47 protein-coding genes and 1 pseudogene (2 of these 48 cut by a window edge) are annotated in these 57,671 nt (G+C 70.4%); 34 read left to right on the forward strand and 14 right to left on the reverse strand.

Going from position 1 to position 57,671, the window contains the following annotated elements; all coding sequences use genetic code 11:
- The 3 genes from sthA to MXD95_RS03365 form a co-directional block, all read right to left on the reverse strand.
- Positions 1-61: the 5' portion of a Si-specific NAD(P)(+) transhydrogenase gene (gene sthA / locus MXD95_RS03355; RefSeq protein WP_250639135.1), read on the reverse strand. 1,349 nt of this gene lie to the left of the window's left edge; 61 of the gene's 1,410 nt are visible here — the first part of the coding sequence; its start codon is at positions 59-61; the stop codon falls past the left edge of the window.
- A 607-nt stretch (positions 62-668) separates the two neighbouring features.
- The gene (locus tag MXD95_RS03360; protein ID WP_250639027.1) at positions 669-2,060 is read right to left on the reverse strand and encodes a class II fumarate hydratase; all 1,392 of its coding nucleotides are present in this window, start codon (positions 2,058-2,060) and stop codon (positions 669-671) included.
- Between the two features lie 776 nt (positions 2,061-2,836).
- Positions 2,837-3,802: a 4-hydroxy-3-methylbut-2-enyl diphosphate reductase gene (locus MXD95_RS03365; RefSeq protein WP_250639028.1), complete on the reverse strand. Its 966-nt coding sequence runs from the start codon at positions 3,800-3,802 to the stop codon at positions 2,837-2,839.
- 167 nt (positions 3,803-3,969) lie between these two features.
- On the opposite strand from MXD95_RS03365, the gene xseA reads away from it, so the two are divergent.
- A complete protein-coding gene (gene xseA / locus MXD95_RS03370) occupies positions 3,970-5,184 on the forward strand; it encodes an exodeoxyribonuclease VII large subunit (RefSeq protein ID WP_250639029.1) in 1,215 nt (404 codons plus the stop codon).
- An 85-nt stretch (positions 5,185-5,269) separates the two neighbouring features.
- On the opposite strand, the gene MXD95_RS03375 is transcribed toward xseA, so the two are convergent.
- Together MXD95_RS03375 and MXD95_RS03380 are read right to left on the reverse strand one after the other, a co-directional pair.
- Complete coding sequence (locus MXD95_RS03375) at positions 5,270-5,653, reverse strand: exodeoxyribonuclease VII small subunit (RefSeq protein WP_308301431.1); 384 nt, start codon at positions 5,651-5,653, stop codon at positions 5,270-5,272.
- A 1,046-nt stretch (positions 5,654-6,699) separates the two neighbouring features.
- Positions 6,700-7,284, reverse strand: a complete 585-nt coding sequence (locus MXD95_RS03380) for a DUF4245 domain-containing protein (protein WP_308301432.1) — start codon at positions 7,282-7,284, stop codon at positions 6,700-6,702.
- Positions 7,285-7,753: 469 nt separating this feature from the next.
- Here MXD95_RS03380 and glpX point away from each other — a divergent pair, with 469 nt between their 5' ends.
- Positions 7,754-8,740, forward strand: a complete 987-nt coding sequence (gene glpX / locus MXD95_RS03385) for a class II fructose-bisphosphatase (RefSeq protein WP_250639138.1) — start codon at positions 7,754-7,756, stop codon at positions 8,738-8,740.
- A gap of 24 nt (positions 8,741-8,764) precedes the next feature.
- Positions 8,765-9,487, forward strand: coding sequence for a sterol desaturase family protein (locus MXD95_RS03390; RefSeq protein WP_250639030.1), 723 nt, complete (start codon positions 8,765-8,767; stop codon positions 9,485-9,487).
- Positions 9,488-9,496: 9 nt separating this feature from the next.
- On the opposite strand, the gene MXD95_RS03395 is transcribed toward MXD95_RS03390, so the two are convergent.
- The 3 genes from MXD95_RS03395 to MXD95_RS03405 form a co-directional block, all read right to left on the reverse strand.
- A complete protein-coding gene (locus MXD95_RS03395) occupies positions 9,497-10,408 on the reverse strand; it encodes a polysaccharide deacetylase family protein (RefSeq protein WP_250639031.1) in 912 nt (303 codons plus the stop codon).
- 488 nt (positions 10,409-10,896) lie between these two features.
- On the reverse strand, positions 10,897-11,523 hold the full coding sequence (locus MXD95_RS03400) for a DUF6542 domain-containing protein (RefSeq protein ID WP_250639032.1): 627 nt from the start codon (positions 11,521-11,523) through the stop codon (positions 10,897-10,899).
- A 117-nt stretch (positions 11,524-11,640) separates the two neighbouring features.
- Complete coding sequence (locus tag MXD95_RS03405) at positions 11,641-13,080, reverse strand: DNA recombination protein RmuC (RefSeq protein ID WP_250639033.1); 1,440 nt, start codon at positions 13,078-13,080, stop codon at positions 11,641-11,643.
- A gap of 59 nt (positions 13,081-13,139) precedes the next feature.
- Here MXD95_RS03405 and ychF point away from each other — a divergent pair, with 59 nt between their 5' ends.
- From ychF to MXD95_RS03420, 3 genes are all read left to right on the forward strand, one after another.
- Positions 13,140-14,216, forward strand: a complete 1,077-nt coding sequence (ychF, locus tag MXD95_RS03410; RefSeq protein ID WP_250639034.1) for a redox-regulated ATPase YchF — start codon at positions 13,140-13,142, stop codon at positions 14,214-14,216.
- Positions 14,217-14,340: 124 nt separating this feature from the next.
- Positions 14,341-14,529: a hypothetical protein gene (locus MXD95_RS03415; RefSeq protein ID WP_250639035.1), complete on the forward strand. Its 189-nt coding sequence runs from the start codon at positions 14,341-14,343 to the stop codon at positions 14,527-14,529.
- Between the two features lie 157 nt (positions 14,530-14,686).
- Complete coding sequence (locus tag MXD95_RS03420; RefSeq protein ID WP_308301433.1) at positions 14,687-15,178, forward strand: DUF952 domain-containing protein; 492 nt, start codon at positions 14,687-14,689, stop codon at positions 15,176-15,178.
- 34 nt (positions 15,179-15,212) lie between these two features.
- Here the strand turns inward: MXD95_RS03420 and MXD95_RS03425 are convergent, their stop codons facing one another.
- Positions 15,213-15,521 (reverse strand): 4a-hydroxytetrahydrobiopterin dehydratase, encoded by a 309-nt coding sequence (locus tag MXD95_RS03425; protein WP_250639036.1) that lies wholly within the window; start codon positions 15,519-15,521, stop codon positions 15,213-15,215.
- A 471-nt stretch (positions 15,522-15,992) separates the two neighbouring features.
- Between MXD95_RS03425 and MXD95_RS03430 the strand changes: the two genes are divergently transcribed.
- The 6 genes from MXD95_RS03430 (at position 15,993) to MXD95_RS03455 (ending at position 22,037) form a co-directional block, all read left to right on the forward strand.
- Complete coding sequence (locus MXD95_RS03430) at positions 15,993-16,499, forward strand: (deoxy)nucleoside triphosphate pyrophosphohydrolase (protein WP_250639037.1); 507 nt, start codon at positions 15,993-15,995, stop codon at positions 16,497-16,499.
- A 326-nt stretch (positions 16,500-16,825) separates the two neighbouring features.
- Positions 16,826-18,664, forward strand: a complete 1,839-nt coding sequence (typA, locus tag MXD95_RS03435) for a translational GTPase TypA (RefSeq protein ID WP_250639140.1) — start codon at positions 16,826-16,828, stop codon at positions 18,662-18,664.
- A gap of 97 nt (positions 18,665-18,761) precedes the next feature.
- Complete coding sequence (gene mshB, locus MXD95_RS03440; protein WP_250639141.1) at positions 18,762-19,643, forward strand: N-acetyl-1-D-myo-inositol-2-amino-2-deoxy-alpha-D-glucopyranoside deacetylase; 882 nt, start codon at positions 18,762-18,764, stop codon at positions 19,641-19,643.
- Positions 19,644-19,772: 129 nt separating this feature from the next.
- On the forward strand, positions 19,773-20,747 hold the full coding sequence (locus MXD95_RS03445; RefSeq protein ID WP_250639038.1) for a S1C family serine protease: 975 nt from the start codon (positions 19,773-19,775) through the stop codon (positions 20,745-20,747).
- Positions 20,748-20,899: 152 nt separating this feature from the next.
- Positions 20,900-21,325, forward strand: a complete 426-nt coding sequence (locus MXD95_RS03450; protein ID WP_250639039.1) for a DUF6113 family protein — start codon at positions 20,900-20,902, stop codon at positions 21,323-21,325.
- 100 nt (positions 21,326-21,425) lie between these two features.
- Positions 21,426-22,037, forward strand: a complete 612-nt coding sequence (locus MXD95_RS03455; RefSeq protein WP_308301437.1) for a flavin reductase family protein — start codon at positions 21,426-21,428, stop codon at positions 22,035-22,037.
- A 27-nt stretch (positions 22,038-22,064) separates the two neighbouring features.
- Here MXD95_RS03455 and MXD95_RS03460 read toward each other — a convergent pair whose 3' ends face one another.
- Together MXD95_RS03460 and MXD95_RS29520 are read right to left on the reverse strand one after the other, a co-directional pair.
- Entirely contained in the window at positions 22,065-23,054 is a 990-nt protein-coding gene (locus MXD95_RS03460; RefSeq protein ID WP_250639040.1) for a transglutaminase family protein, read from the reverse strand.
- A complete protein-coding gene (locus MXD95_RS29520) occupies positions 23,051-23,512 on the reverse strand; it encodes a putative acetyltransferase (protein ID WP_462166781.1) in 462 nt (153 codons plus the stop codon). The genes MXD95_RS03460 and MXD95_RS29520 overlap by 4 nt, the downstream gene beginning before the upstream one ends.
- Positions 23,513-23,597: 85 nt before the next feature.
- Here MXD95_RS29520 and fdxA point away from each other — a divergent pair, with 85 nt between their 5' ends.
- From fdxA to MXD95_RS03490, 6 genes are all read left to right on the forward strand, one after another.
- A complete protein-coding gene (gene fdxA, locus MXD95_RS03465; protein ID WP_250639041.1) occupies positions 23,598-23,921 on the forward strand; it encodes a ferredoxin in 324 nt (107 codons plus the stop codon).
- A 59-nt stretch (positions 23,922-23,980) separates the two neighbouring features.
- Positions 23,981-25,804 (forward strand): succinyldiaminopimelate transaminase, encoded by a 1,824-nt coding sequence (gene dapC / locus MXD95_RS03470; RefSeq protein ID WP_250639042.1) that lies wholly within the window; start codon positions 23,981-23,983, stop codon positions 25,802-25,804.
- A gap of 131 nt (positions 25,805-25,935) precedes the next feature.
- On the forward strand, positions 25,936-26,826 hold the full coding sequence (locus tag MXD95_RS03475) for a 2,3,4,5-tetrahydropyridine-2,6-dicarboxylate N-succinyltransferase (protein ID WP_374121948.1): 891 nt from the start codon (positions 25,936-25,938) through the stop codon (positions 26,824-26,826).
- Positions 26,827-26,876: 50 nt separating this feature from the next.
- Positions 26,877-27,950 (forward strand): succinyl-diaminopimelate desuccinylase, encoded by a 1,074-nt coding sequence (gene dapE / locus MXD95_RS03480; protein WP_250639043.1) that lies wholly within the window; start codon positions 26,877-26,879, stop codon positions 27,948-27,950.
- 926 nt (positions 27,951-28,876) lie between these two features.
- Positions 28,877-30,412, forward strand: coding sequence for a sugar transferase (locus MXD95_RS03485; protein ID WP_250639144.1), 1,536 nt, complete (start codon positions 28,877-28,879; stop codon positions 30,410-30,412).
- A gap of 185 nt (positions 30,413-30,597) precedes the next feature.
- Positions 30,598-31,011 carry a YdcF family protein gene (locus MXD95_RS03490; protein ID WP_250639044.1) on the forward strand — a complete coding sequence of 138 codons (414 nt, stop codon included), beginning with the start codon at positions 30,598-30,600 and terminating at the stop codon, positions 31,009-31,011.
- A 33-nt stretch (positions 31,012-31,044) separates the two neighbouring features.
- Here the strand turns inward: MXD95_RS03490 and MXD95_RS03495 are convergent, their stop codons facing one another.
- Both MXD95_RS03495 and MXD95_RS28390 read right to left on the reverse strand, forming a co-directional pair.
- Positions 31,045-32,871, reverse strand: a complete 1,827-nt coding sequence (locus tag MXD95_RS03495) for a cellulase family glycosylhydrolase (protein ID WP_250639045.1) — start codon at positions 32,869-32,871, stop codon at positions 31,045-31,047.
- 682 nt (positions 32,872-33,553) lie between these two features.
- Positions 33,554-33,679, reverse strand: a complete 126-nt coding sequence (locus MXD95_RS28390) for a hypothetical protein (protein ID WP_285223503.1) — start codon at positions 33,677-33,679, stop codon at positions 33,554-33,556.
- A gap of 1,150 nt (positions 33,680-34,829) precedes the next feature.
- On the opposite strand from MXD95_RS28390, the gene MXD95_RS03500 reads away from it, so the two are divergent.
- The 12 genes from MXD95_RS03500 (at position 34,830) to MXD95_RS03555 (ending at position 52,350) form a co-directional block, all read left to right on the forward strand.
- Positions 34,830-36,287: a 4-hydroxyphenylacetate 3-hydroxylase family protein gene (locus MXD95_RS03500; RefSeq protein ID WP_250639046.1), complete on the forward strand. Its 1,458-nt coding sequence runs from the start codon at positions 34,830-34,832 to the stop codon at positions 36,285-36,287.
- A gap of 55 nt (positions 36,288-36,342) precedes the next feature.
- The gene (locus MXD95_RS03505) at positions 36,343-37,761 is read left to right on the forward strand and encodes a serine/threonine-protein kinase (RefSeq protein WP_250639047.1); all 1,419 of its coding nucleotides are present in this window, start codon (positions 36,343-36,345) and stop codon (positions 37,759-37,761) included.
- Positions 37,762-38,544: 783 nt separating this feature from the next.
- Complete coding sequence (locus tag MXD95_RS03510; RefSeq protein ID WP_250639048.1) at positions 38,545-39,786, forward strand: prephenate dehydrogenase/arogenate dehydrogenase family protein; 1,242 nt, start codon at positions 38,545-38,547, stop codon at positions 39,784-39,786.
- A gap of 211 nt (positions 39,787-39,997) precedes the next feature.
- On the forward strand, positions 39,998-40,918 hold the full coding sequence (locus MXD95_RS03515; protein ID WP_250639049.1) for a glycosyltransferase family 2 protein: 921 nt from the start codon (positions 39,998-40,000) through the stop codon (positions 40,916-40,918).
- Entirely contained in the window at positions 40,915-42,183 is a 1,269-nt protein-coding gene (locus tag MXD95_RS03520) for an acyltransferase family protein (protein ID WP_250639050.1), read from the forward strand. The genes MXD95_RS03515 and MXD95_RS03520 overlap by 4 nt, the downstream gene beginning before the upstream one ends.
- A 351-nt stretch (positions 42,184-42,534) precedes the next feature.
- Entirely contained in the window at positions 42,535-43,020 is a 486-nt protein-coding gene (locus MXD95_RS03525) for a hypothetical protein (RefSeq protein ID WP_250639051.1), read from the forward strand.
- A gap of 103 nt (positions 43,021-43,123) precedes the next feature.
- Positions 43,124-44,503 carry a glycosyltransferase family 4 protein gene (locus MXD95_RS03530; RefSeq protein ID WP_250639052.1) on the forward strand — a complete coding sequence of 460 codons (1,380 nt, stop codon included), beginning with the start codon at positions 43,124-43,126 and terminating at the stop codon, positions 44,501-44,503.
- 88 nt (positions 44,504-44,591) lie between these two features.
- Positions 44,592-45,320, forward strand: coding sequence for a polysaccharide deacetylase family protein (locus tag MXD95_RS03535; protein ID WP_250639053.1), 729 nt, complete (start codon positions 44,592-44,594; stop codon positions 45,318-45,320).
- Complete coding sequence (locus MXD95_RS03540) at positions 45,317-46,552, forward strand: glycosyltransferase family 4 protein (protein WP_250639054.1); 1,236 nt, start codon at positions 45,317-45,319, stop codon at positions 46,550-46,552. The genes MXD95_RS03535 and MXD95_RS03540 overlap by 4 nt, the downstream gene beginning before the upstream one ends.
- 383 nt (positions 46,553-46,935) lie before the next feature.
- On the forward strand, positions 46,936-49,641 hold the full coding sequence (locus tag MXD95_RS28805) for a DUF2206 domain-containing protein (protein WP_250639055.1): 2,706 nt from the start codon (positions 46,936-46,938) through the stop codon (positions 49,639-49,641).
- Positions 49,638-51,092: a lipopolysaccharide biosynthesis protein gene (locus MXD95_RS03550; protein ID WP_250639056.1), complete on the forward strand. Its 1,455-nt coding sequence runs from the start codon at positions 49,638-49,640 to the stop codon at positions 51,090-51,092. The genes MXD95_RS28805 and MXD95_RS03550 overlap by 4 nt, the downstream gene beginning before the upstream one ends.
- A 28-nt stretch (positions 51,093-51,120) precedes the next feature.
- On the forward strand, positions 51,121-52,350 hold the full coding sequence (locus MXD95_RS03555; RefSeq protein WP_250639057.1) for a glycosyltransferase family 4 protein: 1,230 nt from the start codon (positions 51,121-51,123) through the stop codon (positions 52,348-52,350).
- Here the strand turns inward: MXD95_RS03555 and MXD95_RS03560 are convergent.
- A complete protein-coding gene (locus MXD95_RS03560) occupies positions 52,325-52,516 on the reverse strand; it encodes a hypothetical protein (protein WP_250639058.1) in 192 nt (63 codons plus the stop codon). The genes MXD95_RS03555 and MXD95_RS03560 overlap by 26 nt on opposite strands.
- Between MXD95_RS03560 and MXD95_RS03565 the strand changes: the two genes are divergently transcribed.
- The 4 genes and pseudogenes from MXD95_RS03565 to MXD95_RS03580 form a co-directional block, all read left to right on the forward strand.
- On the forward strand, positions 52,503-53,471 hold the full coding sequence (locus MXD95_RS03565) for a glycosyltransferase family 2 protein (RefSeq protein WP_250639059.1): 969 nt from the start codon (positions 52,503-52,505) through the stop codon (positions 53,469-53,471). The two genes, MXD95_RS03560 and MXD95_RS03565, sit on opposite strands and share 14 nt — an antisense overlap.
- Positions 53,472-54,101: 630 nt before the next feature.
- Positions 54,102-55,076, forward strand: a complete 975-nt coding sequence (locus MXD95_RS03570) for a thiamine pyrophosphate-dependent enzyme (RefSeq protein ID WP_250639060.1) — start codon at positions 54,102-54,104, stop codon at positions 55,074-55,076.
- A gap of 38 nt (positions 55,077-55,114) precedes the next feature.
- Positions 55,115-56,074: pseudogene (locus MXD95_RS03575) on the forward strand (alpha-ketoacid dehydrogenase subunit beta); the annotation flags it as partial.
- 217 nt (positions 56,075-56,291) lie between these two features.
- Positions 56,292-57,671, forward strand: the 5' portion of a protein-coding gene (locus tag MXD95_RS03580; RefSeq protein WP_250639061.1) for a dihydrolipoamide acetyltransferase family protein. 162 nt of this gene lie beyond the right edge of the window; 1,380 of the gene's 1,542 nt are visible here — the first part of the coding sequence; it begins with the start codon at positions 56,292-56,294; the stop codon falls past the right edge of the window.

The raw sequence follows: 57,671 nt of genomic DNA on the forward strand, positions 1-57,671 counted from the left end.
CGATCGCAGCCTTCTGCCCGCCGGGTCCGGACCCGATGACGAGGACGTCATAGTCGAACACCGTCACCTCCCCGCATTCTTTCCGGCTCCCGGTGGACCAGAGGCTATCTGCCTCCGCGCCTCTCGAAGCGATGTTGCACCAGCTTGTTACGTTTATTTCTTCCCCACGCTTTTTCCTGGGCGTTACAGCCATGCGATATCACGCTAAGTCGCCATGGCGACTCTTTGTGTAATACCCGGGATGTGCCGCCCTTGTCCCGGCTCGGGTCTCCCCTGTGCCTCTTCCTTGAGCTCTTCCACTGATCGCGAAACTTGGTCGCATATCTCGCGTACGCCCCCGTAGGGCAGTTCTGGGGCGTCGCGCCCGTCCGGTGGTCGACTCCGCTCTTCTGAGCGGACGATGGCGGTCGAAAAATTTGTCGCGCCGGACCCGTAACGAACGCCAGCCGGCCTCGTTAGACAGGATGCGGGGGTCGTGGAGGCTGTCTGGGGGGTCTTCCACGACTCCCGCCGCCGTCGGAACCGGCCATCACTGTCGGGACGGACGCCTGGCCCTGCCGGCTCGGCGTACGGGAGGGATGGTCGGCGAGGGGTGCGACGGCCGGGAGCCGGCTCCGGAGCGGACTCACTCCGGAGCCGGCCCAGCCGGCCCAGCCAGCCAGCCGGGACTACGGGTGGGTCATCGACAGGACGTCGAGGGCGGCGTCGAGCTGAGCCTCGGTGAGCTTGCCGGCCTCGATGTAGCCGCGCTCGAGGACTACCTCGCGGATCGTCTTCTCCTCGGCGAGCGAAAGCTTGGCGACCTTCGCGGCCTCCTCGTACCCGATGTACTTGTTCAGCGGCGTCACGATGGAGGGCGAGGACTCGGCGAACCGCCGGCACTTCTCGACGTTTGCCTTGATCCCGTCCACGCACTTGTCCGCGAGCAGAACGCTGATCGTGGACAGGATGTGGATCGACTCGAGCAGGTTGCGGGCGATCACCGGCAGCATCACGTTGAGTTCGAAGTTGCCCGCCGATCCGCCGAACGCGACCGCCGCGTCGTTCCCGACGACCTGAGCCACGACCTGACAGACCGCCTCCGGGATGACCGGGTTCACCTTGCCCGGCATGATCGACGAGCCTGGCTGCAGGTCCGGCAGGCTGATCTCGCCGAGCCCGGCCCGCGGTCCCGACGATGCCCAGCGCAGGTCATTAGCGATCTTGTACAGGGAGATCGCGATGACCCGCAGGACACCGGATGCCTCGACGAGCCCGTCCCGGGAGGCCTGCGCCTCGAAGTGGTTACGGGCCTCCGTCAGCGGCAGGTCGGTGCTGGCGGCCAGCTCCGAGATGACGGCGGCGGAGAAACCGGGCGGCGTGTTGATCCCGGTGCCGACCGCGGTACCACCGAGTGGCAGCTCGCCCACCCGCGGCAGCGCCACGTTCAGGCGCTCGACCCCGAGCCGCACCGCCGCCGCGTACCCGCCGAACTCCTGACCGAGCGTGACCGGGGTGGCGTCCATCAGATGGGTGCGGCCCGACTTCACCACATCCGCGAACTCGGTCTCCTTGCGACCGAGCGACTCGGCGAGGTGGTCCAGCGCCGGGATCAGCTCCTGCACGATCCCCTGCGTCGCCGCCACGTGGATGGACGACGGGAACACGTCGTTCGACGACTGCGAGGCGTTGACATGGTCGTTCGGATGCACCGGACGGCCGAGCCGCTCGGACGCCAGCGACGCCAGCACCTCGTTGGTGTTCATGTTCGACGAGGTGCCGCTGCCGGTCTGGAACACGTCCAGCGGGAAGTGCTCGTCCCAGTCACCCCGCGCGACCTCGGCCGCCGCGTCCTTGATCGCCTCGGCGATGTCGCCGTCCAACACGCCGAGCTTGGCGTTCACCGTCGCGGCCGCGGCCTTGATCCGCGCGAGCGCCTGGATGTGCGCGCGGGAGATCCGCTGGCCCGAAACGGGGAAGTTCTCCACCGCCCGCTGCGTCTGCGCCCGCCACCGGGCCGACGCCGGCACCCGGACGTCGCCCATGCTGTCGTGCTCGATGCGGTATTCCTGCTCGCTCATGTGCCCGTTCTCCCGATGTTCCGTCACCATCGACCCGGCCTGCGATCGGCGGCACGCGCTGTGCGTGCGCACAGGACATGTGTCGACGACACGTGCCCACCGATCCCAGGGCCGACCCTAGGACATCTGGCGCGTACGGTCCCCCCACGACCGTGCGCATGGGCCCTCTCACACCACCGCCGCATTGCCCCGCCGCAGCCCCACCATCGTGAGCCGCGCCGACTGCTGCTTGACGCGCCATCGCCAGTGGCGAGAGAGGGCGCTTACCTCGAACCTTTGGAAGCCTCGTCGAGAAGCTTTGTCCGAGCGGTGGTATTGCCGGGCGAAAGACGGCGGGCGGGTACCGCACGAAAGTCCGCTTTTCCAAGAGAATTTTCCGCTACTCGCGGACCGAGTAAAGATCCCTTCTCGCATCCGGAGTCCCGATCTTCAGCCCGATCGCTGGTGGACGAGGAGACCGGCCATGGGGCCGCACTCAGCGCTACCTGGCCGCTGGCCCCGCCGCGCGGATCACACGGTCAGAACGACCCTCAGGGATCGACGGGCGCTGGAATCTCGTTGCAGGCGGTGACGGCGGCCGGTCGGTGGCGGGGTTGCTGGAACGACAACGCCGCAGCGCCCAGTGTCCGTTCAGCCACCCCTGACAACTGGGCTGGCTGAAAAGACGAACAGTAGGCACTGCGGCGTGGAGGGTCGGGTGGGGATGGAACGGTCGAGCCGAGGCGGCAGGGTGCCTGCCCGCCCGCACCAATGCGCGGCGACGCTGTGCCGTTGCCCTAGGAGGCGGCGGTTTCGCGTTCGCGGGTGCGCATGTCGCGGCGGAGCTCGGGGGGGAGTGCGAACAGGAGGTGCTCGTCGGCGGAGGTGACCTCCTCGACGTCGGTGAAGCCGCGCTCGGCGAGCCAGGCCATGACGCCGGTGACGAGCTCCTCGGGGACGGACGCGCCGGAGGTGACCCCGACGGTCTCGACGCCGTCGAGCCAGGCCTCGTCGACCTCGGTGAAGTCGTCGACCAGGTAGGAGGCGGGGGCGCCGGCGTCGAGTGCGACCTCGACGAGGCGGACGGAGTTCGAGGAGTTGGCCGAGCCGACCACGATGAGCAGCTCGACCTTGTCCGCGATGTCCTTGACGGCGACCTGGCGGTTCTGCGTGGCGTAGCAGATGTCCGAGTTCGGTGGGCCCTGCAGGTGCGGGAAGCGTTCCCGCAGCGCGTCCACCGTGGTCATCGTCTCGTCGACGGACAGGGTGGTCTGCGAGAGGAAGGCGACATGCTCGGGGTCGCGGACCACGACGCGGGCGGCGTCGTCCGGTCCATCGACCAGATGGATGCGGTCAGGCGCCTGCCCGGTGGTACCGACGACCTCCTCGTGGCCCTCGTGGCCGATGAGGAGAATGTCGTAGTCCTCCCGGGCGAAACGACGCGCCTCGGAGTGGACCTTGGTGACCAGGGGACACGTCGCGTCGATGGTGCGCAGCTGGCGCGCGGCGGCCTCCTCGTGCACCGTCGGCGCCACACCGTGCGCGGAGAAGACGACGGTGGCACCCTCGGGAACCTCGTCCGTCTCATCGACGAAGATCGCGCCCTTGGCCTCCAACGTCTTGACGACGTGCAGGTTGTGCACAATCTGCTTGCGCACGTAGACAGGTGAGCCGTAGAGCTCCAGCGCCTTCTCCACGGTCACGACAGCTCGATCGACACCGGCGCAGTAGCCGCGCGGCTTGGCAAGAAGGACCCGGCCCATGCTGGGGAGTCTACGCGGTGGACAGCGCCCGCCAAGAGGCTTGGGGGATGCGTTACCTGATGGCGAGGCCGTCCTGACCGGTCCGCGCAACGGCCGTTCGGACGGTCTCGGGTGGAGTTGACGACCGTCTCGGCGATCTGTCGGAGGTCACCGTTACGGTGCCCCATATGGCCCTGACCTCGACTCCCGAGCAGCCCTTGCCGGTGCGCACCGTCTCGCGCGCGGTGGGGGACTGGATCCACCGGCTAGGCCGGGTCTGGGTCGAGGGCCAGGTGACGCAGCTCGTGCGGCGGCCGGGAATGGGCACTGTCTTCCTCACCCTGCGGGACCCTGTTGCGGACATCTCTTTGCGGGTGACCTGTCCGCGGGCGGTCTGTGATGCGGTCGGCCCGGCGTTGGTGGACGGCGCCCGGGTCGTGGTGTGGGGCAAGCCGTCGTTCCATGCCGGCCGCGGCACGCTCTCCCTTGCGGTGACGGAGATCCGTCCTCTCGGCGCGGGGGCGTTGCTGGCCCGGCTCGAGCAGCTCAGGGCGACGCTGGCTGCCGAGGGGCTGTTCGCGGCGGCCCGCAAGCGGCGCCTGCCGTTTCTCCCGGTGGCGGTCGGGCTGATCACTGGGCGGGCCAGCGCCGCCGAGCGCGACGTCGTGGAGAACGCGCGCAGGCGTTGGCCGGCGGTGCGCATCGAGCTGCGGGAGGTGGCCGTCCAGGGACCGCTCGCGGTCGGGCAGGTGATCGACGCGTTGCGCGACCTCGACGCGCGGCCCGACGTCGAGGTCATCGTGATCGCTCGCGGTGGTGGGTCGCTCGAGGACCTGCTGCCCTTCTCCGACGAGGCACTGCTGCGCGCCGTGGCGATCGCGCGAACCCCGGTGGTGTCGGCTATCGGACACGAGCAGGACGCCCCACTGCTCGACTTCGTGGCGGACGTGCGAGCCTCCACGCCGACCGATGCCGCCAAACGCGTCGTCCCCGACGTCGGCGAGCAGGCGGCGGCGGTCGCCCAGCTGCGCGCGCGGGCGCGGCGGGCCCTCGGCCACCGGCTTGACCGGGAGGAACGCCGCCTCGCCGACACCCGCCGCCGGCCGGTGCTGGCCGCGCCCTGGGGGGCGCTGGACGGGCGCCAGCAGGAGATCGCCGCATTGCGTGCGCGCGGCCGCCGCTGCGTCCACCATGCGCTCGAGGTGGCCGAGCATGACGTGCGGGCGACGCGGGCGCGGATGCGGGCGCTGTCGCCGGCCGCGACACTCGAGCGCGGCTACGCCGTGGTCCAGCGGACGTCCGACGGTGTGGTGGTGCGCGATCCCGGCGAGGTCACAACGGGTGATGGCCTGGCGGTCCGGGTGTCTGGCGGGCAGCTACGCGCCGTGGTCACCGACGGCTGACCCGTGGAGGGCGGCCGGCTGCGAACTGGGTGTACCGGGCGCGCAAGGCCGGACGGGTAGCCGAGAGTGACGGGTAGCCGAGAGTTCAGCGTGCGGCGTTCGCCGCGGGCACCCCGATGCCAGCGGTCCCCCCGGGAGCACCGGGCCCGGCGGGATCGGCGGCGGCCAAGCGCGAACGGGCGCCGTCGAGGAAGCCCTGGCAGGCACGAGCGAGTTGCTCGCCGCGTTCCCACAGCGCCAGCGACTGCTCCAGGGTCACGCCACCGGCCTCGAGCTTGTGGACGACCTCCTCCAGCTCCGCGCGCGCCTGCTCGTAGCTGGCCGGTGTCGGCGGGGCGTCCGACGGCGCGGCGTTCGCCAAGGGGTCATGTGATGGCGACGCCACGTCGCCGGGATGGGATGAAGCCATGGGGTAGGTGTTGGCCGTGTCGCCGAGCGTCGCGGGTTGAGGGTCTGGGCCTTCTGGCATCGCCACCTCCGAGCCGTCGTACGATCAATTTTTCGTCAATCCGGACCTGTGGTCCGATCGTGCTGCTTTGTAGCATGCGGCGCGATCGGGGCACATTCCCGCGAGGCCGCACACCAGTATTGCCGGCGCGATCCCGTCACTCCCGAGCTGTCTCCGGTCGCCGAAATCCCACTCCGGCCGGGCCCAACGTGGTACCAATCAGATGACAATAGTGGTGGAAGTGGGATCGCCGGCGAAAGATCCCTAGTACAAAGATCCAGTACAAAGATCCAGAATGCAGAGATCCATCGTACGAGGTCACCGTAGGACGATTCGGATTGGCGGTGGTCCGTGCAGGCGCGGGCCCCGTCTGGCTGACCGCTCCCTGGGGGCGGTTCGGAGGTACCCGCATGCCCGGCGCACGCCCGACGCCTCCGGCCGTCGGTGGTTCCTCCCGTCGACGGACCCTGCCCGCTTCGCGCGCCGGTGGGGCGCTCGCGTCCCGGCCAGGCGCCAACCCGCTGCGGCCGTTGGTAAGGCGCGCAGCTGGCCTGGTCCTCGGCATCGCCGTGCTCATTCCCGTGGCCACCGCGGTGGGCGGCTCGCACGGTGCGCACCCTGACGGCCCGCCGTCCGTTGCCGCGGGCGTCGCCGGTCGCTGACCGCGACGCGAGAGCGCCTCGACCGCGTGGTGCCGTCCGCCCGCTGCGCTGCGCCCGGCTCGCCGGTCCGGACCCGCGACGAGGTGCCGCGCCGAGACGGGTCCTCGTGGCGCGAATGTCGACAATGTGTGCTTTCCGGTGTAGGCATGTGTCTGACGGCCGGCTGGATGGAGCGAACGCGGCGGCCCATCGGGCGATAAGCGCAAACGCTTGGCAGAAATGCGTCGGCGCGGGCGAAGAACGGCCCGTCGAGCACCTGAAGTCCGGCACTTCGGAGGCGGTCCTCCGTACTCTGCCATTCCGGGGCCCGGGTCCCTCCCTCGGTCGAGCCGTTCGCGGGAGGGCGGGCCGGGAACCGAGCGGCCGAGGGCCGGCTGTGGGTTGGCAGCGGGCCTGGCCGAGAGGTCAGCTCGCCGTGGTGACAGGGCGCAGGGTGTGGGCGAGAGTGATCAGGTCGGGCTGTGTGGCGCCGCCGCCCTTGCCGGCGCCGTCGTCGACGACAACCGTGACGCCGTCCTCGGTACGGGAGATCGCCAGATGCCCCTGGTCGTCGGGGCGGGACTGCCAGGGCACTCCGTCGACGTTCACGCTGCCGCGGGCCGGTCGGTCACCGAGCAGCCTCTGCACCCCGTCCGGTGCGTTGGTCTGCCGCAGCCTCGCGTAGGTGCGGTGGCCCGGTCGATCGATCACGTAGCCGATCGTGGCCTCGGCGGTCGTGCTGTCGGAGGAGCCGCCGGCGGGCAGCAGTACGCGAAGCGAGTTCGCCTTCCACAGATCCATCGGCAGGCCGACGGGCGCAAGCGGGGTGTAAGGCGCCTGTCGGGCGAACGCCGCCATGGGCTGGGTCGTCTCGACGACCTTGATTGCCTGCTCGTCGCCGCCGCGGGGCATCACAAAGATCACGAAGAGTGCGACGCCGGCCATGACCACGCCGAGTGAGAGAACCATGTCGCGGATCGTTTCCTGGCCGCGCCGCTGTCGTTGTGCCACGACCCCATCTTCCAGGTACGGGCAGCCATGCGGGGCATTGGGGACCGGCCAGGAGCGGCCGGGAGCGGCCGATCAGACCGCCGCCAGGTGGGCATCGCCACCGATGTGGGTGGGATCTCGCCTGACCTGGCAGCCGGAACGTAGTCGGGCGGGCGTCACGCCCCCTCCGCGTGACGCCCGCCCGATACGAAGCGTTTGACGCCGAGTGGGTGCCGAAGGTTGCACGGAAAATTTCGGGCATGTGGCTGTCGTCCGCACGACAGCCGGGATCGGGCGATACGGCCAGATCCGTCGAGTCCCTCGCGGTACGCTGACGTGATGTGCAGCCGGTCCCACGCGCTGCTATCACGGGCGTCCACGGGGTAGCCGAACTAGGCTCAGCGCCGTGCCTTCCGACGCTCACGCCACCTCCGCCTGGTCCGGTGCCTCCGCCAGATCCGATGCCACGGCCGTGCCCGACACACTGGCTGTGCAGGGGCAGGCCCCGGATCGCAACCTCGCGCTCGAGCTCGTCCGGGTAACCGAGGCCGCAGCACTGGCGGCCGCCCGCTGGGTCGGCCGCGGCGACAAGAACGGCGCCGACGGCGCGGCGGTCGACGCGATGCGCCGCCTGGTCGGCACGGTCTCTATGCGCGGGGTCGTCGTCATCGGTGAAGGGGAGAAGGACGAGGCCCCGATGCTGTTCAACGGCGAGCAGGTCGGATCGGGCGAGGGTCCCGAGTGTGACGTCGCCGTCGACCCGGTGGATGGCACGACGCTGACATCCAAGGGGATGAACAACGCCGTGTCGGTCATGGCGGTCAGCGAGCGCGGGTCGATGTATGACGCGACCGCCTGCTTCTACATGGAGAAGCTGGTCACCGGTCCGGAGGCTGCCGACGTGGTGGATATCACCGCCTCCGTCGAGGACAACGTGCGGGCCGTCGCCAAGGCGAAGGCGATCCACCCACGTGATGTCACCGTGGTGGTGCTTGACCGGCCGCGGCACAACGAGCTGGTCGATGAGATCCGCGCCGCGGGTGCCCGGGTGAAACTGATCTCTGACGGTGACGTCGCCGGTGCCGTGATGGCCGCCAGCGCCGGCACCGGTGTCGACCTGCTGTTGGGCATCGGTGGTACCCCGGAAGGGATCATCACCGCCTGCGCGGTGACCTGCCTCGGTGGTGTGATCCAGGGGCGGTTGTGGCCGCGCGACGAGACGGAGCGCGCGAAGGTCCTCGCGGCCGGCCAGGACCCGTCCCAGGTGTTGTCCACCGGGGACCTTGTGGCCAGCGACAACGTCTTCTTCGTCGCGACCGGAATCACGGATGGCGAGCTCCTCGCCGGGGTACGGTACCGCCCGGGTGGCGCCAGCACGTCCTCGCTGGTGATGCGGTCGCGGTCAGGCACCATCCGGCGGGTGGACAGCCAGCACCAGCTCACCAAGCTGCAGGCGTACTCCACCGTCCCGTTCTAGAACGCAGGGTGGGGAGGCGAACGCGTGGCGCGAGTCTCCCCCCGACTGCTCCGACCAGCGGCGCTGCTCGACCGGTTGGACCGGCCCGGTCCGCACGGCAGCGCGGCCGAGGTTCGCACACTGCGGGCCGCGGCACTGCGATTTCTGCACCATCCTCGGCCGCCGGTCCTGCTTGGCTGTGTGGGCGTGCTCGCCGCGGTGCGTGCCGTACGCGGGCCGTGGCGGCCTGGGCGGGACGGCCGGGTGGTTCTGGCGGCTGCGAGTGCCCAGCCGTTCGTCGAGTGGGGTGTTCACCGCCTGCTGCTGCATGCGAGTCCCGGGACCTGGCTGGGAGCGATCGGCTATCAGGCCGCCGGCTACGGTCACGAGCAGCATCACGGGGACCCGACCAGTCTCGACACGATGTTCCTGCGTCCCCGTGAGGTGATCATAGGGACGGCGCTCGCCGTCGGACCGGCTGTGTTCGGGCCGGTCGGGGTGGCGACTGGTGCGCTGTGCGCCGGGGCCGGCGTGCTTGCCTACGACTGGACGCATTTCCTGCTGCACACCCGGGTCCCGCCGCGTTCGGCCTACTACCGATGCCTGCACCGCGGGCATCGGCTGCACCACTACCGCAACGAGCGATACTGGCTGGGCGTGACCAGCCCGCTGGGCGATCTGATCATGCGCACCCGGCCCCGCCGGGACGCGGTGGGCGTATCCCCCACCATTTCCCACCCGCAGCGGGGCGGCTCTGCTCCGGGCTGACGGATTGTGTCAGCCCGGAGCAGAGTCACCGACGGTCTGCAGTGCGGCCGGTTCCGCGGAACCGGCCGGTGCGCTGGCGGCGGCTGGAGCCGTGCTGCCTGGCGGCAGCTCCACGGGAACCGGGATGCCATCCGCGGCCCGGCCCAGCCGTGGGCGGAACGGTCCGACCGTGCGGCCCATGCGGCCCATGCGGCCCATGCGGAACAGACGGTCAGCCGCGTGCACCGGAGGCGGTTCGCTGTGCCCGAAACCGCCGAGCCAGGCCACCAGCCTGCTGTCAGGAGTCGCCGCGTCGACGGCCAGGCGGGCGAGGGCAAACCGGTCATCGTCCGGGTGGGACAGCACGTCGCGGACCGCGCAGGCCGAGCTGTACCCCGCGGAGATCACCAGCTGCCGAACGGAAAGGTCATAACCTCCACCTGGGTAGGCGAATGTGCGCGGTTCGTCGCCGATGGCCCCGGCCAGCCGCCGACGGGAAAGGGTGAGTTCCGCGATGACGTCGCTGCGGGCCAGTTCGTTGAGCGGTCGTCCGGTGTGTCCGGAACCACCGATCTCGATTCCCAATCCACGGATGCGGTGAAGATCAGTACGGTGGAAATAGCCCGGATCGCCTACCCGGGAACTGGTGAGGAAGACGGTCGCGGTGAGCCCGAACTCGACCAGCAGTCGTAGGGCGCTCATTGTTGTTCCGCCCCCGTCGTCAATGGTGAGGACGAGCGGGCCGCGTGACGCTGCCGCGTCTGGCCGGGCGTTGCCGGTGTCTGTCTCCGTGTCCGGGCTGATCGCCGCGCGGCCACCGGCCATGCCTGGACCAGCCGCGTTGGCCGCGCTCAGGGAGTTTACGTAGCCCGACACGCTCATGGCCTGGCGGCCGGAGGCCGCGATCAGCTGGCAGTGCCGGGCAAAGGTGCCGAGCGGCATCGGCCGGCGCCGAGCGCCTCGCGTGGTGTGCGGGTCAAACGATCGGTAACGCAGAATCGGGACCAGCTGCCTACGTTCGGGTGGGTGCTGGCTGGAGCTCGTCACGGCCTGATCACAGCGCCGCACCATGGCCCGATCGATGTCGCCCTGGCGGATGTCCTCGGTGCGAACGACAAGCAGGCCTCCCTGCGGTCGCCGCGGCCGTGGACGCGGCACGGGTAAATAGCACGGAAGTGCGTCCCGAGGGGCGAATTTGTGACGCGTATGGAATGTAGCACGGGCGGCTGCAAAGGCAAGTGAAGCGCCCGCCGTAGGTATCCGAACGGGTGGGTCACTCCGTGGGACATGGTTAGCCTGATTTACCGGGCATTGTTATTTCTGGGCCGAGCTACCCGCTTTGTGTGGGGGGTCGGATGTTTCATGGTCGTGCCGGTGTTGGCCGGATGGCTGGTGACCCGGGCAGCGGCAGGCAGGCAGGCCGACGGACGCTAGCGGGCCGGGCGGCGTCGGCGGTCACCGGGCGGCGTGGCGAGCGCGCGCATCCGTTCCCGCCGGGCGACCTGTGCCCGGCGGCCGCGGAACAGTGCGATCAGAGTGACCAGGACGAATGCGGCCAGCAGGATCGGCGCGTGCAGGATCATCTCCGAGGCGATGTCGATCGCCTTGTCCCGTAGCCCGGTGCTGCCGTCGCCGGTGGACGGATGCAGATAGCCCACGCCGATGGTGATGAGCGCGTACACCAGTGGCGGCATGATCACGACACCGAGCAGGTCGTCGGTGTGCACGCGGACGGCAACCAGGACGCAGGCGCCGATGAACAACATCCCGAAGCAGTACTTCAACGAGCCGAACGCCGCCGTGTCGATCGCCGCCCCGACGCCGCCGAGGACAAGGACGACCAGCGCGGTGCCGAGAGCGGTCAGCCCGCGGCGGCTGCCCGTGAACAGGGTCGGGGGAGGTCCACCCGAGCGCGTACGCGAACCGCGGACATACGGATCGTCGAACCTGTCGGCACGCGCGGATCTACCCGGCGGCCCGGCTGACTGCCGATGTGGCGGCACACTCACGAACGCAAGGTACCGCCCACGGATTTCCAATGCGTCAGGACGATGCATCATGCCGCCGTATCGGCGCCCTCGCTGGAGCTTTCTGTGGTCGGACCACTGCCTTGCGTTGCAGTTTCCCGAGCTTTCCAGTCGTTTGCCGCTGATGTCCCCCCTGTCGCCCGCCGACTAGGTCTGGTGGGCGACGGGGCCCGACGCGTCGGGCCCTGTCGGTTGGTAGGACTCCCCGCGGACGTCCGAATCCCGGTCGCGGACGTCCGCCAGCAGCTCGGCGGCGGACAGTGGGCGCACACCGGTCTCGATCGGGCCGGGACCGGTCAGGGTGCCCTCGACGACATCCATGGCAGCCAGGCGTCGCGCGGGTGTCAGGACGCGGTTCTCCAGCGAGCCCACCGTGGCATTGAACTCGCCGACGGCACGGCCGAGAGCGCGGCCGAGCCGGTCGAGATGCTCGCCGAGGGTGCCGAGCCGGGTGTAGAGGTCCCGTCCGAGTTCGAAGATCTCTCTGGTGCGCGCCGTGAGCGCCTCCTGCGTCCACGCATGCGCGATGGTCCGCAGCATCGCGATCAGCGTGGTCGGTGTGGCGATGATGACCTTGCGGGCGGCGGCGTGCTCGAGCAGGCCGGGGTCGTGGTCGAGGGCGGGAGCGAGGAACGCCTCCGCGGGCACGAACAACACGACGAACTCCGGCGAGGACGGCAGCCGCCGCCAGTACGACTTGGCGGCGAGCCCGTCCACGTGCGCGCGCAGGTGCCGGGCATGCGCCGCCATCCGCCCGGCGCGGTACTGCTCGTCGGAGCTCTCGGCGGCGTCGAGGAAGGCGGCGAGCGGCACCTTCGCGTCGACGGCGACGTTGCGACCGCCGGCGAGATGCACGACCATGTCCGGCCGCAGCGGGCCGTCGTCACCCTGGAGGGTCATCTGCTCGGTGAAGTCGCAGCGGTTGAGCATGCCCGCGACCTCGGCGACCCGACGCAGCTGCATCTCGCCCCACGCTCCCCGGGCCTGCGGCCGGCGCAGCACCGTGACCAGCGCCGAGGTCTGCGTGCGCAGGTTCTCCGAGGCCTCACGGGCGAACCGGACCTGCTCGACGAGCGAGGCGTACGCCTCGGTGCGGGCGGTCTCCAGCTCGCGTAGCCGCCCCTCCATCCGGCCAAGGGCCTCGGCCAGCGGACTGACCATGCTTTCCACCGCGGCCCGGCGGGCATCGAGATCGCCCCGGGCGCGGGCGCCGGCCTCGTCGAACCGGGCGGTGGCGAGCTCGACGAGCTGCTGGCTCGCCCCTGCCAGAGCCTGCGCGGACAGCGCCTGGAAGCTCTCCGCGAGCCGCTGCTGGCTCTGCTCGACGAGCGCGACCCGCTCGCCCGCGGAGCGTTTCTCGTACTCCAGGGCCGTGCGCAGCCCGGACATGTCGGCCTCGGCGAGCTGGGCACGTTCGAGGGCGGTGGCGGTCGCCGCTCTGGCCTCGTCCCGCTCGCACAGCACCGTGGCGTGCGCGGCGGACAGCGCCGCATGGCGCGGATCGGCCAGCCGACGGGCGCCGAGGAAGCCACCGACGGCACCGAGGACCAGCCCGACGAGGGTCAGCAGCGCGCTGGTGGTGTCCACACCGCAAGGCAATCACGCCGGTCCGACAGTTTCCGGCCCGGCCCGTAGACTGATCCGCCATGGGCCTGTCGATCGGAATCGTGGGGCTGCCCAACGTCGGCAAATCCACGTTGTTCAACGCCCTGACCCGCAACGAGGTGCTCGCCGCGAACTACCCGTTCGCGACGATCGAGCCGAACGTCGGCGTGGTCGGTGTGCCGGATCCACGGCTGGCCGAGCTCGCGACGTTGTGCTCGAGCGCTCGGGTGGTGCCGGCGACGGTCAGCTTCGTCGACATCGCCGGGCTGGTGCGCGGCGCGTCCGAGGGACAGGGGCTGGGCAACCGGTTCCTGGCGAACATCCGCGAGTCCGACGCCGTCTGCCAGGTGGTGCGGGTCTTCTCCGACCCGGACGTCGTGCACGTCGAGGGCAAGGTCGACCCGCCGGCCGACATCGAGACGATCAACACCGAGCTCATCCTCGCCGACCTGCAGACCCTCGACGCGCGCCTGCCGAAGCTCGAGAAGGAAGCCCGCGCCGACAGGTCGAAGCAGCCGCTGCTCGCCGCCGTGAAGGCCGCCCGCGAGGTGCTCGACGCCGGCCGCACGATCTCCTCCGAACCGAAGATCGACCGCGACGAGCTGCGCGAGCTGTTCCTGCTCACCGCCAAGCCGTTCCTGTACGTGTTCAACGTGGACGAGGACGTGCTCGCCGACCCCGGCCGGCACAAGGAGCTCGTCGACTCCGTCGCCCCCGCCGACGCGATCGTGCTGTGCGCCAAGGTCGAGGCCGAGCTCGCCGAACTGGACGAGGCCGACGCCACCGAGCTGCTCGCTTCCCTCGGCCAGAGCGAGAGCGGCCTGGCCCAGCTCGCCCGGATCGGCTTCCACACCCTGGGTCTGCAGACCTATCTCACCGCCGGGCCGAAGGAGGCCCGCGCCTGGACGATCAGGGCCGGCTCCACCGCGCCCGAGGCCGCCGGCGTCATCCACACCGACTTCCAGCGCGGCTTCATCAAGGCCGAGATCGTCTCCTACGGCGACCTGATGGCCGCCGGCTCCATGACCGCCGCTCGCGCCGCCGGCAAGGTCCGCATGGAGGGCAAGGACTACCTCATGGCCGACGGCGATGTCGTCGAGTTCCGCTTCAACGTGTAGCGAGCCCGGCACCAGGATCACCATGGAGGCGCCCGGTCTCACGCCGGGTGGGGCTCTACGCGGGCGACGGCCTTCGGCGTCATCCTGATCGTCCTGGCGGTGGCCGGCGCGATCGTCAGTCGTCATGAACCGGCGGCGCGTGCGGGAGATCGTGGTGCTGGTCCGAGTCCGGGGCACGCGGGGCACCGCCCTGCGCGGCTCGGCCCGTGACGCCGACGAGCAGCCGCCGCACTCCCGTCATGCCATGGCCGCCGTGCCCTTCTCATCCAGCATCGACGCCTGTGCCGGATACGTGACAGGGCGGGCGCGGTGAGACGCCGTCCCGGTTACGTTTGAAGCTGTGGCCGACGGTTGCCGCAGGCGGCGCCGGACGCCCGCGCAGCGCGGGCCGCAGCCGGTCCGGGACGCCCCGTGGCCGGGGTACACAGCGGTGGAGGGACACGGGACCGGGGCCGCTTCGGGCCGAGATCGTGGGAGTTCGTGAGGGGCTGGTGCACGTGACGCTCGACGAGGAGCCGACGCCGGACGAGCGGGTGATCTGCCATCTGGTCGGGCGGGCGGCATGGACGGTGGGGGCGTCCGCGTACCGACCGGCGAGCCTGGGAGTCGAGGGGTTCATCCACTTCTCCACCCCGGCGCAGGTCGTGGCCACCGCCGAGCGGTACTACCGGGGACGGGACGACCTGCTGCTCGTCGTGGTGGACCCGCGGCGCCTGCGCGCCCCCCTGCGCTGGGAGCCGCCGGCCCATCCACCTGGCGGCGCGGCCCCGGACCACCCAACGGCCGACCGGGCCGACGCGGTATCCGGCCGGAACGGCGCGGTGACCGACCGGGTCGAGGCGGGATCCGGCGAGCGGTTTCCGCATCTGTACGGTCCGCTCAATGCCGGTGCGGTGATGGTGGTGGTGCCGTTCCCGCCGGAACGGGACGGCACCTTCCGCATGCCGGCCACGGTCTGGTGATCGTCGCCAGCCGGCCGGGTCCGCTCGACCAGGGTCAGTAGGCGACGCCGGCGGAGCTCAGCAGGTGGGAGATGCGTCGGGCGAGGGTGACGTCGAGGTCGGTGACGCCGCCGACGGAGTGCGTCCAGACGGTGAAGGTCATCGTGCCGGGGCCGCGGTCGATCACCGGATGATGGTCCAGCTCGTCGGCGGTACGCATCACCTCGGTGCTGATCGCGTCAGCCTCGTCGCCGTCGACCATGATCTGCAACTGGATCCGGTCGGCGTCGCCGAGCCAGCCGGGCAGCGCGGCCAGGGCATCGGCGATCGCGGCGCTGTCGAGTTTGGTCGGCTTGGTGGGCATCGTTGTCCTCCTGCGCGCGGGGCCGGCGGTCCGACGACCGCGGGCCGGGCAATGACTCCGGTGTGTGCCTAGTCGAGCACGTTGACGTTGGTTCGGTGGTGTGGCGCACCGAACTCGGGCGCTCGGATCCGCTGCCGGCGCGGGCCCCGGGGGCCGTTCCCCAAGGACCTGCGTTTCCGGAGGGCCTGTGGCTGGGGTGCCGGTGGCGCGTGTCGGTTGCGGGGCCCCGTCCGTCCGGGCACATCCGAACGGGCGGGGGCGATGATCCGTTGCAGAGGGGGTTCCCCGCCTGCCGGTCGTGAACCGCGCGGGGCGGTGACGGGGTCCGGCAGCGGCGGCGGGGCATGACGGCTCTTCGGCTCCGAGCGCCGTCCGAAGAGAGGGGCCGGGAAGGAGAGAGACAGCCGGAAAGAGAGACAACTGTGAGGGAGTGCGTCCGGGAGCGGTCGAAGTCTGGGAGAGTCCGGCAGCATGAACGTGGATGCGCGCGGTCAGGGTGCCTGCGCCCCCCACCCGCCCGTGGCGGGACGGCTCGTCGTCGCCGTCGCGCTGCTCGATGTCGAGGCACGGTCTGGCCGGGGACCTCAGGAGTCTCGGGTGCCTCGGGTGCTGGCCGCGCAGCGCCGGGAGCCGCCTGCCTACGCCGGGATGTGGGAGTTCCCCGGCGGCAAGGTCGAGCCGGGGGAGAGCGAGCACGAGGCCCTGGCCCGGGAGTGTCGGGAGGAGCTCGACGTCGACATCGAGATCGGGCCGCCGCTCGGCGAGGTGGCCCTGGCCAGCCCCGGTTGGGTCCTGCGGGTGTGGTTCGGCCGGGTCGCGCGGGGACGACCGCGGCTGGTGACGCACGACGCGCTGCGCTGGCTGTCCGCCGCCGAACTCGACGACGTTGTCTGGATGCCTGCGGACGGTCCGCTCGTCACCCGACTGCGCGAGGTGCTGGCCCGGCCCGGCAACTGCGCCTGGCCGCCGGCTGTCTGACGTCCTGACCTGGCGGACCGGACCGGCCGCCTGGCCCGTCCCGGCGTCCCGGCGAGAGATTCGGCGGGTGGCGGACGCGGCGTTTCGGCGGTGGGCGTGTGGCGGGTATGTGGTGGGCGTGCGGTCGGCGCACGGCGATGGATGTGGGCGGTCGGTGGCGGGGTGGACATGGATGCCGGTTCGGGTCCGTACCATGGGCAGTGGTACGGCCGTCGCCGCCGCGTCAGCGTGCGCCGGGCCGTGCCGCGCGGTCACGCCGTCCGTGCGTGCCGCCGTCCGTCTGTTGCGGGGTTGAGAGCCCCATGTCCGCCCCGGAGCGCCTCACCGTGTCCACACGCGCCGATCTTCGTAACGTGGCCATCATCGCCCATGTCGACCATGGCAAGACCACGCTCGTCGACGCCATGCTGCGCCAGTCCGGCGCGTTCGGCGAGCATGCCGAGCTCACCGATCGGGTGATGGACTCGATGGACCTGGAACGCGAGAAGGGCATCACGATTCTCGCGAAGAACACCGCGGTCCGCTATGGCGACATCACCATCAACATCGTCGACACGCCCGGCCACGCCGACTTCGGTGGCGAGGTCGAGCGCGGCCTGTCCATGGTCGATGGCGTCGTCCTGCTGGTGGACGCGAGCGAGGGCCCGCTGCCGCAGACCCGCTTCGTGCTGCGCAAGGCGCTCGCCAAGCGGCTGCCCGTCGTGCTCGTCATCAACAAGGTCGACCGGTCCGACGCCCGCATCGCCGAGGTCGTCGACGAGGCCTATGAGCTCTTCCTCGACCTCGACGCCGACGAGGGCCAGATCGACTTCCCGATCGTCTACTGCAACGCCAAGGCCGGCCGCGCCTCGACGACCCGCCCCGAGGACGGCGCGAGCCCTGACTCGCCCGACCTCAAGCCTCTGTTCGACGTGCTGCTCGACACGATCCCCGCGCCCTCGTTCGACCCGGACGCGCCGCTGCAGGCGCTGGTCACGAACCTCGACGCGTCGCCCTATCTCGGTCGCCTCGCGCTGTGCCGGGTGCACAACGGGACGATCCGCCGCGGCCAGCAGGCCACGCTGTGCCGTGCCGACGGCAGCCAGCAGCGAGTCAAGATCAGCGAGATGCTGATGACGCGGGCGCTCGAGCGTGTCCCCGCCGAGGAGGCGGGACCGGGTGACATCATCGCCGTCGCCGGCATCCCGGACATCACCATCGGGGAGACCCTGGCCGACGCCGAGGACCCCCGACCGCTGCCCGTCATCACCGTCGACGAGCCGTCGATCAGCATGACGATCGGCATCAACACCTCGCCGCTGGCCGGCAGGTCCGGCAAGAAGCTCACCGCCCGGCTGGTGAAGAACCGCCTCGACGCCGAGCTGGTCGGCAACGTGTCCATCCGGGTGCTGCCGACCGAGCGCCCGGACACCTGGGAGGTGCAGGGCCGCGGTGAGCTGCAGCTCGCCGTGCTCGTCGAGCTGATGCGCCGCGAGGCGTTCGAGCTCACCGTCGGCAAGCCGCAGGTCGTCACCCGGGTGGTCGACGGGAAGGTGCACGAGCCGGTCGAGCGGCTCACCATCGACGCCCCCGAGGAGTTTCTCGGGACCCTCACCCAGCTGCTCGCCCTGCGTAAGGGCCGGGTCGAGCAGATGATCAATCATGGGACCGGCTGGATCCGGCTGGAGTACCTGGTCCCGGCCCGCGGCCTGATCGGGTTCCGGACCGAGTTCCTTACCGAGACCCGCGGCACCGGACTGCTGCACCACGTCTTCGAGGGTTACGAGCCGTGGTTCGGTGAGCTGCGTACCCGCGCCACGGGCTCCATGGTCGCTGACCGCAGTGGTCCGGCCACCGGCTACGCCCTGTTCAACCTGCAGGAGCGCGGCACGATGTTCATCGGTCCGACGACCGAGGTCTACGAGGGCATGATCGTCGGTGAGAACTCTCGGGCGGACGACATGGACGTCAATCCCACCAAGGAGAAGAAGCTCACAAACATGCGCTCGTCCACCGGCGACGAGCTGGTCCGGCTCACCCCGCACCGCATCCTCTCCCTCGAGCAGGCCCTGGAGTTCTGCCGCGAGGACGAGTGCGTGGAGGTCACCCCTGGCTTCGTCCGCCTGCGCAAGGTGGCCCTGACCGCTGGCGAGCGGGAGAAGCTGCGCTCCCGCCGCCGGGCCTGACGCCGCGCTGGAGAGCCGTGAACTGTCGGCGGCGGGTCGTAGGGTCGGGATTGTGACATCTCCCCCGTCCCCCGCCAGTCTGGCCGCCCGCCGGCTGATGTTCGTGCACGCACACCCGGACGACGAAGTCATCTCGACCGGCATCGCGATCGCCTCGTACGCCGCCGCGCCCGGCACGTCTGTCACCCTTGTGACCTGCACGCTCGGCGAGGAGGGCGAGGTCCTCGTGCCCGAGCTGATCAATCTGCGGGCCGATCTCGGCGATCAGCTCGGCGGCTACCGCATCGGTGAGCTCGCCGGCTCCTGCGCAACACTCGGGGTCACCGAGCACCGCTTCCTCGGTGGCCCCGGCCGCTTCCGCGACAGCGGCATGATGGGCACGCCCGCGAACGACAATCCCCGCTGTCTGTGGCAGGCCGATCTCGATGAGGCGACGACCGAGCTCGTCCGGATCATCCGGGACGTCCGCCCGCACATCCTGGTCAGTTACGACTCGTTCGGTGGCTACGGTCATCCCGACCACATCCGCGCCCACCAGCTCACCGCCCGCGCCTTCACCGACGCCGCCGACCAGTCCTTCGCGCCCGACACCGGCGCCCCCTGGCAGCCCGCCAAGCGTTATGAGACGGCGATGTCCCGCTCCCAGGCGGTCGCCGGGTTCGAGCATTTCCGTGACTCGGACGTCGCGAACAACCCCTTCGCCGGCCTGAAGTCCGTCGATGACTCGCCGGTGCGGTTCCTCGATGACGCGGCCATCACCACCGAGATCACCGCCCCAGACTTCTTCGAGGCCAAGGTGGATGCCATGCGCTCCCACCGGACCCAGATGGCCGTCGACGGGTTCTTCTTCGCCCTCGCCGACGGCATCGGTCAGCGGGCCTGGGGTACCGAGCATTTCGTCCTCGCCGCGGGCAGCCGTGGTCCCGGCACCGGGCCGGGCGGCCGCGAACGGGACTTTCTCGCCGGCGTCGACATCTGACACCGAGCCCGGACGGGTGCCTGATCGGGGGGCGTCGGGAATCCCGACGGCCTGGGTGGCGTTTGTAACGCTGTAATCCCTGCAAGTCAGGGTGTCTGGCAAGTCAGGGTGTCTGGCCCGGGAGGTCGGATGGACGACGGCAGCAGCGGACCCAACACCGATCCCCTGGACGCCTACTCAGCCGTGGTGACCAGGGTGGCCGCAGCCCTCACACCGGCGGTGGCGAGCCTGCGGGTGCGGACCAGGAACGGCGCGGGGGCCGGTTCGGCGGTGGTGTTCACCGATGACGGATTTCTGCTGACCTCGGCCCATGTCGTCGAGGGCCTGCACGGCGGCGGGAGGTCTGGAGGACCGGTCGGGCTGGCCCAGTTCGCCGATGGGACCGAGCGGGAGTTCGACGTGGTCGGCGCCGACCCGCTGTCCGATCTGGCCGTGCTGCGGGCGCGCGGGAACACACCACCGGCCGCGCTGCTCGGTGACGCGGCGCAGCTGCGGGTCGGGCAGCTGGTGGTGGCTGTCGGCAATCCGCTGGGGCTCACCGGGAGTGTGACCGCCGGCGTGGTGAGCGCGCTCGGCCGGTCCCTGCCCACGCGATCGGGCTCGGCGGCGCGGGTGGTGGACGAAGTGATCCAGACCGATGCGGCGCTCAATCCGGGCAACTCGGGGGGCGCGCTGGCCACGGCCGACGGGCGGGTGGTCGGGGTGAACACCGCGGTGGCCGGCGTCGGGCTGGGGCTTGCCATCCCGGTGAACGTCACGACCCGGGCGATCCTCGCGGCACTGATGCGGGACGGTCGGGTCCGGCGGGCCTATCTCGGGGTGGCCGGGATGCGGGTTCCCCTGCCACCGGCCGTCGTCCGGCGCACCGGGCAGAACCACGGCGTGCGCCTCGCGGAAGTGATCGTGGGCAGTCCGGCCGGAGCCGCGGGCCTGTTCACCGGCGACCTTGTGCTGTCGCTCGCCGGGACACCGATCGTCACTCCGGGGGATCTTCAGCGCCTGTTGACGGAGAGGACGATCGGTCGCCCGGTGGAGCTCACCGTGTGGCGGCGCGGCGCGCTCGTCGACGTGATCGTCGTCCCGCGGGAGCTCGTCACGACCTGAACCGCTGCCCATCCGTGGCCCGCGGCAGCCCGGGGGTGTCCGACGGCTGCTGGCCGGGTCGTGGCATGTCCTACTGTCGACGCATGCCCCGTCCCGGTTCCGGTCCCCGCCCCACGCCACCCCGCTCGAGGTCGTCGCGAGCGGGCTCGGCGGTGGCCGGGGAGCCTGGCCGGGATGCGCTGACCGAGCCCGGGCGGGTCTTCCTCGGCGTCGCGTACGTGCTGGGTGTCGTTCTCGGCGCCGGGCTCGGGCTGTACGGGGTGTTCCTGCTGCCTGACGGGCCGCGTGCGGGCGGTGCGTTCCTCTCGTACGGGCTGCTGCTGGCCCTGCTCGGCAACAGCGCGGCAGCAGTACTGCTGCGCTGGCTGACGGGCACCCGGCTGGGACCGATGACCGTCCTCATCGGCTGGACGCCGGTCGTGCTCCTGCTGGCGACCACCCGCGCGGAGGGCGACCTGCTGCTGCGCTCCAGCGCCAGCGCGTATGCCTTCCTGCTGCTCGGGGGCCTGAGCCCCGTGGTCGGGACGGTCATCGGCCGGGCCCGGCGCGGGCTGACGGCCCTGCCGCCCGTCCGCTGAGTCGGGCTTCGCCGCGGTCGATATGGCCGGGCCGGGCCGGTTGTCACGAGTCCTGCCGTACGCACTGCCCGCATGCTCCGACGGCGGTAGCGTGAGCTGGGTGGGCAGCCTGCCGCAGGAGATCCGCGGCGGACCGTACGCCGTTCGGGCACCCCTGGAAGCGGGTGAGTTTCGCCGGGCGGTCGGGCGGTTCGCCACCGGGGTGACCGTCCTGACTACCCGCGACGGCGATCGCCATCTGGGAATGACGGCGAACTCCTTCGTGTCCGTCTCGCTCGACCCGCTGCTCGTCCTGGCCAGTATCCGCCGTGACGCGCACTTCCACGCGCCGCTGCTGGCCGCTGGCGTGTGGGGCGTATCGGTGCTCGCCGCGGACATGGCCGACGCGTCTCGGCACTTTTCCCGGCGCTCCCGCGACCGCGACCAGAACGGCGAGCGGGGCGGCGAGCCGAGCGGGGCCAGGATCGACGGCTGGGCCCACACACTCGGCCCACGGACCGGGGTGGCGCTGCTCGACGGTGCTCTGTCGGTCTTCGAGTGCCGCACGGTGGCCACGCATCCCGGCGGTGACCACACGCTGGTGATCGGCGAGGTCGTCTACCTCGATCATGGGCGCGATGACGTCGACCCGCTGCTTTTCTACCAGGGCGGCTACCTCGCCCCGCCCACGCCCGCCCCGCCCACGCCGCGCGACGGCCCTTCCGGACGTTAGCGCGCGGCGGGCGCCGGGGCCAGATCCCTAGTTCAGCCGGGCGCGGGCGGTGATGGCCGCCTGGCGGGCGGCGGCGGCCGCGGTCGGCTCCACGGCGGTGACGGAGTCGGCGAACGCCGTCAGGTCCTGTGCGCCGCCGAGGAAGTCGCCGAGACGGATGCGTAGTTCGCCCCGTTCGCGGCGCAGGGTAGCCGGATGGTGGGGGAGCAGCAGCGACAGTTCCACCGCCCACAATCGGGTGCGGGGCGCGTCGGTGCGGGCGGCGAGCACGCGGATGTTGCCGAGGATGCGGGTGAGGACGTCGGCGGCGGTCATCGGCGCGAGATGCGCCCGGCTGAAGGCCACGCCGCTCGCGCGGACCTTGGCCGCCGCGTCGTGGATGGTCAGCAGCCGCCCGGCGGCGAACGGGTCAACCAGGACGAAGTCCTCCGGCGAGCCGACGGCGACGACGACGTGCCCCGGCAGGCCCACCGGGTAGGCGGCGATGCCGAGGCGCCGCGCGACCTCCAACCAGACGATCGACAGCAGGATCGGCAGCCCGCGGCGGCGGCGCAGCACATCGGGCAACAGGGAGGACCGCAGATCCTCGTAGTCGTCGGCGGTTCCGGCGAATCCGGCGTCCAGCCCCAGCGCCTCGTGCAGCGCCTCGGCGGCGGCCCGCGGCTCGAGCCAGCCGAACCCATGTCCCCACCTGGCCCCGCCGGTGCCGGTGCCCGTGCCGGCGGCTCCGAGGCTGGCTGCGGACTGGCCGGTACCCGGTGCACCGGCGGAGTTGCCCCGCTCCGCTCGGGGGAAAGGCCGGTTCGTGGTGGTCCGGGCGGCCAGTAGCGGCCGGGCCCGAGCGGCGAGCGCGTCCAGCGCCTCCAGAGTCACCGACGGGTCCGGCGGCTCGGCTGTGCTTGCCTCGGCTGTGCCTGCATCGGCGGTGTACGCCTCGGCGGCCAGCAGATGGCAGGCGAGGGCCAGATCGACGGGCTCCTGGCGGACGGCCTCGGCGAACCGGCTGCGGCTGCTCACCGGCTTCGCGCCTCCCGCCCGCTGCCGGATCCCCCCCGCATCCGGTTGCAGGCTGTGTGCGACGGATCCGCCGGGCTCGCCGGATCCGCTGGGTCGGAAACTGCGTGGGTCATGGGCGGAATTGTCGCGCGCTCGACCGGCCGGGTTCGGACGATGGTGGCGGGGTACGTCAGGTCTCTGTCCGGTCCAGTCTGCCCGTGGGGCTCGTCAACCGGGGTGTCGACGGCCTGCCGCGGGCGCCGCGCGGGGGGGCGGGCGGGAACAACGCGTGCCGCGACGATGTCATCCTCGGTAATCTGAACGGCAGCACCTTCCGCCGTTTCGACCGTCAGCACGCGCGATGACCATGACCGAAGCGTCCCTAGGACATCACTGAGAGGTATTGGCCCGGGGATGCGCCGCCGGATCATGACTCGCGCGCCGATGTCGGCCCGAGTGATGCGGACGACATACACCACCAGCGCACGCCCTTGCTGTCGACACGGAACTGTCCATGTCGATACTAGGGACTCAGTCGCCCGTGAGCCCGAGGAGGAACATCCGGTGACCTACGTCATCGCGGAGCCCTGTGTCGACGTCAAGGACAGGGCTTGCATCGAGGAATGCCCGGTCGACTGCATCTACGAGGGCGGACGGATGCTCTACATCCAGCCCGACGAGTGCGTCGACTGCGGCGCATGTGAGCCGGTCTGCCCGGTCGAGGCCATCTACTACGAGGACGATGTCCCCGATCAGTGGAAGGGCTACACCAACAACAACGCGAACTTCTTCGAGGAGCTCGGCTCGCCCGGCGGCGCCTCGAAGGTCGGCGCGCTCGAGTTCGACCCGCCGGCAGTCGCCACGCTGGCTCCCCAGGGTGAGTCCTGAGTAGTCCAGGGCGGTCGGGTAACACCTCGGGAGTCCTGAGATCACCAGCTCGTTCCCGCGTGCGGCTGCCCGACTTCCCCTGGGATCAGCTCGCCTCCTTCAAGGAGAAGGCGCGCGCGCACCCCTACGGACTGGTTGATCTTTCGGTCGGGACTCCGGTCGACTCCACACCGGCGGTCATTCAACAGGCGCTCGCCGGTGCCGCGGACGCTTCGGGGTATCCGCAGGTGGTGGGGACTCCGGATCTTCGGGAGGCCGCGGCGGGCTGGCTGGCCCGCCGCCTCGGTGTCCTCGTCGATCCGGGCGCCATCCTGCCGGTGCTCGGGACGAAGGAGCTGGTCGCCCAGCTCCCCGCCCAGCTCGGGCTGGAGCCGGGCGACCGAGTCTGGGTTCCCACCCCGGCGTACCCGACATACGAGGTCGGGGCGCTGCTTGCCCGCTGCGTGCCGGTCGTCGGACCGACGGACGGGGTGACTCTCGTCTGGATGAACTCACCCGGGAATCCGACCGGCCGCGTCATGTCCGTCGACGAGATGCGTGCGGTCGTCGGCTGGGCCCGCGAACGCGGTGTGATCGTCGCCAGCGACGAGTGCTACATCGAGCTGGGCTGGGAGGGTCGGCCGGTCTCGGTGCTCCATCCGGATGTGTGCGGCGGCTCACACGAAGGCCTGCTCGCGGTGCACTCCCTGTCGAAACGGTCCAATCTCGCGGGCTACCGCGCCGGTTTCGTCACCGGCGATCCGGAGCTCGTCGCGGGCCTGGTCGGGGTGCGCAAGCACGCCGGGTTCATGATGCCGACCCCGGTGCAGGCGGCGATGGCTGCCGCCTACGCCGACGACCTGCATGTGGCCGACCAGCGTGGCCGGTACGCCAACCGGCGTGCTGTGCTGGCGGCCGCGCTGTCGGTCGCCGGGTTCACCATCGATCACAGCGAGGCCGGCCTGTATCTGTGGGCAACCCGGGGCGAGGACGCCTGGGCGACTCTGGACGCGCTGGCCGGCGTCGGGGTTCTGGTCGCCCCCGGCACGTTCTACGGCGAGGCCGGCCGCCAGCACGTGCGAGTCGCCCTCACCGCGCCCGACTCGCAGGTTGCGACCGTGCCCGAGCGGATGGCCATGATCCCGCCGGCCGTGAGCGCACCGGGGACGAGTTCGTCGATCACCGGCGTCCTGGCCCCGGGCCCGTCACCTGGCTACCGCCAGGCCCAGCCAGGCCGATACCCGCAGCCCGCACCCGCGGGCGGCTACGTCGAGCAACCGCGGGGGTACACCGGCGCGGTCGCGGAGGGCGGGCGGGGATATGCCGACGGCTACGGCGGCTCCCGGGACAGCTACGCCGACCCGCGCGAAGGCCACGGCAGTCCGCGAGACGGCTACGCCGACCCGCGTCAGGGACACGCCGACCCGCGTCAGGGCTACGAGGACCTTCGCGAGGGCTACGCCGACCCGCGCGAGGGCTATTCCGCCGAGTCGCCGGTCGGCTACCCGCCCGCCGGTGCGGTGGCGCGGGTGCCCTACGAGTCAGCTGCTGATTACGAGCTTCCGCTGGCGGGCTATGGCGAACGATCCGGTCCCGAGCCCCGGCCCGGCCAGAACGACGCCCCGACCGGCGGGTACCCGGTCCATCCCGGCGGCTATCCGGGTCGGCCCGGGGCGTATGCGGGCCGGCCGGGGGGATATCAGGTGCCCCCGGCAGCCCCCGAGTCCGGCCGCCCAGGCCGTCCCGGACCCTATGACCGGGCGCCGCGCCGCGCCGGCCGGCCTGGCGGCTATGAGGACGACCCGGACCGCTACGCGGACCAGGCCGGGGACCCAGAGAGCCACCCCGAGTCCCATCCAGGTTCCCGTCCAGGTTCATGGAACGGCGAGCCTGACATTCGCTGACCCGTCCCCGGCCGCGGTGCAGTCACATCCGCAATGCGTGCGTGTATGGCATCACCGCGGCGGCACGCACCGGGTGTGGTGTGCGGACCGGCATCGCCCGGGGCGCAGCGGAACCTCGTAAGGTCAGGTCTGTGAGCATCTCCAACACCTCCCTCGACGCCGCGGGTGGCGCCGCTTCGAGCGGCACCTCCCCGAGCGGCGCCTCGCCGATCGATCCGGTCATCGACGACCTGTGGGACCGCCGCGGTGAGCTGACGCCGGATGACGCGGATGCCCGCAAGAGCATCGTTGCCGCCATCGACGCCATCGACGCCGGCGAGGCCCGGGTGGCAGCGGTCGCCGCCGACGGGTCCGTCGTGGTCGACGAGCGGGCCAAACGGGCCATCCTGCTGTCGTTCAAGGTCCTGGACATGGTCGAGTCGTCCGCCGGCGATTTTCGTTACCACGACCGGGTCCCGCTGAAGACCCGGTTCGACGGCGTGCGGGTGGTGCCGGGGGCGATCGTGCGCTGGGGGGCGTACATCGCGCCCGGGACGATTCTCATGCCGAGCTACACCAACATCGGCGGATATGTCGGCACCGGGAGCATGGTCGACACCTGGGCGACTGTCGGCTCGTGCGCCCAGGTCGGTGAGCGGGTGCACCTGTCCGGCGGGGTTGGGCTTGGGGGTGTGCTCGAGCCGCCGAACGCCGTCCCGGTCGTCGTCGAGGACGACGCCTTCGTCGGCAGCCGCTGCATGGTCGTCGACGGTGCCCGGGTGCGCCGCGGGGCGAAGCTCGGCGCCGGGGCGATCCTGACCGCGTCCACCCACGTGTTCGACGCGACCACCGGCGAAGAGTACCCACGCGGTGAGATCCCCGAGCGGGCGGTCGCCGTCGGCTCGACCCGGATCCGCTCCTTCCCCGCCGGGGACTTCGGGATGCCGTGCATCCTGGTGCTGCGCACGTTGGCCGAGGGCGAGATTCACGACAAGCTCGCTCTTAACGACGTCCTGCGCGAACACGGCGTCGCCGGCGGCTGAGCCCGCGTGCCCGGCCTGGCGGGATGCCGCCAGGCCGTAGGGTCGGCGGCATGGATCTGGACCTTCGCGCGCCGGTCGGGGACCTCACGCGCCGTCTCGTCGACGTGCCCTCGGTCAGCGGCGACGAGACGGCGCTCGCGGACGCCGTGCAGTCGGCGCTCGGCCGAATCGCCGGGCTGACCGTCGAACGGGACGGCGACGCGGTGGTGGCCCGCACCTTCCTCGGCCTGCCCTCGAGGGTCGTACTCGCCGGCCACCTCGACACGGTGCCGATCGCCGACAATCTGCCGGCGCGGATCGACGGTGACAGGCTGTACGGCTGTGGTACGTCGGACATGAAGGCCGGCGTCGCGATCGCCCTGCGCCTCGCGGCGACCCTGCCGCTGACCAAGCCTGGTGCGCTGCGTCATGACATCACCTGGATCTGCTACGACAACGAGGAGGTCGGGGCGGTGCACAACGGGCTACGCCGCCTCGCCGCTCGCCACCGGGACTGGCTCGACGGTGACCTCGCGATCCTGATGGAGCCGACATCCGGCGAGATTGAGGCCGGCTGCCAGGGCACCCTGCGGGTCGTCGTCCGGCTGGCTGGACGCCGGGCGCACTCGGCCCGATCCTGGCTCGGTGAGAACGCCATCCACAAGGCCGCGGAGGTCCTGCGCCGCCTCGCCGACTACCAACCACGTCAGGTCACCCTCGATGGCTGTACCTACCGTGAGGGCCTCTCGGCGGTGCGCATCGACGGTGGGGTCGCCGGAAATGTCATCCCCGATGCCTGCTCCGTCACGGTGAACTTCCGCTTTGCCCCCGACCGGACCCCGCAGGGCGCGCTCGCTCACGTCCGCGAGGTTCTCGACGGGTATAATCTTGAGGTCACAGATCTTGCCGGCGGTGCCCCACCCGGGCTTTCCGCCGCGCCCGCAGCCGCGTTCATCGCCGCCACCGGCCGGACTCCGGTCGCCAAGTACGGCTGGACGGACGTCGCCCGTTTCGCCGAGTTCGGCGTCCCCGCACTCAACTACGGTCCCGGCGACCCGAACCTCGCCCACACCCGCGACGAGCACGTCGAACTCGCTGCCATTGACGAGGGCGAACGTCTCCTGCGCGCCTACCTGACGGCGTAAGCATCCGCCTGCGGACGCACCGTTTCGAGAGCATGACCCGCGCGTCTTTGGGGCAGAATCTGGCCGAGAGCGACGCACGTCACGTTGACGCCAGACGGGGGAATACCGCCATAGGTTCGGCGAGGCCGGCGCGCTACAATGAGCAAGCATATTCCGCGCTGGCGTCGAACCGTGGTTGTCGAACGGTAGTTGTCGAACCGTGGTTGTCGAACATGGTTCACGCCAGCCGGTGTTCCTGTCGAGTTCGGGGGCTCGGCTGTGGCCCTGTCGCATTGTCGTGCTCGTCGTCGGGTGCAATCGTCGCGTCTGGTGTCGACGGCGCCCATGGGGTCGCTACCATCATGGGCGTCGCGGGCGCCGGCATCGGCATCATCATCCGTGTCCGACTTCGTGCTCGCACCCGTGCCGCCGGTGCTCTCCGGCCAGCCACTGTTCAGGCCGACCAGGCCGACCAGGCAGGTCAGGCAGGTCAGGCCGACGAGGCAGGCCGACTGTGAGGGGTCCGCCAGATGACCGAAACTATTGTCAGTAATTCCAAGGCGGAGTCCGCAGAGAGAACGGCGGGCGACGCGGTGGAATGGCCCGGTAGCGGCGAGCTGAGTGAAACAACGATCACCATCAACAATATCCGCACCCTCGCCAGGCATCCACAGGTACTGGCAGCGTCGAACTGGCCGCTCCGCGGCGTCCCGGTGGATGCGCGCAGTGCGGACGCCGAGAGCGCGGACGCGGACGGTGTAGGCGCGGGCGGTGCGGATACCGATGCCGATGCTCCCCTTCATGTCGCGGCCACCGCCCACGCCCCGTCCGCGGTGGAGGCCGTGTCCCGGACAGCTGGCCTGCTCGGGGCCGGTGGATTGGCCGAGACAGCCGACCCGTCGAGCGAAGCCCGACCGGTTCCCACTCAGCGGACGCGTACGCGGCCGATGGCGGTTCCGCCACCAGCGCTCCGCGACCCGGTCGAGCCGGACGACGCCGGTCCGGAGAAGGAGAAGCGGGCCGCGCTCGACCGGTACCGCGCCAGGGTGCCGTGGGAGCGCCGGTACGGCCTGATCCTCGCGGGTCTGGACGCCGCTGCCTGCGTTGTCGCCGCCGTGGCCGCCTACGTCGTCCGGTTCGGCGGCTTCGTGGAGTTTGACCTGAAGCCCGTCTCGGCGACGCCGTATCTGGTGATGTCGGTCGCGCTGCCGGTGGCCTGGGTGCTGGCGATGTTCCTCGGCCGGGCCTACGAGAGTCGGTTCCTCGCTGGCGGCTCGGAGGAATTCCGCCGGGTCCTCAACGCGGCCGCGCACCTCACCGCGTTCGTGGCGCTGTTGTCGTATGCGACCAAGGCCGAGCTCGCCCGGGCCTATGTCCTGATCGCCTTTCCCACCGCGATCATCCTGACCGTGCTCGGCCGCTGTGCCGCCCGCGGCTACCTGCACCGGATGCGCCGCGCCGGCCGCGGCATGCACCGCGTGCTGGTGGTCGGCTCCGGTGACTCGGCGGCGGCACTGGTCCGGCTGTCACGGCGTGACCCGACCGCCGGCTGGACGGTCGTCGGCATCGTGCTTGACCGGCTGCCCGGCCGGCACAGCCACGACTCCCCGGACCGCAGCGGCTTCGACCTGCTGGGCGTGCCCATCGTCGGCACCGCCGAGACTCTGCACAACGCGATCATCGCGACGAGCGCCACCACGGTCGCGATCTCCCCACAGATGGACGGCGAGACTCTGCGCCGGGTGCTCTGGACGCTCGAAGGCAGCGACGTCGACGTGCTTGTTTCCTCTGCGTTGACCGATGTGACCGGCCCGCGGATCTCCATTCGACCGGTGGCGGGGCTCCCGCTGCTGCATGTCGAGGAGCCCGAGCTCACCGGCGCGCGCCGGGCGATGAAAGCCCTGTTCGACCGCAGCGTCGCGATCACGGTGCTGTTGCTGGCTTCCCCGCTGCTGCTGGCGCTGGCTCTGGCCGTGTGCCTGACCAGCCGCGGCCCGGCGATCTTCCGTCAGACCCGGGTCGGCCGAGACGGCCGGCAGTTCACCATGTACAAGTTCCGCTCGATGTACGTCGACGCCGAGGCGCGCAAGGCTGAGCTTGAGGCACGCAACGAGCGGGCCGAGGGCCTGCTGTTCAAGATGCGCGACGACCCGCGGGTCACCCACGCCGGCAGGTTCCTGCGCAAGTGGTCGCTCGACGAACTGCCGCAGCTGTTCAACATCGCGAACGGCACGATGTCGCTGGTTGGCCCGCGTCCACCGCTGCCCAGCGAGGTGGAGCAGTACGAGGACGAGGTGCACCGCCGCCTGATGGTGAAGCCCGGACTCACCGGCCTGTGGCAGATCAGCGGCCGTTCGGATCTGGAATGGGACGAGTCCGTCCGCCTGGACCTGCGCTACGTCCAGAACTGGTCTCTGCTCATGGACTTCTACATCCTCTGGCGCACCGTCTTCGCTGTTCTGCGCCGGGAGGGCGCCTACTGATCGCTGATCGGCGTGGGGCATGCGTTGTCGGCGGCTCACCGGCCGTGCCCCGCAGTGGCCGCCTCGACCCCAGCCGGCGGCGGTGGCGGTGGGTCCGGCGTGGCGTCGCTGTGGCCATAAGCCTGACACTGGTGGCGGTAACGGTGCGGCTGTTCGTTCGTCCGACGCTCGAACGGCCGGTCAGAGTGGATGCGATCGTGGTGCTGGGGGGCGTCGACGGTGGGCTGCAGAAAGCACTGAGGCTGAGCCACGAGGGCTATGCGTCGACCCTGGTCGTGTCCACGCCGTCGTCTCGCTCATGTCCACCGGCAGAGCGGGCCGGCACGAACGTGCGGGTGATCTGCTTTCGGCCGGATCCCTTCACCACCCAGGGGGAGGGGCGGGAGGTGGGGCAACTGGCCGAGCGGTATCACTGGCGGAGCGTGATTGTCACGGCACGCAGGACACAGGCGACGCGGGCGCGGCTGCGGGTCGATCGGTGCTTTGACGGGGAGGTTCGCATGACGGCGCCGTCGATGCCGCTGCGGTCGCTGCCCTACAACATCGCCTACGAGTGGGGTGCCCTCATCAAAGCGCTGGTCCTTCAACCGAGCTGCTGAGCAACCGACCTGCTGAGTGCCGGGCGCGGCGGGCTACTTCTGTTCGGCCAAGTAGGATTTCAGGGCGTCGAAGACGGGCTTCGGAGTGGTTGCCCGACCGGCCGAGTCGGCATGGAAGATGCCGAAGTGCTGCTCGATCGCCGGGGAGACCGACGGCTCGTCGCGGTCCTCGTACTGCATCACGACGGTGACGTAGGGGTACTTCGCGCGGGCCTCCTCGATGCGCCCGATGACCTTGCTGGACTGGGAGGTCTCGGTCGCGCAGTCGCTACAGGTCGACCAGCCGAACTCGGTGTACCAGATCGGGCGGTCGCCCACCCCGTGGTCGACCATGATCTGGTGGCTGGCGGGGATGTAGTCGCTGCCCTCGTACGGGTGGATGGACAAGACGTCCATGCAGTTGCCGAGGCCGGCGTCGAACGCCTGGGACAGCCAGGGGTTCCAGTTGTTCATCGCCAGCGCGCCGACGACGACCGGGGCGCGGGTGCCCGAGGCGCGGACTCCCTCGAAGCCCGCACAGGCCAGCTTCGTATAGGTGGCCGGCGACATCGAGTTGCCAATGGCGTTCGGCTCGTTCCACATCTCGAACGCGACCATCGGACCGTTGCCGTCCGACTTGTAGCGGGTCGCGAGGAACTGGGCCAGGCTGCGCAATGGGCCAGTGTTGTTCGGGGCCCCCGCCCAGCCTGGCGGGCTCAGGAGGATGAGCAGCAGGTTCAGGTTATTGCTGCGCGCGGTGGTGACGACCTGGTCGAGCTTGGCGAGCTCGGCGGCGTTGTACTGGCCGCCGGCGTTCGGCTCGAGCGCGCCCCAGTTGGCGTCCGCCCGGATCCAGCTGGCGCCGATCCCGGCGAACCGGGTGAACTGCGCGCCGTAGTCGCTGCTCTGGTAAGGCCGCAGCGGATGGGTGTTCACGCCGTATGCCGGGGCCCTGCCGCCGTTCGTTGCCGCCCACAGGTCGCCGGGCAGCAGCGGCACCGGTTGTGACGGGCTGACCGGTTTCGGTGACCCGGCCGGGGCGCCGGCGACGGTCGTGGGCGCGAGCACGGTGGTGGTTGCGCTTGCGGCCGGCTGGGCGGCCGGGGATGTCGAGACGGGGCCGGCCACCATGGTGGGCTCCGGCTTGGTGCCTGGGATGGCTACCGTGCCGGGGATTGCCGGCGCGGTCGAGGGTCCGGCCTGGGGTACGGGTCCCGGCCTGCCGGTGACCGTTGGCCGGGAGGTCGGGGCCGAGGCGGCCGTCTGGGCCGGCGCGCCGGTGATCGTGCCCTTGTCGGCGGCCTTGTCCGTTGTCGGCTGCGCTGCAGGGGACGACGGGACTGCGGGCTCCGAGGTTGCGGGCTCAGCGGTGGCGGAGCTGGGCGTGGCCGCCGATGCGGGAACCTCGGGCGTGCTGGGTGTGGCGGGCCCCCGGCGGGCGAACGGTATCCACAGGGACGTACCGGTGCTCGCGTTCTTCGTGCGGGCCTGGAGCTGCACTGTTCCGGAGAAGTGTGACGGGAGCCGGAATCGCAGGGAGAGCCGGCCGTCGCGGGTGGAGTGCGCGACGCCGCGGCCGCCGTAGCCGCCGGTCGAGGCGCTGATGTCCACGCCGGTCTGCTTGGGGAAGCCATGCCCGGTGACCACGACCTGGTCGGCGGACAACGTGGCCAGGAGCTTCGGCCCGTCGTCGCCGGGGCGGCACAGGCCGAGCGAGACTACGGCGACGAGCGCGAGCACCGCGGCGACGGTGATCGCCAGGATGACCCGGCGGGTCGGCCGATGGCCGCCGTGGGCGGGACCTGATACGGGCGCGACGCCACCACGGTGGCGCGCGGAGGGACGGCGTGCGCGCCGCCCCCGTTCTGGCAGGGGAGCCACTGTCCTACGGCACCTTTCGCGAAAGATCCGACCACAGGAAATCGAACTTTGGCGCGATGCAATGCCCGGAGCACGGGCCGTAGACCGACCTGGCCGGGTACATTTCCCCCTCCCACCCGGCGATGCCTTGTGATCAAGGCGGCGAGCCCGCGGGCTGGGCCGCGGTGGCAACCCGACGTTGTCAACACGCTTGTCGATGACACACCTGTTGGTGCCACAACCGCCAGTGCCACAACCGGTAGTGCGGTTACCTACCCGCCTTCGTTCGGGTGCCGCAGATTGCGTTCCAGCCGATGATAGCAGGACGTCGGCGACGTCCGGCGACGAACCTGACCCGATCGGACTCGGTGGGTCGAACCGGGCAACCAGGCATCGTGTGTCATATCTCCTCTGTTCGGCAAGCAGCCGTGTCCAGTGGTGTGTGGCTGTGAATCGGGACGCGCGGCCGGCTGGCCGGATCACTGTGCCGGCAACCGGATCGGGTTGATAACTGTCGGACCAGTGGATGCCCCCGATGAATGCCACATCGTCGCAACGGTGCCGGGACACGGCGAGCGGCTGATGGGGCGCACCGGCCGGGGTGCCTGGGCCGGGGGCGTCTCGCTGCCCGAGTCGGCCGGCATCCCGCCGGCACGGTGGACCGGACGCCGGCTGCCACCGGTCCGGTCCCCAGCTGGGCAGGTCACAGACCTGCCCAGACGCGGAGTCGTCGGCGCGCGGCGGCGGCGTCGATGGACAGCGGGCATGACCGGCGGGCGGCGACACCGAAGATGATCACTTCCAGGGCGACGGCAGGCGGGTTCGTCACCGGTCGGCGTCATTGCCGGGCACAGCGACCGCGCGCATGGGCTGACATATGGGGGACAGGCTCAAACAACATCCGGGGGACACTCATTCTCGGATGGCTGGTGTTTCGGCGCATCGGGTGGGCGAGACGGGCCGGAGCACCGGGTGCGGCCCGGTCGCTACGCCGTAAAGTGAGAAGTGCTCGAAAGCTATACCGGTTAAGCGCTTCTCATCCATATCGACCGATATCGGTGGGTGTCCCACATGGTCCTCAAGGTCGACGAGGTCGCTCCCTTCTCTCTGTAAGCGCAGACCCACACCCATCGGAACCGGCGTAGAAACCTGCCCGTAACGTGTAAACCCCCAACCCGTCACCTGTGACGCATTCGACCGATTATTGCCGCCTCAATCCATAGATCGGCAATGGTGCGATCGTGGACCGTGATAGCCTTACTTCACACGTCGCCGGACTTGTCCCGGCACGGACCTTCCGGTGGGGGCTGGGTGGGTGAACGTAGAGGCTGTGGCCTCGGTCTGTGGGGGAAATGATGACAGGCGCAGGTCAACTGCGGTCAGCGCCAGCCTGCCGGCAGCGCGCCTGACAGGTCGTCGCGCTGCCGATCCAGGCGTGCAGACGGTGTATGGCAATCTCGGTGACTGAGAGATACGTCGCGATTCGGCCAATCGGCGGATCGCACTCCAGGGAATCCTGGACGATCTCGTCGCGGCAGGTGATCTCGTCGCGGCGAGCGCGGCGGTAGCACGGAGCCGGTCTGGGTGGTTACGGAGGGGGGCCGTATCCGCGAAGGTCCGCCGGCCGCGCGGTCGCGAGGGCGGATGCGCGCGACACGCGGCGGGATCGTGCGTTCAGCAACCGCGGGCGTACCAGCAACGTGCGTGGCCGCCCATCCGAGGCTCACATGCCGGTGATCGGCGACGAGTGAGTCACCCGAGACGTCGGTGTCGGTGACGTGAACCAGCGGCGGTCAGTGGTCAGCTCACGGCGGTGGTCAGCTCACGCCGGTGGCCGGTGGCCGGTGGCCGGTGGCCGGTGGCTGATCGCGTGCCGTCACCGGTGACGTGTCCGTTGCCGACGGGACCGGGCCGGGCCAGGTGATGTCGAACAGGTCTCGAGCCGCACAGGAACGACATCTATGCAGGGGGGCGACAGGATGGGTGCGAGAACGGGCAAAGACTATCTGCGGGCTCTGGCCGATGACCGCGAGGTCTACCTCGACGGGGAGCGGGTCGACGACGTCGCCGCGCACCCGAGCCTGGCCGGAGCGGCGCGTACGCTCGCCGGCTTTTACGACTACCAGCACGAGCATCCTGACCTTCTGCTCGCCACCGACCCGGAGTCCGGCGAGCGGGTGCCGGTCACCCACCTCGTTCCCCGGTCTGCCTCGGGCCTCCGCCGCCGCCACGATGCGCTCGAGTGCATCTCCCGCTACACACTCGGCCTCATGGGACGCAGCCCCGACTACGTCAACGTCACCCTGGCCGGTTTCGCCGGGCGGACCGACGTGTGGTCCCGGGACGGGAACGACGAGGGGACCGCGAACCTGCTCGCCTATCACCGGCAGACCATGCTCAACGACTGGTCGCTGACCCATGCGATCGTGAACGTCACCGTCGACCGTTCGATACCGGAGACCGCCACGGGCGATGGGCAGATTGCCGTCCACAAGGTCGCCGACACGTCCGGGGGCATCGTCGTGCGCGGAGCGCGGGCCCTGGCGACACTTGCCCCCTTTGCCGACGAACTGTTCGTCTATCCGGGATATCCGCTGATGGAAGGAGATGAGCGTTATGCGCTCGTCTTCGCCATTCCGATGTCTACCCCCGGTCTGAAGTTCCTCTGCCGGGACAGCTACTCCGCTGCTCGCGGTATCGCGGATGCCCCGCTGTCGAGCCGGTTCGACGAGCAGGACGCCGTGGTTGTCCTCGACAACGTCGAGGTGCCGCGGGAACGGGTGTTCCTCGACGGCAAGGTCGACCTTTACAACCGTGTGATGCAGCGGGCCGGCTGGACCGCGAACATCATGCAGCAGACCACGATCCGCGCGATCACGAAGCTGCAGTTCGCCTGGGAGCTGGCGACTCGGATGACCGAGATCGTCAACAACACCAGCCCCGCGGCGACCGAGATGCTCGGCGAGATCTGGACCTATCTGGAACTCACCCGCTCGGCCCTTACTGCCGCTGAGGCCGGGGCACACGAGTGGGGCAGCGGCACCTGGTTCTGTGCCGAGCCCCCGTTTGCCGCGCTGCGTCCGACGCTGCCGCGTTGGTTCCCCCGCGTCGGCGAGATCATCAAGCTGCTCGGCGGGCACAGCCTGCTGACCACACCGACAAGCGCGGAGTTCGCCGATCCGGCGCTGCGTCCGCTGATTGACCGCTATTACCAGGGCGCGAAGGGCGTCTCGGCCGAAGAACGGGCCGCGGTGTTCCGCCTGGCGTGGGACTTCGTCGGCACCGGCCTCGCTGGCAGATCCGAGCTCTACGAGCGGTTCTACCTGGGCTCCGCCGGTCGATTCCTGCAAGTGGCGCAGCGCACCGCCGTGCGGGGCACCGATTTCGGGCTGCTCGGGTCGGCGCTGACGGCCGGTCGTGCCGAGGATCGGGCCTAGCCGGTAGCACGATCTGACGTTTTCCGGTTCCATTCTGGGGAGGAGAGGGCCGCATATGCGGACCCGAATCTCGGCGGCAGACCGGCTCTGGCTGCCGTATGCGACAGTGCGCCTGTTCGGCCCGGTCGAGGTGCCCACAGCCGACCAGCTCATGGATGCGCTGGACCGGTTCGTCGCGCAGCGGCCCCGGCACCCGATGGCCTGCACCATCGACGCGGCCGCCGGGCGGTGGCGCCCCGTCCCGGCAGCGCAGCGCGGCGCGCACGTCGCGCGCATGCTCCACGTGCTGCCCGCAGGCACCGCCCCCGCACTGGCAGGTGGTTTTGACTCCGTGCCTTTGGGCCATTCTGTGGTGCCTTTGGGTCATTCTGTGCTGACGGGTGGTATCGCGCAGGCAGCGGACGAGCTGCTGCGGACTGACACCGGCGAGCTGCCGCTGCGGCTGGTCGTCGGGGGGCAGTACTTCGGGTTCGTCATGGCGCATGCGCTCGGTGACGCCGCGTCGGCAAACCTGATCGTTGAGGCAGCACTCGGCTGCGCCCACGACCCCGACGCGCTCCTGCGCGTACCGCCCCCGCGGACCAGTCGAGCGCTGGTCAGGCTGCTGGCGCGGCAGGTCGTGCGACGGCCGGGCAGTCTGTTGCGGATCGCTCGGGACAGGTCCCGTGACCTGGACCCCGAACCACCGCTGGCGGGGCCCGTACCGGCTCCAGCCTGCGCGGTCATCGCCGGGCGCACGACGAACGCGGTACTGCCGGCGCTGCGCACCTGGCGCGACGCGCACGCCCCGGGGCTGTCAGTGGCGACTCTCATGTGCTGGGTGGCGCGCAAGGCACTCGGTGAGGCGGGGGCCGCTGTTCGCGACGATGGTCTCATCATGCTGGTTGACCTGCGACGCTATGGGTCCGGGCGGCGCGACCTCGCCGGCAACCTGGCCTTGGGTGTCGCCGTCCACGCTCCGCAACAGGCTGGTCCGACCGCGGTCCAGACCGCGGTCGGCGAGCTGCTCGGCTCGGCTCGGCCGGTCACAGGCGCTCTGGTGGGGGTTGTGAACGAGGCGCGCCGACGGCGTCCCGGTAGTGGCGCAGAGAGCGGGGGACCACTCGCCCCGCCGCCGGGCCGGGCGACGGTGTTGGTCACCTATCTCGGGCGGGCCGCAACAATGCGCGGAGTGAGGTGGCGAGGGTCCGCGGTCGAACGTGAACTTGTCGTCGGGACAACGCCCGGAAGTGTGGGTGATATCACGCTCGTGATGACCGAGATCGACGATGTTCTGCACCTGTCGATCATATTTCACGAGAGTCGTCATCCCCGCTGGATGATGCAGCGTTCCCTCGAGTTGTTGACCAACCCTGTCCAGTTGCTTGACGGCGCAGCCCAGTCCGGTGTCACCGAGCCCTCCTCGGACCCCGCGGACGGATCTGACCGCATTGTGGCAACTACTGGTGGCGGAGTGGGGGTAATTCGACCGTGAAACGGTATGATCGTGTCACGGATGGGGTCGGATCCGCGTTCCCGCAGGCGCTCACCTAACTATTCTGTTACTCCAGGCGAACATCCGGGGAATGCTTTCATGTCGGTGTCGGCTGGTGGTAGCCTGGCCACGGGTGCAGTCGGAGAGGGCTGTGGCCGCGCAAGTACTCGATGGATGCCACTCCGGGTGGAGCCACTCCGGGTGGATGCCGGTACTGATGGATTCCAGTGCTTGATGGGTGTGAATGCCTGGCGAGTATGAACGTCTGGCAAGGCTGCGCGTGACAAACGCGGGCGCGTCTCAAAGTGAGCAGGGGGGAACCGGCTGACTTCACAACGGCGGGCGAGCCTCGGGTGATCGAGGCCATGGGCCTCGGCGTCGGGAGTGACATGCCAATCCCGGGGGTATGCCCGATGGCATGTGATCATTTTCTCTCCGCTCTCTGAGGACAGACTTCGCCGTCGCCTCCGAGTGGCATGAAGCTTTCTGCCGTCGCGCCTCCCTGAACCGACGGTGGGCCGCCACGCGAGTGCATCCTGGTGTCGTTCGATGCCCCGGCCGCAGTAAAGAGGCTCATCTCCTGCGGTGTTCCCGAAATTTCCTCGGTGATCTTTCTGCAGGCTTTCGAGTGTCGTTATCTGTGTGCTGGTCACAAACAGGCGGGGGGCACGGTATGGAGACAACTCTCAGCGCCGGAGAGGACATCCGGCATACGAACCGCCGACGTTCCGGAGCGGAAGCCGCCGAGCGGGGCGGTGTGCCCTTTTGGACCGGCCCGGCCCGGTGGCGCCGGCGGACCTGGTGATCATCGTGCACGCCTTCATGCACGACCAGTCAGCCCCTGCAACGAGTGATCCGGCTGCCGGCCGGTCGCTGGCCCAGCTCCGCGTGCTTGTCATCGGCTCGGGGCTGATCGGCACATCCGTCGGCCTCGCCCTGCGCCGCCACGGGACGGACGTTCTACTCACCGACCATCTGCCGGAGCGCGCCGCCCGGGCTGCGGCCCGTGGTGCCGGGCGGGTCTGGTCGGCGTCCGCCGAGCATGTGGGCGCACTGGTTGGTGCCGTCGGTGGCGCGGGCGCAGGTGCGGTCGTGCCCCGGCAGAAGACCGCCGAGCCGGGTAAGCCCACGGTGCCCGCCGGCGCGGCCGCGGACCCGGCAGTCGTCGATCATGCCTCGATCAACCCGGACCTGATCAACCCCGGCGTGATGGATCCCAGCCTGATTGACCATGCGATGATCGACGGTGCCACGATCGATCATGTCGTGCTTGCCGTCCCGCCCAGCCGTATCGGCGCGGTGCTGGCCGCCTGGCAGCGACGCCTGCCGGCCGCCACGTTCAGTGACACCGGGTCGGTGAAGGTTCGCCCGATCATCGATGCTCAGGAGCTCGGCGCCGACATGTCGCGGCTGTGTGGGGCGCATCCGATCTCCGGCCGGGAGCACAGCGGGCCGGACTGGGCCACCGCGGACCTGTTCGCCGGACGTCCCTGGGTGCTTACCCCGACCCTCGAGACCTCCGAGCGCGCCGTCCGGCATGCTCGTCTGATTGTCTCCGGCTGCGGCGCCCAGGTCATCGAGATGCGTCCGGAGATGCACGATGTCGCTCTCGGGCTGCTCAGCCATCTGCCCCACGTGGTGGCGAGCGTGGTCGCCTCCCGGCTCGTGGGGGTGCCGGACGAGATCGTTCGGCTGGCCGGCCCGGGCCTGTGGGACTTCACCCGGATCGCGGCGGCCAACGCCGACCTGTGGTCCGACATCGTCGTCGCGAACGCGAGTCCCCTGTCCGCGCTGCTCGCCGAGGTCGTCGCTGATCTTGGCCGGCTACAGGCAGCGTTGAGCGCGCTGGGCGCCGGGGACGTGAACGTCCGCTCCGAGGTCGAGCACCTGTTCCGGCAGGGAAACACAGGACGCGACCGACTGGTGACCGCCAACGCCGGTAGAGGGATCGTGCCGGCGCCCGCGCCGCCCCCGGTGGCGGAACGCGGGACCGACGAGGAACGGCCGGAGGCCCGAGTGCCATGACCCTGACCATGTCCCCGATCGATACCCCGATCGATACCCCGATCCAGGCACCGATTCAGACGCCGACGCAGACCGCGTTGCAGACCTGGTCCGAGATCCCGACACAGGCCTCGATGCGGACCTCAGCCCAGACCCCGCAGGGCCGTGACGCCAGAAACCGTCACGGAATCCGGAACGTCATGTCCACTCGTAGCCACAATGGGGGCCCAAGATGACGCAGCAGTCCATATCCGAGCGAGGCCAACCGATAGCGCCTGACAGCGCTTCCGGGCCCGCCGTCAAACTGTCCGTCATCATGCCCGTCTACAACGAGGAAGCGACCGTCGCGCGGGCCATCCGGCGGCTGCTCGACACCATCTACCCGTGCGAGGTCGAGCTGGTGGTGGTCGACGACGGCAGCACCGACACGACACCGCTGCTGCTCGAGGGCATCTCCGACCCGAGGATGCGGGTGCACCGCCACCTTTCCAACTTCGGCAAGGGCGCCGCGGTCCGCAGCGGGGTGCGACTGGCCACGGGCACACACGCCCTCGTCTTCGACGCGGATCTGGAGTACGCCCCGACGGACATTCCGGCGATGCTCGCGCCGGTCATCGCCGGGCGCTGCTCGTACGTGTACGGCGCCCGCCAGTTCGGCAACCACACGATCTACCCATCCTTCTGGTTCGCCCTCGGCAACAAGGTGACGACCTTCGCCGCCAACCTGTTGTTCGACGCGTTCCTCACCGACCTGCACACCTGCCTCAAGCTCGTGCCCCTCGACGAACTGCGGGCGATGAGCCTGCGTGAGCGTGGTTTCGGCCTGGACACCGAGCTGACCGCGAGCCTGCTCAAGCGGGGCGTGCGCCCCTTCGAGGTGCCGGTCAGCTATTACGGCCGTTCGCACGCCGAGGGAAAGAAGATTCAATGGCAGGACGGGGTCGAGTGCCTGCGGATTCTGCTGCGGGTCCGGCTGCGCGGCGATGGGGATGACGTGGTGGTCCCGCTGCCCGCCACCGCCGTCCCGCCGACGCGGGCCATGGTCGCGATGCCGTCCCAGCCGACCCGCGGTCGGGCGAGTAGCGCGGACACCTCCGATCTCGACTTCACTGGCGTGGTGGGCGGCGGCGTTCTGCGGTCGAGCCGACCGTGACGGAGACTCGGCGGGAGCCTGCGGCAGGCCACGCTGACAGCTCCGGCCGCCACATTGCCGGACTGGACGGGATGCGTGCGCTCTCCGTCATCGCCGTGCTCCTCTACCATCTGGACCTGCTCGGCGGTGGCTATGTCGGCGTCGATGTGTTCTTCGTGCTCAGCGGGTTTCTGATTACCGGTCTGCTGCTGGCCGAGTGGAACACCCGGGGCCGCATCTCCCTGCGTGCCTTCTATGTCCGCCGGGCGTTCCGGCTCCTACCCGCGTTCTACGTCTACGCGCTGCTGGGCGTCGCGTTCGTTCTGGTGGTTGGGGCCGAGGGGGGCTTGGGCGAGTATTCCGGTGGCCTGGCGAGCTCCGTGTTCGCGGTGAACAACGTGCACCGTGTCGTCGATCTTGACGGGGGTGGCGTATGGTTCGGCCAGACCTGGTCGCTGTCGGTCGAGGACCAGTTCTACTTCCTCTGGCCGGCCCTGTTCATTCTGCTGGTCGGGGCAAGCCGGCGCCGGCCGAGGGTCGGTGTTCTGCCCGTCCTCGCCGGCGCCGTCGTCGTGGTCGCGCTCTGGCGCATCGCGCTCGTCCTGATCGGCGTGGGCGGTCCCCGGATCTACCTCGGCCTGGACACGAGGGCCGACAGCCTCCTGGTCGGCGCCGCGATGGCCGTGTGGTTCGCGGGTGCGCGCGCCCATCCGACCTCGGCGAGCGCGGTCCGGTGGAAACGGCTCGGCATCCTCGGTCTGCCGGCCGGTGCCGCGTTGATTGTCTTTGCCTTCCTCGGGCCCGAACCCGGTCCGGCTGAACCGACCTGGATGGCCTGGGGCGGCTACACCCTGATTGCGCTGCTGTCCGGCGTGGTAGCCACGAGCGTGGTGAGCCAGCGCGGGCCACGGCTCTGGCTGCGGCTGCTGGACAACCGGGCGATGGTCCGTCTCGGCCGGATCTCCTACGCCTTCTACCTGTGGCATTTTCCGGTCTGCGACATCGCGAAGCAGCACGTGGACTCGCGTTTCGGCCCGGTTGCCATGGTGGTTTTCGCCCTCGCGGCGACCTATTCGCTCGCGTGGCTGTCGGCGCTGCTGGTCGAACGGCCCGCCGCCCGTCGCCGGCCCCGCTGGGCTGATGTCGGCGCGCGTTTCCCGGGCCTGGCTCCGGAACCCATCGAGGTCGTACCACCCCGTGCGGCAGCCGCCGCGGACACCTTCCCGCTGTCCCCGTCGCCGCTGTCCCTGTCGGCCCTGCCCTCGTCACCGAGGAACGTCACGTGAACCTGGCCGTACTTCGGTCCGCGTACGAGAACCTCTGCCGGATTTGTCCCGATGATGGCATCCCGATGGCTGTGCGGTGAAGACGTCCTTCTGCTGGCCGGCGGTTTCCCGATGACCTGTTTCCCGATGACCAAGTATGGACCACGGAGCGCGTCGTTGGATGACCTCGCGTACCCCACATTCCAGCGGGTGACCGTGTCAGGCTTGCTGCGGTATGCCTACGCTTTTCCGGTAGGATGGAAGCGCTGACCGGCATGGCGGGGGCGCGCGAAGGGGGGCGGCTGTGTCCAGCGATATGGCTAGCGTCATGGCTAGCGTCATAGCTAGCGCTGTGGCTGGCAGGCGATCCACATGGAGCTTCGCGCGTGTCGATCTGAGCTGCCGATGGCGGTGATATCCAGGGTGCGCCGGCATCCGGTTGTGCTGATTCCGGTCGTGGTTCTGCTGCTGGTCATTGTGGGCGTCGTAGCCGGGCGGTCGGGTGGGATGCGTCACCAGCTCTCACTGTCGTTCACTCGGCAGGACCCCCCTCTGACGGAGCTCTACTTCAACCGTCCTGACCTGATTGCCGCGGCCGGGCAGGGATCCTTTCCGCAGCCGTTGACCTTCGCCGTCCGAAACGACAGTGAGCAGGCTGTTACCAAGGATTACTCGGTCTCGCTGCGTTCCGGGTCGAACGTGCTACAGAAGTACACTGGAATCGTTCAGGTGGCCGGCCGGAAGACCACCACCAGTACCATCTCCCTCGTCGCTCCTCAGGGGGCCAAGGATTACACGGTCTCCGTCGTCCTGACTGAGAGTAATCAAACCATCTTCTTTCATGGCACCGTTCACTGACGCGCTGCCTGGATGGGCGTGAATCGTCATGCTGTTTGGTCACAGTAGTATCATCACCAGATCGCCCGGGGGCAAGCGGATTGCGTTCGTCAGTGATGCGGTCATGCCGTTCAACAAAGGCGGCAAGGAAAAACGCCTCGACGAGGTCGCCAGGCGGCTCGCCGCTGCTGGCCACGTCGTCGACGTGCACACGATGGCCTGGTGGCCGGGGCGTCGTCCGCTGCGCTCCGGCGAGCTGACGATGCACGCGCTTTCGCCGCGGATGCCGCTGTACAGCGGTACCCGCCGTTCGATGCGGCAGGCCCTGGTCTTCGGTCTGGCCACCTCGCGGCTGTTGTTCCGCCGGTTCGACGTTGTCGACGTCGACCACATGCCGTTCTTCCCGCTGTTCACCGCCCGGATGGTCTGTGCGCTTCGACGCAAGCCCATGGTGGCGACCTGGCACGAGGTGTGGGGGCGGGAGTACTGGCGCACCTACCTCGGCCCGCTCGGGGAGATCGCAGCCCTGATCGAGCGGCTCGCCGTGCGGATGCCCCATCACATCGTCGCCGTCTCCGAGCACACCGCCGAGCGCCTGCGCGGCCTGCTCGGTGCCACCTGCCCGATTACGACGATCCCGCTCGGGGTCGATCTCGCGCTCATCGACCAGGTCGAGCCCGCACCGCACGGTCCCGACGTGCTGTTCGTCGGGCGGCTGCTCGCCAACAAGAACGTGGACGTCCTGCTCACCGCGCTCGCCCAGGTGGAGCGGGAGACGGGCCGCCGCCTGACCTGCAGCATCGTCGGTGAGGGCCCCGAGTTGGGCGGCCTGCGCAACCTGGCCGGGCGGCTCGGCCTCGCCGAGCGGGTCACCTTCGCCAGCAACCTCTCCTATGCCGAGCTCTACGGCCAGATGAAGGCCAGCGGCGTGTTCGCGCTCCCGTCCATCCGCGAGGGGTTCGGCCTGGTCGTCCTCGAGGCCAACGCCTGCGGTGTCCCGGTGATCACCACGCGGCACCCGGACAACGCCGCGCGTCACCTGATCGACGAGGGGCGCAACGGCACGCTCGTCGACCCGCACGACGCCGCCAGCCTTGCCCGGGCGATCGTCACAGTCCTGGACACCCGTGCCTCGCTGTCTCCTCGCGAGCACCTTGACGCCCTGGAGCCCCGGCCCGACTGGGCCTCCGTCGCCGCCGCCGTCGGCAGTGTCCTTGTCGGCGAGGCCCTGGTCGACGAGGCCCGCATCGGCGCGATCACGCCGGTGGCTCCGTCCGCCGCCGTCCCCATCCCAGCGCAGGCCGCGCCGCCCGTGCCAGCCGCACGAGCCGCAGCCGTTCCTGCCGTCTCCGTCGCGCCTGTCACCTCGGTTGCACCTGTCACATCCACATCCGTCGGACCGGTTGGACCGGTCACCCCAACCGCTGCGGTGGCGCCGGTCATGCCCGTCCCGGCACCTCGCGAGGAGGCGGCCCTCGTGCTCGACGCCGAGGAGCCCTCGTGACCGTGTCCGTCCCCACCGCGGCGGTCGGCCCGGCCCGCGTGCCGACCGACACGCTGACCGCGTCCGCCGGCGGAAGGAGCCGTTTCTCGTGAGTGCGACCACCCCGGCTGTCTGGGTGACGACCAGCTGGGATGACGGGCACCTGCTCGATCATCGCGTGGCGCGGCTGCTGGCCGCCTATGACCTCCCGGGCACGTTCTACGTCGCGCCGCGCTCCGCGGACATCGCCCCCGAGCTGCGTCTCGGTGACCGGGGCGTGCAGGAGTTGGCCGAGCGGTTCGAGCTGGGCGGCCACACGCTGACCCACCGCAGACTGCCCGAGATGTCCGCGGACGAGGGGCGCGCCGAGGTCGTCGCCGGCAAGGACACCCTGGAGCAGCTCATCGGCGCCGAGATCACCAGCTTCGCCTACCCGTGGGGCGCCCACGGCCCCGACGATCTGGAGACCGTGGCGGCGGCCGGGTTCACCTACGCCCGGACCGTCCACCGCTTCGACACCACCCTGCCGGCCCATCCGCTGGCCGCGCGAACCACCGTGCACGCCTACCGGCACCTGAGTGACCTGCCGCGCCTGGCCATCCGGGCCGAGGTGACGCCGCGTCGCCGGGCGCGCCTGATGGCCGAGTGGGACGCGCTGGCCATCCATCTGTTCGACGAGGTCGCGCGCACCGGTGGGGCCTACCACCTGTGGGGGCACAGCTGGGAGATCGACAGGTTCCGGTCCTGGAAGCGGCTGGAGCGGGTGTTCGAATACATCTCGCGCCGTAAGGACGTCCGGTACGTCAACAACGGCGAGCTGGTCGGAGCGACCGGGTGACCGGGACGGCCCCCCGGGCTGGCGTGGTGCCCGTGGCGCAGGTGGTGTCCTATTACCCCCCGCACCTCGGCGGGATGGAGAAGGTTGCCGAGATCATCGCGGCCGAGCTCGCGGGTACCCGCCCGTCGACGGTTCTTACCACCCGGGTGGGTGCGGCCGGCGAGCCACACCTGGTGCGCCGCGGGAACCTGACGGTGCGCCGATATCCCGCATTCGAGGCGGCGCACACCCCGTTCGCTCCCGGTCTGCTGGCGGGCCTGCTGGGCCTGCCGCGGCGCGGTGTCGTGCACGTCCACGTCGCGCAAGTGCTCGTCCCGGAACTCGTCTGGCTGGCCTCCCGCCTGCGGGGCTGGCCGTTCGTCGCGCACTTCCACCTGGACGTCGACCCGTCCGGACCGCTCGGCGCCTTGTTCGTCGCCTACAAGAAGCTGCTGCTTGGCCGCACCCTGCGCGCCGCCGACCGGGTGCTCGTGCTCTCGCCTGAGCAGGCCGAGCTGGTCCGCGGCCGCTACCAGGTCCCCGAGGCGCGGATCGCGGTGATTCCGAACGGCGTGGAGGTCGCCTACTTCGATCTCGCCGCCGAGCGTTTCGCCCGCCTGGAGCCGAAGGCCGCCGACCGCGCCGAGGCCGGCGACACTGCTGGCGCTGCTGGCACCGGTGTGGCAGCTGACCTTGCTGCCGGGACGAGCCAGGTGCCCGAGGCGGAGCCGACGCCGATGCGGTTGCTGTTCGTGGGGAGGCTCGCGTCGCAGAAGAACGTGCCGCGCCTCGTCGAGGCGATGGCGCTGGTGCGCGGGCCGGTCGAACTGGTCGTGGCCGGTGACGGCGAGGACCGCGGCGCCGTCGAGGCGCTGGTGGCCGAGCGTGGGCTGACCAACGTACGGCTGGTGGGCGGCCAGTACGGCGCGGATCTGCTCGGCTGGTATCGCTGGGCGGACGCGTTCGCCCTGCCCTCGGAGAAGGAGGGCGTGCCGCTGGCGATGCTGGAGGCGATGGCGGCTGGACTCGCGGTGCTGTCCACGGACGTGCCGGGCTCCCGTGACCTGCTCGGCGACGCCGGGCTGCTCGTCGCGCCGGACGCCGCACACATCGCCGCGGGGATCGACGCGCTCGCTGCCGACCCCGCCGAGCGGCTGCGGCTGGGCCGGCGCGCCCATGCCCAGGTCGCCGACCGACGCTGGCCGGACCTCGTCGAGCAGATCGCCAAGATCTATGCGGACGTGACGCGGTGAGACGTCGCGGCGGCCACAACTCGGCGGAACAGGACACGCTGCGGATCATCCTGGGCCCAGAGGCGGCCGAGCTCGCCACTCGGCCGATGGTCCGCCCAGACCACGCGCGTCCCGAGTCCGCGTCCCGAGAACCGGCCGCCGCGAGCGCGCCCCCCTCCGCGCCTACGAGCGACAGCACCACGATGCTTCTCACTGTGATCCGACCATCGGACGACGACGGCGACCCTGAGCCCGAGCCGGCCTCCGAATCCGTCGACCCGGCGCGTACCCCGACCGCCGGCGCCGGTCCGCCCTCCGCCAGAGGCTCGGCACCCCGAAAGCCGGCACCCCGAAAGCCAAAGGGATGGCCCGAGGACTCGCTGGCGCTGGAATCGCCCGAGCCCGTGCCGGCGGTCCCAGCCTCGCCGAAACCTGCCTCGCCGAAGTTGGCGTCGCACGGCGCGGGGTCGTCGGCTCGGGGGTCGTCGACCGGGGAGCCGCCCGCCCGGCGGCCGGGCGAGCCACGCCGACCGCGGTGGTGGCGCAACGCCGATCTGCTGGTCGGGCTGAGTGGGCTCGCCGCGGCGGCGCTTGTCGCGCTCAACCCGGGGCTTGGACCGGTGGTCTTCCTCGCTGGGGTCTGGTTCGTCCTGGGTCTGCCGACCGCGCAGCTCTACGCCAAGGCGCCCTGGTCGACAGCGGACGTCGTCGAGCGGATCGCCTACAGCCTGGTCTCGACCCTGCTCATGCTGATGGTCGGCGGCCTGATCGTCAACACCGTGCTGCCCCTGGCCGGAGTGGACCGTCCGCTGGACCGGCTGCCGTTGTTCGTCACGCTGCTGGTGGTCAACGGGGCGCTGGCGCTCTGGCGGCGGGCCCGTTGGCGGGAGCTCGCCCGTACGGCCGGCGCGACCCTGGCCTGGCCTGGACGTCGCTCGGTGACGATCATCGTCGCGGCGGCGCTGTCCGTGGGTCTGGCCGTGGTCGGCGCGATCCGGCTCAACAACGGCGCCGGCGGCGGCGTCGTGCTGTTCATGCTGTTCTACGCCGCGGTCGTGCTGACCCTGCTCTACGTCTGGAACAACCGGCTTGGCCCGGGAACCGTCGCAACCGTGATCTATTTCATCGCGGCCGCGATGCTGCTGATGACCTCGCTGCGCGGCTGGTATGTCACCGGCCACGACGTCCAGCGCGAGTACGCCGTGTTCGAGCTGACCAGCGGTTTCGCCGACTGGAGCATGGCGCGCTACCCGGATGCCTACAACGCCTGCCTGAGCATCACGATCCTGCCGACGGTGCTGGCGCGGCTCACCCGGATCTTCGATCCCTATGTTTACAAGCTGCTGTTCCAGCTGCTGTTCGCCTACACCGCGGTCGCTGTCTACCGGATCACTCGGCGCTTCCTGTCCAACCTGTTGGCCATCACCGCGGCGATCTACTTCCTGGCGTTCCCGACCTTCTTCACCGACATGCCGTTCCTCAACCGGCAGGAGATCGCGTTCCTGTTCGTCGGCGCGGCCCTGCTCGCGGTCACGAACGCGGGGATCTCCCGGCGCCGTCGGCAGGTGATGCTCGCGGTGTTCTCCGTCGGGATGGCGCTGTCGCACTATTCGACGACCTACTTCTTCCTCGGCGTGCTCGCCTGCTACCTGTCGCTTCGGGCGATCTCCGGTCCCGTGGGCCGAGTCACCCGCTGGCTGGGGCCGCGGATCCCGGTCCGGGACGGGCTGCGGCCGCGCCGACGGCCCCATGTGGCGGATGGATCGCCAGTGTTCGCGGCCGCGGCGCGGCCTGCGCCCTCGCCGGAGCTCGCGCCCTCACCCGACGAACCGTGCGAACAGGACACTCCCGAGCCCAGGGCGGGCGCGCTCGCGCTGCCCGGCCTGCTGGGGGTCCTCATCCGCCGCCCGCGGTTCCTGTCTCGGCTGCCGGTCCTGCGCCGCCGCCGCGGCCAGGCTGACCGAGCGGGCCGCCCGCGAGGCGGCCGGCCGGTCGTGGGCCTGGCCAACGTCGCGTTCCTCGCCGTCGTCGTCGTGATCTGGACCGGTGCGATCACCGGGACGTCAGGCGGCGTGGCCATGACGCTCAAGGAATCGATCGGCGGCCTCGTCGGCAGCAGCGCATCCGAGTCGAAATCGTCGGACGTGTCGTACAGCCTGGTCGGGTCCGGGGCGGTCGACCCGGCACAGCGGCTGGCGGCCTACCGGGCGGTGACCCTCGCCCAGACCGGTGGGACGAACCGGGCGCAGATCTACTTCAGCACGCAGGAGCTGGACCGCTACCCGACGCGGCTCGTGCCGGTCCAGACCCTGCCGACCGGCCCGGCGGGCCGGGTGCTGGACTCGGTCGGCTTCCCGACTGACGCCCTGAACACCCTGCTGCGCCAGGGTGCCGCCCGGATGCTTCAGCTGTTCGTCCTGATCGGACTGATCGCCGCGCTGGTGAACAGCAGGCGGCGCGGTTTCCGGCCGAGCCGGGAGTACTTCCTGCTCGCCTGTGGCAGCTTCGCCATGCTGGTCGGTCAGGTGGTGCTGCCGGCCCTGTCGGTCAACTACGGCATTCTTCGGGCATTCCAGCAGGGCTTGTTCACCCTTGGGCCGTTCCTGGCCTGGGGAAGCGTGGCGGTGTTCCTCCGGTTCGGCCCGCGGTTCGCCGTGCGTGCCGCCGCCGGGGTCGCTCTGCTGTTCTTCCTGTCGCTGACCGGCTTCTTCTCGCAGCTGCTCGGCCGATATCCGGCGCAGCTGAACCTGAACAATGCCGGGACGTATTACGACATTTATTACACGCATCCGCAGGAGATCGCCGCCGCGGACTGGCTCAAGGCCGTCATGAAACAGTATCCCGCCAGTTCCGGTGGAACGGCCGCGCAGACCGATATATTCTCGAGGGACCGGCTGAACACCGCGACCGGACTTCCCCTCGAGGACGGGCTGTACCCGACCCAGCTGCGCCGGGATCTCTACCTCCTCGTCGGAACGTCCGTGGTCAGGACCGGGGACGCCGCCCTGTCGTATCAGGGGGACATTCTTACCTACCGGTATCCGGAAGCGTTGCTGAACGACACGAAGAACCGCGTCTACGACAATGGTTCCGCCGAGGTGTACCGATGACCGATTCCGTGACCGTACGTTCGACGACCGTGAGCCCGGCGACCCCGAGTTCCACCGGGGCGGTGGCGCCGGCCGCCGGACACAAGCGGCACGCCGCGCCCGCGTCCGTGAGCTCGAAACTCGTCCAGAACTCGAGCTTTCTCATGCTCACGACGCTGCTGTCCGGCTGCTTCGGCTTCGTGTTCTGGATCGTCTGTGCCCGGCTCTACTCGCCGGACGAGATCGGGAAGGCGACCTCGCTGATCGCCGCGACGTCGCTGATCGCATACTGCAGCCAGCTGGGCCTGAACACGGCATTCGCGCGCTTCCTGCCGACCAGCGACGAGCCGGAGCGCCTGATCAGCGGCAGCCTGGTGCTGGTGGTGCTGGCCGGTTTGGTGATCTCCGGCGGGTATGTCCTGCTGCTGCCGCACATCGCGCCGAAGCTTGCTTTCGTCCACGACAACCTCTGGTATGCGGTGGGCTTTGTCGTGCTCACCGCGACCCTGGCCCTGAATCTGCTTACCGACGCGGCCTTCGTCGCCCAGCGCAGCGCGCATCTCAACCTCATCATCGACGGCGTCGCGCAGAACTGCCTGAAGCTCGCGCTGCCGTTCCTGCTCGTCAGCGTCGGAGCGTTCGGGCCGTTCGCGTCGACCGGGCTCGGCGCGGCGCTCGCGGCGGCGATCAGTGTGGTGCTGATCCTGCGCCGGATCCGGCTGCGCCTGCGGCCGCGCGCCGATCTTCCGGTGCTGCGCCAGGCGATGGGCTTCGCCGGGGCGAACTACGTGGCGAGCCTGCTCGACCTGCTCCCGACGCTGGTGCTGCCCATCCTGATCCTGAACAAGCTCGGCTCCGCCGAGGTCGGCTACTTCTACGTCGCGTTCCAGATGGCGAACCTGCTCTACGCGGCCGCCTACGCCGTCGCCCCGGTGCTGCTGGTGGAAGGGTCGTCGGCGGACGTCGACATGGCGGCGCTGCGGCGCCACTCGCTGGGCTTCCTCGCGATTTTGATCGTCCCCTCGGCGGCGGGCCTCGCGCTGCTGGCGGGGCCCGTGCTGAGCGTCTTCGGCGCAAGCTACCGGGACCAGTCCGCGACCGCACTGGTCGTGCTCGCCGCGGCGGCCATCACGGTGACGCTCAACAGCTGGGCGTCGGCCCTGCTGCGGATCCAGGGCAAGCTCTGGAGCATCCTCATCTCGAACATCATCTTCGCCGGGGGTGCCTGCCTGCTGACCGCGCTGCTCGTGCGCGACGGCATCGTCTGGGTCGCCCTGTCCTGGCTGATCAGCAGCGGCGCCGCCGGTCTGTACGGGATGTGCGCGGTCTTCCTGACGCCGAGCCGGGCCCCGGACTGGCCAGATGACGAACTGACCCTGCGCCTTGCGGTCCTCCCGCGAGGCGGCACCGGACCGTCGGCCCTGCCCGCGACCCGCGACGAGCCGGATGGCGAGCAGGACGATCTCGCGTGAGCGGGCAGACGAAGGAGATGCGACGCGCATGATCGACCAAGCGGTCCTCGCTGGCCCGGTCCTCGCCCCCGCCGGGCGCGGCGGGCGTCCGGTCATCGCCGTGGCGACTCCGCACTACCGGCCGATCGTCGGCGGTCTCGAGCGGTACGCCGAGCGTGTGGTGCAGGCGATCCGCGAGAGCGACGACCTCGACGCCCTCGTCATCACCTCCAACCCGGACGGGCCACGCACGTCCGTCGACATCGCGTTCGGCTACCAGGTGGTCCGGCTGCCCACCTTCGCGACGTTGTCCCGCACGCCGATCAGCCCGTTCTGGACCGAGCAGATCCGGCGGATCTACCTGCGGCACGGGGTGGCGCTCGTCCACGCGCACTCGCCGGTGGCGGGGCTCCCGGACCAGGCCGTCCTCGCGGCCGGTCGGCGTCCGGTGGTCGTCACCTACCACAGCGGTTCGATGGTGAAGGGGGACCACGTCCTCGATCCGGCGCTGCGTGGCTACGAGAAGGTGATCCTGCCGCGACTGTTCGCCCGGGCCGACACCCTGGTGGCGGTCTCGTCGACCTCGCTCGCCGCTGCGTGCGCCGGGGCCCGCACGATCCCTCCTGGTGTGGACACGCGGAGCTTCGTCCCCGCCGCCGAGCCGCGGTACGACGTGCGCTCGGTCCTGTACGTAGGTTCGGTGGACGACTCGACCCGTTGGAAGGGACTCGACACCCTCATCGAGGCGCTGGCCCTGGTCCGCTGGGCCGGCGTCGACGCCCATCTCGACGTCGTCGGCCCAGGCGGGGCGACGGACACCTACCGGCGCATCGCCGCCGGAGTCGGGGCGGCGGACGCCGTCCGATTCCACGGCCCGCTGCACGGTGACGAGCTGCTGCGGACCTATCAGGATGCGGGGGTCGTCGTGCTGGCGTCTCGGTCCGAGGCCGAGTCCTTCGGCATGGTCCTCGCCGAGGCGATGGCCTGCGCACGGCCGGTCATCGGCAGTCGCGCGGGCGGCATACCGTCGGTGTTCGACGATGGAGAACAGGGATTCCTCGTGCCGCCCGGTGATGCCCGGGCGCTGTCCGAGGCAATCGTGCGTGTGCTCGGCGACCCCGAGCTTGCCGCCCGGCTCGGCTCAAGCGGCCGGCGTCGGGTCGAACAACACCTGACCTGGGACCGGGTGATTGCCGCCTACCTCGACATCTACCGGGAACTGCTGGCTGCCGGACCTCGGCCGCGTCGTCGGATCAGCTCCCTGGGTGGTGCCCGGTGAACGCGTTCTCACGGGCCTCGATCCCGCAGAGCCAGCCGCCGGCCAGCTCGCCCTCGGGCGTGGCAGCGCCGACCGAGCGGACCGACACGGCGCCCCCGGTCGCCGCAGCAGCCTCGGTGTCAGTGGCAGCCTCGGTGTCAGTGGCAGCCTCGGTGTCAGTGGTCATCCCGACCGTCGGGCGGCCCTCGCTGCGCGCCGCCGTCGCCAGTGCGCTCGCGCAGGACCCGGCGCCGCTGGAGGTGGTCGTGGTCATGGACCTCCCGCGGCCCACCGATGGCGTGGCTGCTGATGGCGTGGCTGCCGATGATCCGCGGGTCCAGGTGCTCTGGACCGGAGGCCTGGCGGGACCTTCGGGTGCGCGCATGGCCGGTGTCGGGCAGGCGCGTGGGGAGATCGTCGCGTTCCTGGACGACGACGACGAGTGGCTGCCCGGGAACCTCGCGGCGCGGCTGGCGGTGTACCGGGAGGCGGCGATCCGGGTGCGTCATCCGGTGATCGCCTGCCGGGCCGAGGTGGTGGGCCCGGACGACGAGCCGCACGGGGTGCATCCACGCGAGGGGTACGGCGGCGAACAGCCGTTGGCCGAGTACCTGTTCCGCCGGCGTGGGCTGCGCGGGCTGGGGTTCGTCCTCGGCGCGTCGACCCTGCTCTGCGGTCGGGACCTGCTCGCCGAGGTGCCGTTCGACGTCGATCTCGCCCTGCACGAGGACTGGGACTGGCTGTTGCGGGCGACCGGCCGGCCGGACTGTCGGCTGACGATGGTGGCCGACCCGGGCGTGCGCTACCGGCTGAGCCCGGCGCACGGGTCGGCGTCGCGCCCCCACGGTGGATGGTGGCGTGGCGTGCGGCTGGCCGACGACCGGTGGGGCCTGACCGGGCAGGCCCGCGGTGACTATCTGCTCGGTATCCCCGCCGGGATGGCCATCGAGTGCGGAGACCGGCGTGCGGCCCTGCGCATCGCGCGGATGGCGCTGACCGGACCCCGCGCCCGCCAGGCCCGCCCGGGTTGGGTGGCCTGGGGCGCCTTCGCGGTACAGATGCTGGCGCCCGGGCCGCTGATCGCCATGGTCGGCCGGCTGCTGGGACGAGGCCCAGCACTGCTGCGCGCACGCCGCCGTTGAGCCGCGTCACGTTGAGCCGTGCCGCCCTTGATCCGTGCCATCCCTTGGTCCGTGCGCGACGCGGGTAGATGTCGGGTAGATGTCGGGTGGGTGTCGGGTCGATGGATGCTCGCGGCGCACGGGCGCGGGACGGATCACGAAGGGTGACTGAATCTTCGGCGTCGCCGCTTGGTTCGTTCAGTGGTACGCACCACCGTATTCACGGACGCTCTGAAACATCTAGATCAGTGTGGTACCTTGCCAATAGTTCGACCGCTTTCCGGTGCCGTGGGCGTGGAGATCAGGTCGACACTGTTCGGGGGTGAACACGATCTTTTCTGTTGCATGTCGTGATGTCACCTATCGCCGCTCCCGTGAATCCGGTGGGCGATCCTGCGGTGCCGTGTCGTCGCGCCGCCCGCCTGATCCTCTCAGTGCACGCATCCGCGGTGCGGATGCATCGTCCGAATTCCTCCTGAACCTGGTTGTGGGATGACGATCGACGCTCTGCCTGGTGAGACCTCGGATTCTCACGTATTCCTTCCCTCTCCGTCACCGGTGCGATTTCTCGATGATGCGGGTGGGGAGGTCGACGAACACGGTTCCCGCCGGCCGCCCGCAATGGAACGCCTGAAAGAGGCATATCGGGCGATGGTGCTGGCCCGGCGCTTTGACGCGCAGGCGATGGCGCTGGCGAAACAGGGCCGGATCGCGGCCTACCCGTCCTCGCTGGGCCAGGAAGCCTGCCAGATCAGCGTGGCATTCGCGCTGCGGCCCACCGACTGGCTTTTCCCCACCTATCGGGACGGCAATGCCCTGCTGACCCGGGGGATCGACCCGCTTGACGTGCTTGTCCCCGTCCGCGGCTACCAGCACTGCGGCTATGACCCGTACGTCCACCGGTGCGCGCCGATGGCGACTCCGCTGGCGACCCAGGCACTGCACGGGGCGGGTCTGGCCACGGCGGCACGCTGCCGGGGCGAGGACACCGTGGCGCTCGTGCTTCTCGGTGACGGCGCCACCAGCGAGGGAGACTTCCATGAGGCGCTCACCTTCGCCGGGGTCTTCCGTGCCCCGGTGGTGTTCGTCATCCAGAACAACCAGTTCGCGATCAGCGTGCCCCGGGCCCGGCAGAGCGCGGCACCCACGCTCGCGCACAAGGGCATCGGCTACGGCATCGCCGCGGAGCAGGCCGACGGCAACGATGTGCTCGCGGTGCTCGCGGTGCTCGACGAGGCGGTGGCGCAGGCCCGAGAGGGCGGCGGGCCGCGGCTCGTCGAGCTGCACACCTACCGGATGGGCCCGCACACCAGCACCGATGACCCCGGTCGCTACCGGGAGGCGGCGCTGACCGAAAGCTGGCGTCGCCGGGACCCGATCGACCGGCTCGCGGCCTACCTGCGCCGCCACGGCGGCCTGGACGACGCCGCGCAGGCCGGGCTCGACCTCGACGCTGACGCGCTCGCCGCGACCGTGCGTGCCGGGGTGGCGACACCGCCGGTCGTCGCCCCGACCGAGGTGATCGACCACGTCTATGCGGCGCCGCCGCGCTCCCTCGCCGAGCAGCGGGCCGCCCTCGTCGCCGAGCTAGCGGCGAGCGACGTCGCGGAAAGGGGAACACGGTGACCAGGACCCAGCCGCTGACGACGACCCAGCCGGTGACCATGGCCCAGGCGCTCAACCGCGCCCTGCGGGATGCGATGGCCGCCGACGAACGAGTCCTGATGTTCGGCGAGGACGTGGGTGCGCTCGGCGGCGTGTTCCGGATCACCGACGGGCTGGCCGCGCAGTTCGGCCCGCAGCGCTGCTTCGACACCCCGCTCGCCGAGGCGGGGATCGTCGGTTTCGCCGTCGGCATGGCGATGTACGGATTCCGGCCGGTGATCGAGATGCAGTTCGACGCCTTCGCCTACCCGGCCTTCGAGCAGGTGTTCAGCCATGTCGCGAAGATGGGCAGCCGCACAGCCGGCAGGGTCCGGCTGCCGATGGTGCTGCGCGTCCCCACCGGCGGCGGGATCGGCGCGGTCGAGCATCACGCGGACTCCGGCGAGGCCTACTACGCCCACACCGCGGGCCTGAAGGTACTCACCCCGTCGACCCCGGCCGACGCCTACCACCTGCTGCGAGCCGCGATCGAGGATCCCGACCCGGTGGTCGTGCTCGAACCGAAGAAGCTCTACTGGGCGCGCGGGCCGCTGGACGCGCCCGCCCAGCCCGCCGGTCTCGGTGGCGCGGTCGTGCGGCGCCCCGGCCGGGACGTCACGGTCGTCACCTACGGGGTGACGGTGCCGCTCGCGCTCGAGGCCGCGGACCTGGCCCAGGCTCAGGACATCGACCTGGAGGTTGTCGACCTGCGGGCCCTCGTCCCATTCGACGACGAGACGCTCGTCGCCAGCGTCCGACGGACCGGGCGCTGCGTGGTCGTGCACGAGGCGCAGGGCTTCGCCGGGATGGGCGCGGAGATCGCCGCCCGGCTGCAGGAACGATGCTTCCACTCGCTGGCAGCTCCCGTCCTGCGGGTGACCGGTCTGGATGTTCCCTACCCGGCGCCGCGCCTGGAGCATCACCACCGCCCGGACGTCGCCCGGATCCTGCAGGCGATCGGCCGCCTGCAGTGGGACGACCAGCCGGACGTCCATCACCTCGGCGGTTTTCCGCCGTCCACCCCGGCGCCCTCGTCGGCGGCCCCGATGCCCGACACCAGGGCTTCCGTGCCCGCGCCGGCTGCGCCGCTGATGGCTCCGACTCCCGAGCCTGCTGCGCGGACGGACCCGCCGGTGACGGTGGGCGTGTCCGCGGTGGCCCGGTAACTCCTGGACTCGACGAGAGGGATCGACGGACGTGGACGTGCTGGCCGATACACCCGGCGAGTTCCGGCTGCCTGATCTTGGCGAGGGGCTGGCTGAGGCCATCGTCGTGCGATGGCTGGTCGGGGTGGGCGAGACGGTGGAGATCGACCAGCCGGTTGTCGAGGTCGAGTCGGCCAAGGCCGTCGTGGAGATTCCCTGCCCGTTCGCCGGCGTCGTCCGCTCCCGCCACGGCGCGCCGGGCGACACTCTGGCCGTCGGCGCGCCGCTGCTGGCTATCCAGCTCGCCGAGCCGGACGGTGTGGGCGACGGCGGTACGGGGATCGCGCAGCGCGCGCTGGTTGGCTTCGGACCGGCGGTGGACGATGCTCCTGCGCCCGTCCATCCCGTAGCGACGATCCCCACGCAGCCGCAGCCGCAGCCGCACACACGACCCTTGACCGCAGACTCGGGCCCGACGCGAGAGGCACCTCGGGTCATTTCGCCGATCGTGCGACGCATGGCCCAGCAGGCACGGCTGGATCTTCGGGCCGTACCGGCAACCGGTGCGGACGGAGTGCTGCGCCGTGCCGACGTCGAGCGGGCCCTCGGCGCGGCTGCGCCGCGGCCAGATGAACCGACGCCCGCCCACGGCGCGGTCGCCGCTCACAATGCTGTCGCCGCCCACAATGCTGTCGCCGCCCACAATGCTGTCGCCGGCCACAATGCGATTCCTGCGCCCGACGCGGTTCCCCCGAACGGTACGGCGGCTGGCAACGGCGCGGCGTCCGCCCACGGCGTGATTCGCGGGCAGCCTCTCGGCCCCGGTGGCCATCTGACCTGGAACCCGTCGCTCGGCGGCTCGTCGAACGGGTTACCCGGTGGTTCGAGCGGCAGCTCGGACAGTGTCACCCGGATTCCGCTGACAGGGCGCCGCCGCCTGATCGCCGAGCGGATGGTGCGCAGCCGCCAGGAGATCCCTGAGGCGACGACCTGGCGGGACGTGGACATGACCCCGCTGCTCGCGGCCCGCGAGGAGATCAATGGGAGCCGGCCGGAGCGTCCGGTGCGCCTGCTGGGGCTGCTGGCCCGGTTCGCCATGGTAGGACTGCGCGAGTATCCCGAGCTGAACGCGACGGTCGACACCGACCGCAGCGAGATCCTTCGGTACGCGCACGTGCACGTCGGATTCGCGATGGCGGCGCCGGACGGTCTTCTCGTGCCGGTCATCCGGGACGCCGACGCGCTGAGCGCCTCCGCTCTCTCGCAGCGCCTGACCGACCTGATGGACGGAGCACGGCGACGCGCCCTCACGCCGACCGATCTGACCGGCGGCACCTTCACCATCAACAACCACGGTGCGCTCGGCACGGACGGGGCCAGCCCGATCATCAACTTCCCCGAGGCCGCCCAGCTTGCGATCGGTCGGGTCGCC

Source organism: Frankia sp. AiPa1 (assembly GCF_023243075.1).
Lineage (GTDB): Bacteria > Actinomycetota > Actinomycetes > Frankiales > Frankiaceae > Frankia.

Bases quoted from the DNA above. Each gene is read 5' to 3' on its own strand.
- MXD95_RS03360 (WP_250639027.1), bottom strand. From the start codon at position 2,060: ATGAGCGAGCAGGAATACCGCATCGAGCACGACAGCATGGGCGACGTC.
- MXD95_RS03365 (WP_250639028.1), bottom strand. From the start codon at position 3,802: ATGGGCCGGGTCCTTCTTGCCAAGCCGCGCGGCTACTGCGCCGGTGTC.
- xseA (WP_250639029.1), top strand. From the start codon at position 3,970: ATGGCCCTGACCTCGACTCCCGAGCAGCCCTTGCCGGTGCGCACCGTC.
- MXD95_RS03375 (WP_308301431.1), bottom strand. From the start codon at position 5,653: ATGCCAGAAGGCCCAGACCCTCAACCCGCGACGCTCGGCGACACGGCC.
- MXD95_RS03395 (WP_250639031.1), bottom strand. From the start codon at position 10,408: ATGCCGCTCGGCACCTTTGCCCGGCACTGCCAGCTGATCGCGGCCTCC.
- MXD95_RS03400 (WP_250639032.1), bottom strand. From the start codon at position 11,523: ATGCATCGTCCTGACGCATTGGAAATCCGTGGGCGGTACCTTGCGTTC.
- ychF (WP_250639034.1), top strand. From the start codon at position 13,140: ATGGGCCTGTCGATCGGAATCGTGGGGCTGCCCAACGTCGGCAAATCC.
- MXD95_RS03415 (WP_250639035.1), top strand. From the start codon at position 14,341: ATGAACCGGCGGCGCGTGCGGGAGATCGTGGTGCTGGTCCGAGTCCGG.
- MXD95_RS03425 (WP_250639036.1), bottom strand. From the start codon at position 15,521: ATGCCCACCAAGCCGACCAAACTCGACAGCGCCGCGATCGCCGATGCC.
- MXD95_RS03430 (WP_250639037.1), top strand. From the start codon at position 15,993: ATGAACGTGGATGCGCGCGGTCAGGGTGCCTGCGCCCCCCACCCGCCC.
- mshB (WP_250639141.1), top strand. From the start codon at position 18,762: ATGTTCGTGCACGCACACCCGGACGACGAAGTCATCTCGACCGGCATC.
- MXD95_RS03445 (WP_250639038.1), top strand. From the start codon at position 19,773: ATGGACGACGGCAGCAGCGGACCCAACACCGATCCCCTGGACGCCTAC.
- dapE (WP_250639043.1), top strand. From the start codon at position 26,877: ATGGATCTGGACCTTCGCGCGCCGGTCGGGGACCTCACGCGCCGTCTC.
- MXD95_RS03485 (WP_250639144.1), top strand. From the start codon at position 28,877: ATGGCGGTTCCGCCACCAGCGCTCCGCGACCCGGTCGAGCCGGACGAC.
- MXD95_RS03500 (WP_250639046.1), top strand. From the start codon at position 34,830: ATGGGTGCGAGAACGGGCAAAGACTATCTGCGGGCTCTGGCCGATGAC.
- MXD95_RS03505 (WP_250639047.1), top strand. From the start codon at position 36,343: ATGCGGACCCGAATCTCGGCGGCAGACCGGCTCTGGCTGCCGTATGCG.
- MXD95_RS03515 (WP_250639049.1), top strand. From the start codon at position 39,998: ATGACGCAGCAGTCCATATCCGAGCGAGGCCAACCGATAGCGCCTGAC.
- MXD95_RS03525 (WP_250639051.1), top strand. From the start codon at position 42,535: ATGGAGCTTCGCGCGTGTCGATCTGAGCTGCCGATGGCGGTGATATCC.
- MXD95_RS03530 (WP_250639052.1), top strand. From the start codon at position 43,124: ATGCCGTTCAACAAAGGCGGCAAGGAAAAACGCCTCGACGAGGTCGCC.
- MXD95_RS03550 (WP_250639056.1), top strand. From the start codon at position 49,638: ATGACCGATTCCGTGACCGTACGTTCGACGACCGTGAGCCCGGCGACC.
- MXD95_RS03555 (WP_250639057.1), top strand. From the start codon at position 51,121: ATGATCGACCAAGCGGTCCTCGCTGGCCCGGTCCTCGCCCCCGCCGGG.
- MXD95_RS03560 (WP_250639058.1), bottom strand. From the start codon at position 52,516: ATGACCACTGACACCGAGGCTGCCACTGACACCGAGGCTGCCACTGAC.
- MXD95_RS03570 (WP_250639060.1), top strand. From the start codon at position 54,102: ATGGTGCTGGCCCGGCGCTTTGACGCGCAGGCGATGGCGCTGGCGAAA.